The sequence below is a fragment of the Westiellopsis prolifica IICB1 genome, from assembly GCF_004323185.1.
Taxonomy (GTDB): Bacteria; Cyanobacteriota; Cyanobacteriia; order Cyanobacteriales; family Nostocaceae; genus Pelatocladus; species Pelatocladus prolificus_A.
Genome location: NZ_NAPS01000001.1, coordinates 420,357 through 478,027 on the forward strand (window position 1 = coordinate 420,357; position 57,671 = coordinate 478,027).

The window sequence follows — 57,671 nt, forward strand, 5'->3', positions numbered from 1 at the left end:
CACTGTACGCTAGCTATGGGTTTGGTACCACGAGCAGTGATCACTCGCCCAGTTTCCGTTTTCAACCCTAGCCTGGTCTCATCCTGACACAGATAACGCAGTCGCTTTCCTTGACCTAAAAGCTTTTGCAAGGTGACAAAGGCGTGGGGAATGTTTTTTTAAACAGGCTCACAGCCTGTTCATCCTGTTGTTTACTCACAGGCCGAGGTATTTTCAGTTTCGCCTGGAGTTGATAGCGTACCAGACGATAGACTGTCTTATATTTGACTTCTACATGAAATTCCTGCTTTAACCACTCTACGATTTCCCCATAGCTGCCGAACCCCTCAGGACATTTCAGTTTCTCCTCCAGCCGCGATCGCATTTCTGGTGTGATCTTGGGAGTTGCCCCAGGTGATGTTTTCACCTCTAATAATTTCCCTAGCCCCCCTTGCCGATACTTTTGTAACCATCGTGTTACTGTTGAGCCATCTCTACCTAGTCTCTGGCTCAATTGTTGATGCTGTGKCACTTGTCCTGTTTTGATCCACCACAGAAGAAGCAATCGTTCTTTTTCCACAGATGTCCGAGCCTTGCTGAGACTTTTGGACAAATACTCAGCACTCTCTGATATTTCTAGATTGAAACCGCGTGCCATTGTTTACTTCTGGTCTTGAATCTTTGGCACTCTCTATTCTACTATTCTATGCAGCCTCACATAGAATTGGTATTAAACCCTTTGCTTTGCGGTATTTTGAAAAAATTGGGATTTTCCCAAGAAGTCGGGGATCTTGTTATTCAACATTATTTGTTTTTGATAAAATTGTTCCCCCATACATGGGGGAAAAATAGGAAATATATAAGCAATTTATTTAGAATAGGCATCTACAACCAAGATATTTAGAGAAATTAGTCAATATTAACTAATAAGAAATAAAACTAATCAAGGCTTCAGCCAGTCTGAACTTCTGTATTTGCATTGCGGATAGCCCATGCTTGTTCTAACAACTGAGTCCAGCGCTTTTGCAGTTGTTTGGGAGTGCATTTGAGAGTTTTTGCGATCGCTTGATCTGTGTGTTTCGCAGCTTTGAGTTGCAATATCTGCCGTTGTTGTTCAGAAAGTTCATTCAAAAAGCGTTCCCACTGTTGAGAAGACAAGCCTAGCTTTTGTTCTAAACCAACACCCAACCATTGATGGACTAATTGCCAATGATGGGTACGAGCAAACTTTTCCACATGGTATTTAAAACGTTGTTGGAGATAATCTCGCTGGCGACTAGTTAAACCAAGAATTTGGTCAATTTCTGGTGCTGATAAATCTTGAAGTTTTAATGTGAGATAATCTATACAATCGTGTTGACCTTGAGATTCAAAATATTTGGTCAATTCTGAAATGACGCGATCGCGTTCACTATCTTCAGCTAGATCAATACTTGGTTGAGAAATCATTTGCGATCGCAATTGTTGCACTGCGGAATTGCGCTGATAGGATTCTGCATCTTCAGTCCTCGCAGCTTCTGTAGCCATTTCAAAATCTACATTTGTTTCTTGAGGTAGACGGCGAGCAAAAGTTTGAGCGCGCAGGATAATCAACTGCTGATTAGCGCCGCCAGCTAGATTAATGCGACGTTTCGCATATTGTTCTGTAAAAGCCATGTATTCTGCTAGTTGTAGCAGAGTGTGGGGGGTGTAATCTTCGGGTAATTGATTTTCCCGGCGGAAAGCTTTGATAGCCTCAATATAAAATGCTTGGAGGAAATCTTCAATTAAATTGTAGCGAGCTTGAAATCCTAACTCACCTCCAGCAATCCCTATATGGCGATATACCATCGCACCTAAGCAGCTATGTAATTCGACCCGTCCCTGCTTGGAACCCAATTTATAATAATGCAAGCATTTTTGTAGACGATGGCGTCCTAGAGTCAATAACCAAGTCTTGACCTGCCCTGATTTTTGGATACGATGGCTTTTATCACAGATACGCTCTACTTCTTTGGCTATACGCATTGCTACAGCTTGCATACAACCAGGTGCTGCTTTCGAGTATGCTTGTATTTCTTTATATAAAAATTGGATTAAAGCATCGCTGTAGCTATGAGAAATTGGTTTAACGGTTGGTAGATTAGCAGAATTAGCTTTCATGATCTTGTTTGGGAGTGGTACTGCACCGTAACGACATGACAACAAACGCCACAGTAATTATTCATTAAGCTTTCATTGCTTAATAATCACCGCAAGCGCTGCCTACATTTAAGAATGTAAGAAATATCCGCAAGTTCCAGGTAAGGCAATGTGTCGGTTTTTTGATAAGCAACTTAACAATAGCTAATACACGAGTTTTATTGACCACTCCAAAATAGCTGAAACCCTTAATTTGCAAAGATTTATCCCTGTAATGCTCCTAAGAGCGCTTTGCTTTATCCGTATGACAATCATGAAAGTGGTGTTTGTTTATTTACAATTTCCGAAATTAAATTCCTACTCAGTGAAGTTAATTTACTATACCCATGCTGTGGCTCTTTCCCAACCTAAACCTTGCCTGATCATCATTGGTTCTTCTCCCGTTAAATCCAAAATTGTAGACACTTCGTAGCTTGGTTCCTCACCAGTGTCTACAATAACATCAACCAATCCTTCCAAACGGTCAAATAATTCTACTCGCGATAATATTTGTTCTTCTTCCACTCCCAAAGTCCCATTATTTGTCTCATCTGGTGGTAAATGTGCTGAAGTCGAAATTATCGGATTTCCTAAGGCTGACAGCAGTTCCAAGCACATTTTATGATCTGGCACTCTAATTCCAGTAGTCTTCCGTTTCGGATTTTGCACCAAACGCGGAACTAATTTTGTCGCAGGTAGCAAAAATGTATACGGTCCCGGAATCAGGTGCTTCATAATTCGGTAGGCAGTGTCGCTGACATTTGCATAAGTCGCTACATTAGAAAGTGATGGAGACAAAAACGTCAATGGTTTATCGTTTGCTAGTTGTTTGATTTTCCGTACTCGTTCTACCGCCGACTTAGCATTTAAATCACAACCGATCGCATAAACTGTATCAGTAGGATAAAGCATCACTGCACCATCAGACAGTGCCGTCTTTATCTCCTCTATTCGGCGGATCTGGGGATTATCAGGATGAACTGAGAAAATTTTTGCCATAGATTGGGTAATGGATAGTGGTTAGTGGTTAGTGGATAGTGGTAAAAGATGAACAAACAACTAACTACTAACTACTAACTACTAACAAAATACATATGACTAAACTTGCTTATCTTCAATGTCCATCGGGAATTTCCGGTGATATGTGTCTGGGAGCATTGGTAAGTCTGGGTGTTCCCTTAGAATACTTAATAGACAAACTTAATCATTTAGGTATTGTACAGGAATATAAATTATGGGCTGAACTTGTCCAGCGCCATGGTCAGCAAGCGACGAAAGTTCATGTTGATTTATTATCCGACCATGATGATCACCATGATCATCGCCATTTACCAGAAATAGAACAAATCATTATCAACGCTAGCTTACCTGCAAGGGTAGAAGCTTGGAGTTTAGCAGTATTTCGACAGTTAGCAGTTGCAGAAGGTGCAGTGCATGGTATTGCTCCTCAAAAAGTTCACTTTCACGAAGTCGGTGCAGTTGATGCGATTGTAGATATTGTTGGTACTTGCTTGGGATTAGATTGGTTAGGCGTTGAGAGTGACGAAACAGGATTACCCCTGCTTTACTGTTCAGCATTTCCGACTGGCGGGGGAACGGTGCGTGCTGCTCATGGAGAAATGGCAGTACCAGTACCAGCAGTGTTAAAGTTATGGGAAATGCGGGGTTGTCTGGTTTACAGCAACGGGATTGAACGGGAACTGGTGACACCCACAGGTGCGGCGATCGCCACGACACTTGCGAAAGAATTTGGTGCGCCACCTGCGATGAAGATTCAACAAGTCGGACTAGGAGCAGGTAATCTTAACTTGTCAATTCCTAATATATTACGCCTATGGCTAGGGGAAGCTACAGATGTTGGAATGAGCGATCGCTCATCTGTTGCCAATACTAGTCCAACTTTAGAAATTATATCAGTATTAGAAACCCAAATAGATGATTTAAATCCTCAAGCGATCGGTTATTTGTTTGAGGCTTTATTTGCAGCAGGTGCAGTGGATGTTTTTACTCAATCTATAGGGATGAAAAAGTCTCGTCCAGGGATCTTGCTGACAGTAATTTGTCTACCAGAAAATCTACTAAATTGTGAAACAGTTTTATTTCGTGAAACCACAACTTTAGGTATTCGTCGTTATGAGCAACAACGCGCTATTTTGCAGCGAGAATTTCAACAAGTAGAAACAAAATATGGTCTAGTGCGTGTCAAAGTTGCATGGACAGGAAACACAAATAATAGAGTTATCAATAACGTCCAGCCAGAATACGAAGATTGTGCAGAATTAGCCCGGAAATACAATATTCCTTTGCGCGAAATTCAAAGATTAGCGCTACAAAATTGGCATTTAAAATTTATGTCTTCGGTTGTGTCTTAGCTTTTGAACCAATTATCTATTCTTTTGCCACATATTCTTCGCTGCAAAGTTTATAGAGTTTGGTAGTTTACTAAAAAAGCCTGCCTACGCAGGCTTTTTTGATGTCATCTCACTCTAAGAATAGTGAGATAAATTTTAATTTACTTCAACTAAGCAATCTAGTCTCTGAGGGTGTCTCTAACTGTGTGCTTAGTTACGTCTTTGGCATAATCACCAGCATCCTGAGTGTTGTCCTTGATATTTTCAAGTCCTTGCTTGGCTCCTCTGGCAAAATCTTCAGCAGTATTTTGAGTTTTGTTTCCTACATCTCCAGCTTTTTGCTGAATATTTTTACCCAAGTTTCCTGCGTCTGAACCTACACGACGGATGGCTTCGAGGGGATTATTGGTAGATTTTTCAGCTTGATTTTGAGCAGCGTTTTCTTTTAAGTATTCACCTCTAGCTTTTGCATCAGTTTTTGCTCTTGGATCTCTATCGCTAAAGTTATTCATTCCACCTTCGTAAGGGTTGATGACATTATCACCCTTGGGAACATATACTTCAGCATTACCTTTGGGAGATTGTGTTGGTTGAGCAGCTGTAGAAGGGGAACAAGCCTGAGTGAAGAATACTAAAACACCTACTACAAAAAGTGTGAAAATTTGATGTAACCTAACTTTTTTTACCCAAGAAATTACTTGATTCATTCTGAACTCCTGATCATGTTTAAGTTAACGAAAAACTCAGCAATTCTCAATCTAAAATCGTGATTATTGAGAATTTGTAATTAACCTTTATTTATTAACTGCTGGATTAGGTTGCAGTTCTGGTCTTTTGGTAGCTTCATTTCCTTTATCTTTCAAAAAGCCTGAAGCTTCTTCTACTGCTTCTTTAACAGTTTCAATTCTGTCCTTTGCTCTTTGAGTTACACTTGGTTCGTTCTGAATCAAATTACCAGCATTTGGACGGAAATCTTTTTCAGATTTAATTGGTAATTCTCCCTCTTTATAGGCTCTACCTACTGGGGTTTCCGCACCAGGATAAAGCAATTCAGATTGTTGACCTGCATCAGCCAAAAATACTTGTGATTTCAGTTGTGCTGCTTGAGCATACCCACTAGTATAAATACTACCTGTTAGAAACAATAATCCTGCCAAAAATACAGTTAAAACTTGCCGCAGACGTAGTTTTTTTACAAATGCAATTAAAGTGTTCACTAATTCCTCCTTCCAACACCAAACAAATATAATCACATTGTCTGAGTAATCATGAAACTCAGTTAGCTATATTGCTGGAGTTGATTTTTGTTTAATACAACAATCAACTTCTTAGAATACGGATTTAAAACGAGGTTTTTCCTCTAGCGTAGGTCACATTTTTGTTATTAATTTATTGTTAATTTTATCTAACTTAAGATGGATATAAGTAGAAGAAATCATCAGTCATGAAAACTTTAATCAACAAAGAGATAAGATATTAAGTTTAATTATTTGCACCAGTTTCAATAATTGTTACCCAAAGACTCTGCCTCTACTGTATGATTTGAGGTGTTTAATCAAAGGCTAGCCGAACAGTTAAATCTCTGCAATGATTAAAAAATTTTTACGCTGGTTAATTTTGGGTGGAACGCTGTTCTTTTTAGCGAAAGCTTTAAAAGATAACTGGCAAGGAATTACTGCTATTCGCATTGATGCAGTAGGATGGGCAATAATAGCGATCGCAACTGGTGTAACTTTATTAGGACATACTTGGGCTGGCTGGGTTTGGACTTGGATTCTCAAAAATTTAAATCAACCTGTATCATCTGTGCAGTTTATCCAAGTTTATCTGCAAACCAACCTTGCTAAATATTTGCCGGGTAATGTTTTGCATTATTATGGGCGAATTATGGCGGCAAAAAACGCCAATGTTTCTACTGCTGTAGCCACTCTTAGTGTATTACTAGAACCTTTACTTATGGCCGCAGCAGCTTTAATTGTTGTCTTATCAACCAGTTTATTTGTTCAAACAAATACTAATTTAACTGTACATATAGGGCAAATACTAGGTTTAGTTATAGTGCTTTGTGTGCTTCATCCCCGGTTTTTAAATCTATTAATTCGCTTGATGCATCGCTTGAAGGTAAAGAAGTCTGATCCCACAAATACTTCAGATGCTAGTTTTACTATGCAAAACTACCCTTTATTACCTTTATTAGGAGAAATCGGATTTTTGGGATTGCGCGGTACCGGATTTATTTTAACTTTTTATGCTTTAAGTTCTTTAAATTTAAGTCAAATTCCCTTATTGTTCACAGCTTTTAGTTTTGCTTGGTTGCTTGGGCTTGTTGTTCCGGGTGCGCCTGGTGGATTAGGTGTGTTTGAAGCAACTGCGATCGCCCTTCTACAAAACTATTTTCCTGCTGCAATAGTCATCAGTGCAATAGCTCTCTATCGTGTGGTCAGCATTCTTGCAGAAATCACAGGTGCTAGCTTGGCTTGGCTTGACGAATACCTGTTTAAATAAATTATCGGGCATTGGGCATCGGAAATAACCAACCATTAACCTTTTAATTGAGAAAATACATGATAAGCATTTGGGTAAAATTCGACTTCATAAAAATTCTCATTGTCTTCTATCTTTATCAAATTATATTCGACATTCTCAGCATAAATTGCAAATGTAATATTAAAAATTTCGACAAAGTTGATAAAGCTTTGGCATTCTGCTTCTGAATACTGTTCGTAATAGCGAATTAAATTAGCGATCCGAGATTCTAAATGACTATGAGAGTATTTGCTAATCAGAATTATTTTCAATAGTACAATTACCAGCGTCAGAGGATGGCCATGAGAGAGTAATAAAACAAATAGAGGTGAAGGTAAAGCACCATTTTCTGTTGTTAAAAGATCAATTACACGATTACATGTTCTCAGCAATAAAGCCTTATTGATAATGATATCATCATATTCTGGTTTCCAAACAGCAAGTTTTCCTGATAGCTGTTGCTGCAATGTGTCTACAAATGTCGGTTGCTGTACAGAGAAAATCAGATATTTTACCAGACTTGCTTGAAAATTTTTAAAAGATTGATCTTGAGTTTGCTGGATAAAAATATTCGCAATATTGCTATAGCTAAATACACCCTTTTTAACAAGAATTGCTTTGATTAAACGTAAGACCTCATCTCCTAAAACACTAGGATTTTTATAACGTGTTCTACTAGAAGTGTGAGACTGAGAACGAGCAATATACATTGCGAGTTCAAATTTAAACTTATCTTTTAGTTGTTTATAAGCTTTGATTGCTGCTTGTTTTTGTTCTGCTGGATTATTCTCATCAATAGCTTGGGCAGCTAAAAGATAGGAAGTATAGCGATTTACCCAATGACCATCGACTCTATTTTCATTTTTATATGCAAATAACTTAAGCTCTTGAAAGTCTTGACTATTAATAAAGTTATCTAACCAGGTTTGGGAAGTATTTATGAGTTTATATTTTTGATAAATTGAACTTGATTTATAAGTGGCGATTAGCTCAACTAATGCTTGGATATATTTGTATTTTCTATTAATTTCCCAGTTATTGACTAGAATATAACAGCAACGTTTAAAAGTATTATGTAAATATTGTTCATTTTTAATTAGAACTTCATATATTCCTGGCATAGAATCTAAATTTGGCAAACATAGACAGTCTATAAATAAACTCTTAAATTCTATTAAAATATCTTCTGGGTCAGACTTTTTGACTATTTCTACAAAAAAGCTGTAAATAATTTCCTGTACATCTTCTATATCTGAGTGTTGAACATGAACTTTAAAAATAGATGAATTAGTATGAATATCTCGTAAACTATGAGTAGTCATTTATAGTTCTCAAAACAAAAGAATACCTTATTTATATTCTGATATGCTTCACTCTTTGAGACAAGAGTATAAATCTACTCTTTAATATTTAAAATTTTTCCTTTATAGAAAATTTATAAATTCACTGAAAGTAAAATTATCGACTTCTCTAAGCTCGACTTTATCCAAAATTAAGAACTCAGCTTTCTTTATTCGGCAAAAACCCTAGCTTGTTGGCAAATACTTTTTCCATGTCACTGATTCTCAATAAATTCCAAAAGCTAAAACTACCTTTCCACAATGGTTTTAGGTTTCGTAAACATGGATAAAATCGAGCTAAGAAGATGTTTGAAAATTTTGTGGGCAAGTAGAATAGACCTCTTGCAAAAGTCGAATGAACTCCCCTCAATCCCCTCGTGAATAAGGGGAAGATTTTGTTTCTTCCCCGTTTATACCATTTCACTAAAACCCTGATACAAATACAAATGGTGTAGAGACGCGATATATCGCGTCTGGGACAAAATTTATGTGTATCGTGATTAACGTGAAATGGTATTAGGGGGAGGGTTAGGGTGGAGTAAAAATATTTTTGCAAGAGGTCTAATGTCTTGAAAATAGACGCGCTTATTTGACACTTCCTACGCTAAAAGCCAGCCTTTATATAAAGACTGGCTCAATTCTAGTTTGTTAGTGGGGGTGGAGGGACTTGAACCCTCACGACCTTTTACGGTCAACGGATTTTCATTCTCCCGCAGTTTTCACTACTGCCTAGTAGACTAGCTACTTGTGGCTTTGAGAATTGGACTCTCCCTTTACCCTCGACTTAACGTTAGGGTAGCTCCCGTCGGGTCTCTGCACCTTCCGAATAAGTTCTTTGTTATTTATCACTTGTCTTTTGTTATTCAACAATTGACCAATGACAAATGACAAATGACTGATTTGGCTTGGCTCAGGATTGCCTTGTCTGTTGCCAGATTTAGGTTTCCCTGAATTTGAGAGCATTCACTTAAAGAGTTTCTTCTTTAAGGCTCAATTACTTAAGTCCGTAGCGTCTACCATTCCGCCACACCCCCAAGTAAGTTTGGGATTTGCTTTTGTTGATTATACAGTATTAAATTGTTACTCGATCTATTTGAGCATTAAATTCGTAATTTGCCAACTAGTAAGCGTAAAAAATTTTGTAATTGCTCTACAGGGCTTTATATTTAGAACAAGAGAATTTTAATCCTGGGGTGAAATTAAGGGTAGTGGAGTGCTTGCGATCGCCACAGAATCAGCAAACCATGTATCTGGCAAACACGCCTTGGGTGAGGATAGCCAAAAAAAGGAGGGATTATCCCCAGCTATAGCTTACCAAGGCTGCGGTACAATGCAAAGAAATGTGTAAATTATGAGTGTTCGTTCCTATGATCTCCCCAGAAGTAAACACAAAATCCAGCGATAAAAACTTAGAAGCAATGCGCCATTTTTCTGAACAATACGCCAAGCGCACTGGAACTTACTTCTGTTCTGAACCTTCTGTAACCGCAGTGGTAATTGAAGGACTTGCTAAACATAAAGATGAACTTGGAGCACCCCTATGTCCCTGTCGCCACTACGAAGACAAACAAGCCGAGGTCAGCGCTACTTTTTGGAACTGTCCTTGTGTACCAATGCGAGAACGTAAAGAGTGCCACTGTATGCTGTTTCTTACCCCAGATAATGAGTTTGCTGGCGACAAGCAAGAAATCTCTTTGGAAACAATCAAACAAGTACGCGACGGTATGGGCTAACCAAATCACTATGACAGATACAACAGAAACAGATACATCCCGACTTGCCGCAAGCTACATTTACCACTAAAAAAGTGACAACTGATGAGCGATAATTCCAAGCAAGGTACAAGAAAGCGGATAAATCCTGGGAATCAATCCCAAATCCACGCATCCAAAATCCTGTTAGCGGATGACTAATGACCAGCCCCAGCAATTTTGGCAAGGCATAGAACAATTTAATGCTGGGGAATTCTATGCCTGTCATGATACTTTAGAGGCTTTGTGGATGGAAGCAACAGAGCCAGAAAAAACTTTTTATCAGGGAATTTTACAAATAGCTGTAGCCCTGTATCATTTGGGTAATAGTAATTGGCGAGGTGCGGCGATTTTGTTAGGAGAAGGTAGCAACCGCCTGCGACGTTATCCATCAGTTTATGGTGGCATAGATGTAGATGAGTTATTAGAACATAGCGCTGCGTTATTGAGAACATTACAACATACAGAACCAGAGAAACTAGCCACAATGAAATTGGGTGATGAGTCAGCATTGCCTTTACCCAAGATAGTACTAGGGACTGAAGATTAACTTAGGTTTGATGGATTTGATTAGCCCAAGATGTCGCCCTCAAATAAATAGCTGGCTCATAGCCAAAACCCGCTGAAAGTCGGGTCAACTACCTACACTGACGTGTAGGCTTGAAAGAACCAGATTTCAACGCAAGAGATGACTAGCCCATGAGACTTGTTTTGCTACGGACTTCCGAATGTTTCCCTAGTTCGGATTATTTCCAAGCCTACTGGTTGTAGGCGCTTGTAGAAAGGACATGCTGAACAAATTGGGCTAAGGGACTTATTACTTTTTCTCGTGAGGATTATCTCCATGCAACGAGTACCAGTATTAGACAAGAACGGCACACCACTCATGCCAACCAAACCTAGTCGGGCTAGGCGTTGGCTAAAAGAAGGTAAAGCCAAAGTTGTACACAACGACCTTAATGTTTTTTGTATTCAGCTATTAGTGGAACCATCTGAAAGATTATGGTGTGGGACTCCTTGCGGATCTAGTTGAACCAGTTAAGCCCCTTTGGGGCAGAACAAATATTGCGTAGTGCAGCTTTAGCTCACGTAGCAATATCAGTTCGCAATCCTGGTTTTTTCAAAGCCAGGAGAGTTCAACGAATAAACTTGACCCCTAATCAAAGCTGGAGGTGGAAAAGGCTAAAGTGACGAAACCTTGAGTTTGTGGCGAACGTCAATATATTACAGCTAGTAGTGATCCTGACATACTCTAGTAGTAGAGATAATTGGAATACAAGCTGAAATCTCAAATCCTAAATTGCTATGATCTCTTGGTATCAATTACTTCTATTGCCAATGCGCCGCTTTGGATTAGCCTTCATGCTGCCAGCTGCACTTTTTGGTGCGATCGCATTTCCCAGTCAACTACAAACAGCCACCGCCCAAACAGCAGGAGGAAATCGCCCCCTGACTATCAACTCTGATGTACAAGAATACGACGCCAAAACACAAGTAGCAACTGCTCGCGGTAACGTACAAATGGTGTATGAAGCCAGAGGAATTCAGGCTACAGCAGCACAAGCCCAGTATTTTAGCAAAGAACGTCGCATAGTTCTAAGTGGTAATGTTTACGTTTTGCAACAGGGCGGCAACAGTATTCGAGGTGAGACAGTAACATACCTGATTGATGAAGGGCGATTTGTTGCCCAACCAAAAACAGGTCGTCAAGTAGAATCTATCTACATAGTCAACGATAGTCAAGTAAATCAAGCAACCACACCCGCCCCCAACACACCTCCTCTTCAACGTTCTAAGTAAATTAGAATTTAGTGGTTAGTAGGGGCGTAAAATCATGCGCCCATACAGTTAATTTATGTAGTTAGTTTTAACAAACACTACTTATCAATTATTAACAAGCAACAAAGCACACAGAGCGTGAAAATTGTCCTAGAAAATATTCGCAAATCTTATGGCAAGCGAGTTGTTGTCAATCGCGTCAACGTTTCTGTTGCCCAAGGCGAAGTAGTTGGGTTACTAGGTCCAAATGGTGCTGGTAAAACCACGACATTCTACATTGCCACAGGTTTAGAAAAACCAGACCAAGGAACTGTATGGTTGGATCATCAGGACATCACTGCATTACCTATGCACAAAAGGGCGCGATTGGGTATTGGTTATCTAGCACAGGAAGCGAGCGTTTTTCGCCAATTGTCAGTACGAGATAACATACTGTTGGTTCTGGAGCAAACAAATGTACCTCGCTGGCAATGGCAACGGCGATTAGAAACATTATTACAAGAGTTTCGTTTAGAAAAAGTAGTTAACAACAAAGGAATTCAACTTTCTGGAGGCGAACGACGGCGGACAGAATTAGCAAGAGCATTAGCAGCGGGTACGGAAGGACCAAAATTTTTACTTTTAGATGAACCTTTTGCAGGAGTTGACCCAATAGCAGTTTCAGAAATTCAATATCTCATTTCACAGCTGCGGGAGCGGGATATGGGAATCTTAATTACAGATCACAACGTTCGTGAGACTTTGGCCATTACAGATCGTGCCTACATCATGCGCGAAGGTCAAATTCTTGCTTCTGGCAACGCCGACGAACTCTACAATAATTCTTTAGTACGCCAATATTACTTAGGTGATAATTTTCAGGTTTAGTCAATAGTTGGTTATTAGTGGTTAGTACTTAGTAGTTAGTGGTTATGAACTAGGCTGTTGACTCTGTGCCTTTTTTGGGGGATGCTTCATGCAGTTTTTGTGTTGGTCTCCACTATGCCTGAAACCTTGTACTGGCTGGGCTTTTAACCAAAACAAAGAGTCATAGTACATTTTTACTAAAAACCAACAAAGTCAACAGCCTAGTTATGAACCATTCTTAATGACCAATGACAAACGACAAATGACAAATGACAAATGACTAATAACCAATGACTCATGGCTAGATCTAAATCTTTCCAAAAACTCAATTCACTGTTGTCCATTTCCATAATGGATCGCTACCTTGCTAGTGAATTGATACCACCGTTTTTATTTAGTTTTGGTATTTTTGCTTCCCTTGTGTTTACGGCGGATAGTTTATATGAATTGTTACGAAAAGTAGTTCAAGCAGGATTACCACTAGAAATAGGCTTAAAGGTTTTTTTGTTAAAGTTGCCACGTGTAATTGTTTATGTTTTTCCGATGTCAACACTGCTCGCAACTTTGATGACCTATAGTCGGATGTCCGGCGAAAGTGAATTGATAGCCCTACGTAGTTGTGGCGTGAGTGTGTATCGCATGGTGCTAACTGCCGTAGTGATGAGTTTTTTAGTCGCAGGAATCACATTTGTTGTCAGTGAACAAATTGCACCAGCAGCGAACTACGAAGCTACTGTTACTTTAGATCGAGCTCTCAAATCTGACAAGCCTACATTTAAGCAAGAAAATATTTTCTATCCCGAATATCAAAATGTGAAACAAGCAGATGGCAGTAAAGAAAGAATACTGACACGTCTGTTTTATGCTGACAAATTTGATGGCAAGCGCATGAAAGGTTTGACACTCATAGACCGTTCTCAAGAAGGTCTCAATCAAATTGTTGTCGCAGAATTTGGTGAATGGAATGGTTCACAAAGCGTTTGGGATTTTTATAACGGTACCATCTATTTAGTTGCACCCGATCGCTCTTATCGCAACATCGCCCGGTTCAAACATCAACAATTACAACTTCCCCGCACACCATTAGATGTAGCAAACAGAAGCCGTGACTTTGAAGAGATGAACATTGCTCAATCACTAGAACAACTAGAAATAGAAAACATTAGTGGTAATGAGCAAAAAGTTCGTCAATTGCGAGTCCGAATTCAACAAAAAATCGCCTTTCCTTTTGCCTGTGTTGTCTGTGGTCTAGTCGGTGCTACTGTGGGAACAATACCCCAACGTACAGGTCGAGCAGCTAGTTTTGGGGTTAGTCTAGCTGTTATCTTTACTTACTACACAACATTACAGGTTGCTCGTACATTAGGAGACACAGGTTTTCTTTCTCCCTTTGTCGCAGCTTGGCTACCCAATTTTTTGGGTTTGGGACTAGGTTTATTCTTATTAGTACGGACAGCACGGCGATGAGATTGGGGATCGGGGATCGGGGATCGGGGATCGGGGATCGGGGATCGGGGACAAGGGATCTCTTAGCAGGGAGTGTGGGAAGTGTGGGGTGTGTGGGGAGACAAGGAGGACAAGGAAGAATTTATTCCAATGCCCAATGCCCAATGCCCCATGCCCAAGATTCAATCTTCATAATAAATCCGGCATTCTGGTGCATCTGGGTTGGCTGCACAATATTGCTCAAATGATGTTTTAGTAAATGCTATGTGTCCAGCTTTTTGATGGGCTGCTTCTGCTTGAATTTCTTCCACTGTCACCCAGGCTGCGGCACATTCTGAAGATAATGTACCGTATAGAGAGCAAATCGCACGAGCATCTGCGATCGCTTGTTGAATTTTGTCTTCTAACAAAACTGATTGTGGCTTTTCTACAAAATCACTTTTGGTGAGAATATCAGTGACAGAAATTATTCCCAACAGCTTACCTTTAATTACAGGCGCTCTGCGGATACCTGTGTTGGCAAATAACCGCGCGACATATTCTACAGCCAATTCGGGATTGACGATAATGCAAGGCTTACTCATAATTTCGTAGATACGTACTTGTTTGGGATCTTTGGCATAGGCCGTTACTTTATAAACAATATCAGTCTCCGTAACAATACCATAAGCATCATTCTCATGATTGCGCTCCACAACCAAAGCTCGCAATCGTTTTTCCTTCATCAGACCTACTGCTTCAGCAACTGTTGCTGAACTGCGGATACTAACAACCTCTTTGGTCATGATATCTTCTGCTTTCATGCTTTCTGCTCCTGTTGAAGTAGAGTCCAACTTTTGCCCAGCCACAAGCACTAAGTTAGAGCAGATTTAATTTTGAGATGATATCAAAACTGACAGAAGAAGGGAAAGGAAGAAAAACTCATCTGATGCAATTAAATGTAAATTTAATACTAAGAGTTGTCTTTCAATAATGACTAAATAACTATTGAGAGTCTAAGATGATATTCCTACTTTTTTTTCCTTAATTTCATCAGATTTATCATGTCAGGTCGTCGCTACCCTATCACCTACTTACGCTATCTCAAAGCCAGTTTATGGAATTTGGCTCGACCGAGTTTTTGGGGAACAGCAATTTTTTTAGCCGTGGTGGGATTGGCGGTTAAAGAATACTGGAAACAGCCAGATTTGTTTATATTTAAGCAAGTTGAACAACCTAAAGCAAAAAAAGCTGTAAATTCTTCTCTTTCGGAAGAAGATAAAGCCATTGCAGCCGATATTGATAACTTACCAGTTCTATTTTATGACTTTGCTCATGGAACCCTACCTTTCACACCAACTAATGTAGAGCAAAATACTAAGCTAGACAATAACAATACTATTTTAGAAAGCTTAAGCAAACAAAAGACAACAGCCACCGATGCTAACTTAAACTCTGGGTTGAAGCAAGTAAATTCTGCATCTACGTCAAAGCTAGAAAATCCATTTGTATCACAAACAGAAAATTTATTGCAATTCAAAACTTCTCAGAATAATACTCAGTCTTTAGGACTAAACAGTTTAACGGCGTCGTCTATTCAAACAGATACAACACAAACTTCTACTAACGTGCAGATGGGATTAGCCAATTCTATCAACTATAAACCAAATAATGCTGTAGTTAGTCCCTTACAAATTGCTCTCAATCAATCAACCTATCAAAGTTTGTTCTTGGGAAATCGTGCAACTTCAAATCAGACAAATTCATTATTGTTACCCAATGAAAATTTAGCATCAACGACGATTCTAAATAGTAATGCGATCGCTCCCGTCAATCACACTACAAACTACCCTAGTCAAAATTTCGCTCTCTCTGGTGCTAACATTCCCAACCAATATCCAAACCCTTCTACACCCATTATCCAAACATCTACATCTGCGGTAACATCTATTACACCTATAACATCCTCTAATGTAACGCCATACTATACGCAAACATCAAGTCAAAGCATTGTTAATTCCAGCAACTCTAGTAATGTTTCTAGTTTGCAGCAGCCCAGTCAATTATCGCAGTATAATTATTCATCATCTTCTCAATTTTCTGGGCTGTATACAGGTGATCGTCAGATTAATGGTATTTCTTATCCGAGATAGCACCAGCTTAACTCAATAATTTTTGAAAGCTTACCTTCAAGCCATCTTGAGGATGCGGAGTTGGAATCATGATCATTTCTAAAATAAACACAGATGCTTATCTGTGTGCATCCGTGTTTATCTCTAATTTATTCTAAAACAAATCCAAATCTGTCACCGCACCAAGACTGCTAGAAGATACTAACTTGGCATACTTGGCGAGTACACCCTGAGTATAACGGGGTGGACGAGGTTGCCAATTTTCACGACGACGAGCTAATTCTTCATCAGATAGGTGCAGTTGTAATGAACGGGCATGAGCATCAATAGTAATACTATCGCCTTCTTCTACCAGTGCGATCGCACCACCTACAGCTGCTTCTGGTGCAACGTGTCCGACTACCATCCCGTAAGTACCACCAGAGAATCTACCATCAGTAATTAATCCGACAGAATCGCCCAAACCAGCCCCGATAATTGCTGAGGTGGGAGCAAGCATTTCCCGCATTCCAGGGCCGCCTTTGGGGCCTTCGTAGCGAATCACAATCACATCCCCAGCATTGATTTTTTTGGCGAGAATAGCATCTAAGCAAGATTCTTCAGATTCAAAAACTCGTGCTGGACCAGTAATTTTCGGAACTTTGACACCAGTAATTTTTGCTACTGCTCCTTCTGTAGCTAAATTACCTTTCAGAACAGATAAGTGTCCTTGATTATACATAGGTTTATCCCAAGGACGAATCACATCTTGGTTTGGTGAAGGTTCATTTGGTACTTCTGCTAAGACTTCTGCAATAGTTTGACCACTAATTGTTAAGCAATCACCGTGGAGTAAATCATGCACAAGTAGCATTTTCATGACCTGGGGAATACCACCAGCTTTGTGTAAATCCGTAGCTACATATCTACCGCTGGGTTTCAAATCACACAAAACCGGAACACGAGCGCGGATAGTTTCAAAATCATCAAGACAAAGTTCAACGCCAGCAGCACGAGCGATCGCCAAAAAATGCAGCACGGCATTTGTAGAACCACCTACTGCCATAATCACAGAAATCGCATTCTCAATTGATTTACGAGTGATCACCTGACGGGGTAAAATTTGCTTACGAATCGCTTCTACTAGGACAAATGCCGATTTTTCCGTACTGTCGGCTTTTTCTTCGTCTTCAGCTGCCATTGTGGAAGAGTACGGCAAACTCATCCCCATTGCTTCAAAGGCAGAGGACATGGTGTTAGCTGTGTACATTCCCCCGCAGGAACCAGCACCAGGACAAGCACTGCGTTCAACTGCTAAAAGCTCATCTTCGCTTATTTTCCCAGCGCTATATTCACCTACCGCCTCAAAAGAACTGACGACGGTTAAGTCGCGTCCGTTGTAGTGTCCAGGTTTAATTGTACCGCCATAAACGAAAATCGCAGGAATATTCATGCGAGCGATCGCGATCATTGCTCCTGGCATATTTTTATCACAACCGCCAATCGCCAGCACTCCATCCATTGTTTGCCCATTACAGGCAGTTTCGATCGAATCAGCAATTACTTCTCGCGATACCAAGGAGTATTTCATCCCCTCGGTTCCCATGGAGATACCATCGCTAATGGTAATTGTGCCAAACATTTGTGGCATTGCTGCGGCATTCTTAATACCAATTTCTGCCCTTTGCGCCAGTTTGTTAATCCCCATATTGCAAGGGGTAATGGTACTATATCCATTTGCAATGCCAACAATGGCTTTCGTAAAATCCTGATCTTGAAAACCCACAGCCCGCAGCATAGCACGGTTAGGCGATCGCTGTACTCCTTGGGTGACAACTTTGCTTCTCAAATTTTCTGACATTTTGATATTTCCTTAGGACTCCTGAATTATTAGATAGCAGAAATCGGGAAAGGTATAAAAATTTTCCTTTCCCTTTACCTATCTCTTATGGGAGTATCCTACGCAGATATTTTTCAGATGTCCAATATATATTTGTTGATTATTGAAACTTTTAGAATATTAAAACCATGGAATGGGACACCTGTACCATTTTATCATCCAGGCGGGAAGACCCCATAGGGAACGAAGTACAGCAGGGTGGTTTCATACAGATAAAGAAAAATTAATTAGTCCCTCCCCACCCACTAATATTTATGTTAACGTAGGCGCTCTAGCGACTTGCCGCAGGCTACCACGTAGATGCGTCAGCGGTTCAAGATAGAGTAGGACACATAGACGCCTTAGCGACTTCTGCAAGTAGCCACTCGGTGTATACCCGTAAGGGTAGGACGCAAAGATTTTAAGAAGTTGGTAGGGATTGCTGATTTTTATTCTGTCGTATAAAACCACCCTGCATAGGGAACGAAGTGCAGGGGGATGAGAGCTATTAACGAATTGACACATTTGTGGTGGTAATTAGATAATTAATTCCATGCCCCAAGATTCCATCAGTGGAACCAATCCAAAATCCTGTTAGAGGATGAGTCACTGATAAATTGTGCCATCTGGCATGATTGCACCCTGCAACAAAGTTCCAGTTAAATATGCACCATACAAATTAGCTTTTTCTAGATTGGCAGCAGTAAAGTCTGCATCTATCAAGTCTGCCATTTTCAGATGTGCTTCCTGCAAGGTAGCTCCTGTGAGCTTGGCTTCAAACAGATTTGCTCCATTGAGATTGGCTTGTGTCAGGTTGGCTCCTGTGAGGTTTGCTCTGACTAGAGATGCTTCTCTGAGGTTTACTCCTGTGAGGTTTGCTTCACTCAAATCAACTTCACTCAAAGATGCTCCTTGGAGGTTTGCTCCACTCAGATTTACACCATACAAGTAACCACCAATCAGGTTTGCACCTTTGAAATTTCTTTCTCCCGACTGATAACGTCTGAGAAGTTCGTCTATATGCATTGCGATCGCTTTCAAACTCCTTTACATCTTTAATATATAGTGTGGCTCGCATCACAAAATGTATCAGTTATTTGTGTTACTTAATATTTTTATTAAACAAAATATGATCATTTATCATCTCACCTCAGAAAACTTCTCAATCTTATATCGGCTGGATAGGTGATTATACCAACACCGACAAGACTAAAAATGTTTCAGTTTATGGCCATAATTGGCATAGGATGGGGCAGTTCAGCCCTCAGTCATACTTGGTCTGTTAGATATCGCTGGTGTTTTCGTCACACAACAGAAGCTAAAAAAAGCACAATCATAGTCAAAGCTGCTGCTCTAATAATACAGACAGACAACAGAATTAGTTAGCTCCTTTTTTTGTTGCTAACCTGACTCACAGAAAGCTTTAGCCGATTAGATTCTTATCTTCTTCAACCTCTACTGCCATTTGTAATTTTATAGAGTATGCTAGTTGAATCTGCTTAGTAATAGAGTGTAAAAACATTTAGTTCTCAAATTTTTAGACGCTGATAATCTTAACTATTCTCATTCTCATGGCTTATTCCTGTGATGATGATGAATTTTAAAAGAAACGATATTTTACAACATACTTCTAAAAAAATTATTAATTTTTTTTAATTCAAACTTAAATTTATGTTTTGAGTTAATATTTTAGTAACCATCAAATAGCTATGCACCAAAAGATAATTTGTTGAGTATCTGTAACTTATTTTTAATTAGTAAATTTTTAAGCACATATTGTACTTCAATATAAAAAACTTTGTAACTACGGTAAATTTTATCTACTTTTCATCTACCATCACTAGATAAAAATGGCATCTCAATTACTTACTTTTAAACAAAAGTTCCCATCCTATAGACTAAAAAAAAGAATATTACTTATAGAAGACAATGACATTAACAGAATGCTACTAAGTGACTATCTTAATTATTGTAGATATGAAGTCAAAAGTTTTTCAGAAGGTTATAATTTTTTCGAGACAATAGAATATTTTAAACCGGACTTAATCTTATTAGATCTTAAACTACCAGATATTGATGGTTATGAACTGTTAGAGGAAAAACAAAAAAGAGCAGATTTAAAATCGATACCTATATTTGTAGTTTCAGCATTTGCTTTTAAAGCAGATCAGGAAAAAGCTATGAAATTAGGAGCGCGGCGCTACTTCGTCAAACCGATAAAATTAACTGAATTAATTATGGCAATCGAAGAAGAATTGGCTTACCAATGTCTATAGAATTTTATTTAAATTTGTTCTTGATAATTTTTTGCGCTCGGCTAGAAACTCTTCAAGATTAGAACTAAGTCACCGAAATTGAAAATCGAACTTCTATGAGCAGGAAAGCATGAGAATCACAGCTAAAAACAGTGAGATTACTTAAAATAGATATAGGTAAAATGTAAAGTTACCAAGCTCTGGTTGTGACAACATCTGCTCAAACACTACCGCTACTTAAAGATCCGCAACGCCTAGAAAGTCGTCTAGCCGAAATTCCGCCAGAACCGGGAGTTTATTTGATGCGAGACGGTAGCGATCGCATTATATATATAGGTAAATCACGAAAGCTGCGATCGCGTGTTCGTTCATATTTTCGGGAATCACAGAAACTGACTGAACGTATTGCCACAATGGTAAGGCAAGTGACAGAAATTGAATTTATTGTCACTGATACTGAAGCTGAAGCCTTGGCACTAGAAGCAAATCTGATCAAGCAACACCTACCATACTTCAACGTACTACTCAAAGATGATAAGAAGTATCCTTACCTTTGCATTACTTGGTCAGAAGACTACCCACGGATTTATATCACCCGCAAACGTCTGCTGAGTAACCAAAAAGATAAATATTATGGGCCTTATACAGATTCTCACACACTGCGGGAGATTTTGCGCCTATGTAAACGAATATTTCCTCTACGTCAACGTCCCCAACCATTATTTAAGGATCGTCCTTGCTTAAATTTTGATTTAGGACGCTGTCCGGGTGTGTGTCAGTCCTTGATTTCTCCTGAAGAATACCGAAAAATTGTGCAAAAAGTGGCGATGGTGTTCCAAGGAAGAAGCAGTGAACTGATCGATATCCTCACAGAACAAATGCACAAGCAAGCAGAATTGTTGAATTTTGAAGCTGCGGCGAGATTTCGCGATCAAATTAACGGTTTAAGGTCTCTGACTGCCGATCAAAAAGTATCCTTACCAGATGATACAGTTTCCCGCGATGCGATCGCACTAGCAGCCGACGCTCAACACGCTTGCATTCAATTATTCCAAATTCGGGCTGGAAAATTAGTCGGACGTTTGGCGTTTGTTGCAGAAGTACCCCCCCTTTCGTCTCCCGCACAAGCGGGGGGAAACGAGGGAGGGTTCATGGGAGCAATTTTACAACGTGTTTTGGAAGAACACTACCAAACTGCCGAAGCGGTGGAAATTCCCACAGAAATTTTAGTGCAACACGAATTGCCAGAACCCGATATTTTGGCAGATGTGCTAACACAGCGCAAGGGTAGAAAAGTCACGATTGTAGCTCCCCAACGCCAAACGAAGGCAGAATTAATTGAGATGGTAGAGCGAAATGCTCAGTACGAATTGCAAAGAATGCAAAAATTGAGCGATCGCAATCAACAAGCAATGGAAGATTTAGCTGCTATCCTCGACTTACCCGAATTACCCCACCGCATCGAAGGTTATGATATTTCTCATATCCAAGGTTCTAACGCAGTAGCTTCTCAAGTTGTATTTATTGACGGTTTACCTGCAAAACAGTACTATCGTCATTACAAAATTAAAAATCCCACAGTTACAGTCGGACACTCAGATGATTTTGCAAGTTTAGCCGAAGTGATCGGGCGCCGCTTTCGCAAGTATGCTGAAGATCCACAACTACAACGCCTGGGGAATCCAGACTGGCCGGATTTAGTTATGATCGATGGTGGTAAAGGTCAACTATCGTCGGTTGTCGCAGTCTTACAAGAAATGAATTTATTGGAAGACTTGCGCGTGATTAGTTTGGCGAAAAAGCGAGAAGAAATCTTTCTACCGGGAGAATCTGAACCACTTTTTACCGACGCAGAACAGTCAGGAGTTCAACTATTGCGACGCTTACGAGACGAAGCGCATCGTTTTGCAGTGAGTTTTCATCGTCAACAACGTAGTGATAAATTGAAGCGATCGCGTTTAGATGAAATTCCTGGTTTAGGACATCATCGCCAAAAGCAACTTTTAGGACATTTTCGTTCTGTTGATTATATTCGACAGGCTACACCTGCACAACTGGCTGAAGTTTCTGGGATTGGTCCACGCTTGGCTCAAGAAATTTATGATTATTTTCATCCTTCTTGAAGTGGACACATAAAATAATAAGAAATTATGGGTAATTGATAACTGGGAAAACCCATTATCCATTACCCATTACCCATTACCCATTACTAATTATTAGATTAGCAAATGCTGCTAATGGTATTCATCTATTAATCGAAATATTTCCTTAAATTTTCTCACAAGAGTTTAATCATAACTCCCATAGCAACAAAAAATTGAGATCACCTCAAAATTAACACTTTGTTACTGGAAATAATAAAAGTGTTAATTTTTTATCTATTTGTGACTCACGCTACTGTTTGTCAAAGCATTTCATGGTGAATCTATAATCTATAGGCTATTTTTTGTTCCAGTATAAAAGTCTAAATAAACTTCACATATCTGAGATATCACGACTACTATCATTTAACACTAGGGTTGACAAGTAATAATCAGCCTGAGGGTACATTGCTTCTCAAAGGTTTTATTTTTTGGCAAAACATCCAAATTTTCACTGAGAAACAAGAATGAAAACGGCTGTAAAGCTATAATTATCAAAGCATTATATTCAGGGATCAGTATTTTTATAAGAGTCATGCAAATAAAAAATAAATTTTATATCTCAAGTAGGATGGTGATAGACTATAAATATTAAGATAATAAAAAATATATCGACTATTAATCTTTTATAGATTAGCTTGATATTAAGCAAGAAAATAAAAAAATGATTTTTGTTCAAAATGTAAAACTAAAAATTTAGTGACGTTGATATATTCACAGATTTTACAAACAACCAAATTATCATGATGGCCAGAGGTTATCAAATGCAGACAGTACAAAAAATTCACTGTCCGAACTGTGGTAGTGAAGGTGAAAGATATTATATTTCGGATAGACAATTAACTCGGACGCAATGCCAAAACTGTGATTACTTAATGGTTTGTTGCACGCTTACAGGGAAAGTAATCGAAGCTTATGCCCCTGGAATTTATGCACGGCGATAATTAAGTTAAGCCATAAAATAAATTTTCAGCTTAAAGCTTAAACCCATTAAAATGGCTTAAAACCGCAGTTGGCTAAAAACCGACTTTAGCTTTAAGGGCAAATTTTAATTTTGGGCTAGGTGCAAGTTAAAAAATTAGGACTTACGCACACTCTACGAATTCTTGGCTTCTTGGCGTCTTGGCGGTTAGATAAATGAACCTTTTTGGCAATTTTTGCGTAAGTCCTGAAAATCACAAATCTACTGCTGGTTCGCCCGTAATTGTCCACAAGCAGCATCTGCTTCTAAACCACGAGAGTAGCGTACGCTGACGGCAATGTGATACTGTTTGAGGAGTTTGACAAAAGCTTGAACTTGGTCACGGTTGGGGCGTTTGTAGTCAACTTCGGAAATGGGATTGTAAGGAATTAAGTTAACATGACTTTGAAATCCCCGCAGTCTTTTTGCTAGTTCAATGGCGTGTTCTGGCAAATCGTTAACACCAGCCAGGAGAATATACTCAAAAGATACTCGCCGACCTGTGATTTCAACATATTCCCGACATTCGGTGAGTAAATGTTCTATTTTGTAGGGACGGGCGCTGGGAATAAGTTTTTCCCGCAGTGCTTGATTAGATGCATGTAAACTCACCGCAAGGGTAACTTGTAATTTATGTTGAGCAAACTGACGAATGCGATCGCGTATTCCTACAGTAGAAACAGTCATGTTACGCTGTCCAATCCCCACATCTTGATTTAGAGATTGGATCGCAGCTAGGACATTATCTGTATTGAGTAAGGGTTCGCCCATACCCATAAATACAATATGGCTCACCCGTTGCTGAAAATCTTCTTGGACTGTCAGTACTTGATCAACAATTTCATGACGTGCCAAATTACGCTTGTAACCACCTTTACCAGTAGCGCAGAAATCACACGCCATCGGACAACCGACTTGTGTAGAAACGCAAACCGTCAGACGCTTTTCTGTAGGAATACCGACAGCTTCAATAATAAATCCATCTGACAGTTTTAAAAGATACTTGACAGTACCATCAGGAGCAACTGAGCGGTAATGTATAGTAGAACGCCCAATCGCAATTTTTGCAACTTCTGCACGCCATTGTTTAGGAAAAACAGAGATATCAGCAAGCGATCGCACTCCCTTATTATAAATCCAATCATGCAGCTGCTTACCTCGATAACCTGGTTGTCCGTGCTGTTGCACCCAAGCAGTTAACTCTGTCACAGAAGCACCTAGTAACGGAGGAATTGTTATTTTTTGATTGGGTGAATCAACCTCAGACAAAACAGACGTAACAGACATAATTAATCACAATTTGATGCTGGCATATCTATGTTATCTCAAGGTCATTCGATGGAAAAAGAGGAAGGGTTTTCAGCCAGCTATCCTTAGAAAATATCTCGTAAAAATAAAAATTACCTCTGTTGCTCATAATTTGTGATTAGATATAATCACCTAAACAACTGTGAGGCATCGTTAAATTGTGATTGCCATCTATCCAGGAAGTTTCGACCCCATTACCTTGGGACACCTAGATATCATTCAGCGTGGTAGTCGGCTATTTACGAAGGTGATTGTTGCTGTACTGCGAAATCCTAATAAAACGCCACTATTTAGCGTACAAAAAAGGCTGGAACTGATTCGTGATTCTGTCAAGCATTTACCCAATGTGGAAGCTGATGCTTTTGATGGTTTGACAGTCAATTATGCTCACATGCGGGAAGCTGCTGTTTTACTGCGGGGGCTAAGAGCAATTTCAGACTTTGAAATTGAGTTACAGATGGCTCATATCAATAAAACTATTTCCATAGATATAGAAACCGTTTTTTTGGCAACCTCAAATGAATATAGTTTTTTAAGTAGTAGTGTGGTAAAAGAGATTGCAAGATTTGGTGGCTCTGTTGATCATCTTGTTCCCCCGCACGTTGCTCTGGATATTTACCAATGCTACGCCCAAAACCATCCCGTATCGAACCAAGTCAAGACGGAAGCAATTTAGCCCGGACAGAATTCAGCGATGGAGTACCTGAAGAAGCTATGCGAACGGGAAGCATAGATATTCAAATGGAACTCAATCGTCTGGAAGAAATGATTCTCGCTAGCTTTCACATTCCACTGACGCGACGGACGTTAGTGGATGAGGAAAAGCTGCTTGACCAGCTTGATTTTATCCGAGTGTGCTTGCCAACTGCTTTTTCGGAAGCAACAGATATGTTGCAACACAAAGAAGAAATTTTGTTGCAAGCAGAAGAGTACGGACAGCAAATAGTAGAAGCTGCACAAGCAAAAAGAGCGCAAATATTAGATGACAGCGATATTCTCAGACAAGCAGAACGGGAAGCCGCAGAACTACGGCAAAAAGTGCAACAACAATGTGATGCGATGTTACAGGATACTCTCGAAGAAATTGACCGTAAACGCCGCCAATGTCAGCAAGAATTGGAGGAAATGCGACGAGCTGCCATTGCAGAAGCTGAAGCCATCGAACAGGGAGCAGATGACTATGCTGATAGCGTTTTAGAGAATATCGAAGATCAACTTCACGAAATGTTACAAATTGTTCACAAAGGCAGAAAACAATTGCAACCAAACTTACCACCAGCACGAAATCCTCAATTTCCGAAGAATGGATGATAAATAAATAACATTCTTCACAATGGGTATAGGGGTGTAAGAGGAACTAACAAGTGTAGGTTTTTAATCAAGCAATGAGTGATGACTGTAAAACTAACGGAATAATCATCGTTTTATAAACTCTTACGCCCTTACCCCTGAAACTGTCTTAGAATATTCGATGTTGCAAACTGGGCATTTGGCGGCGGACTTGTTCTAGCCGTGATGGTCTAATTTCGGCGATCGCAACTCCTGGTTTTTCTCCTGCATCAGCTAAAATCACTCCCCATGGGTCGATAATCATTGCATGACCATGGGTTTGACGGCGATCGTAGTTGAGTCCAGTTTGCGCTGGGGCGATAATATAACTGGTATTTTCAATAGCACGGGCTTGCAATAGCACCTGCCAATGATCCTTACCTGTAAAAGCAGTAAAAGCCGCAGGCACAAATATTACATCTACTCCCTTGGATGACATGTGGCGATAAAGTTCCGGAAAACGAACGTCATAACAAACAGAAAGTCCGATATTACCTAGTACTTCATCAGAATAAACCGAAGGTAGTTCTGTACCAGCCATGACCGTGCTGGATTCTCTATAGGTATTACCATCAGGAACATTGACATCGAATAGATGCACCTTTTGGTAACGTAATAACTCGTGGGCGTTGCGGTCAACAAGTAAAGCTGTGTTGTAAACTTTGCCTGTGCCTTCCACAGGAATGGGAAAGCCACCACCTAAAATGGTAATTTGATAGCGCTGCGCCATCGTTTTGAGAAATGCTTCTGTTTTTTGTGCGATCGCCAGAGCTTGAGCGAGTTTATCTTTCTCCTCTCCCATATAGGGAAAATTTTCAGGTAAACCAACTAATTCAGCACCCTGACGCACTGCTAAATCAATTAATTCCTCTGCTTGTGCCAAGTTTTTTTCTAGATCAGACACACTGGTCATTTGAATAGCAGCAGCTAAATAAGATTTCATAGATTTAATAAAAACTAATAGTCAAGGATCAAGGGTCAAACAATTTTGGATTTTAGATTTTGGAGCCACTGCGCCCTTTGGGGTTCCCCCCGTTGTAGCACGTGGGGTGATTTTGGATTGATCCCAGCCGCTAACCCCGAATTTGGGGGAATGGGTGCTGGGGGAGGGGCTTGTACCCTACTCGGAATTATTGGTCAATGATCAAGGGGACTGATAAATAAATATCCCCATGTTCTTGATTTATAAACATGGGGAATAAAAAATTATAAACTTAAAAGCCTAAACAAACCTAGAGAATAGGTGTGAATTGAGGTTTTTCGGGGACAACAGTGTACTCAGCTACAATCCGACGGAATTGTTCGCCGTCGATGGTTTCTTTCTCGATCAGCAAATCGACTAAACGATCCATGAGAGTGCGATTTTCACGCATAATCCCCTTGGCGTTGTCATAACACTCTTCGACAATGGTGCGGACTTGAGAATCGATGCGAGATGCGATCGCTTCCGAATATTCAGAACGAGTCATCCAGTCTCGACCCAAGAATACTTCTCCTGTCTGGCTTTCTAAGGAAAGGGGACCTAAATCAGACATTCCGAAACGAGTTACCATTTGCCGTGCCATGTTGCTCACTTGTTGCAGGTCATTTCCGGCACCAGTGGTAATTTCATCTCGACCAAAAATCACATCTTCGGCAGCACGACCACCCAAAGCACCCGTAATTCTGGCTTTGATTTGAGAGCGAGTAATCAAACCCATTTCCTCAGAGGGAGTAAACCAGGTCAAACCCTGTGCTTGTCCTCGTGGAACCAAAGTAACTTTTTGTACTGGGTCATGATCTTTGAGGACAGTACCCACCAAGGCGTGACCAATTTCATGGTAGGCAATTAAACGCTTGCTCTTGCTATCTACCAGCGGTGTACCTTCCATACCAGCAACCACCCGATCCACGGCGTCATCAATCTCTGTGAGGGTGATACCTTCTTTACGACGTCTGGCGGTGAGAATAGCAGCCTCGTTGAGGAGGTTGGCTAAATCGGCTCCGGTGAATCCAGGAGTACGACGAGCGATCGCATCTAAAGAGACACTGGGGTCTAGTTTCTTGTTGCGGGCGTGAACTTTTAAAATTTCCAAACGCCCTTTGATATCCGGTGCATCGACAGTGACTTGTCTGTCAAAACGTCCAGGACGTAACAACGCCGCGTCTAATACATCAGGACGGTTGGTTGCAGCAATAATAATGATCCCAGTATTACCTTCAAAACCGTCCATTTCGGTCAGTAGTTGGTTGAGGGTTTGTTCCCGTTCGTCGTTACCACCGCCAATACCAGCACCCCGTTGTCTACCTACTGCATCAATTTCATCGATAAATATGATACATGGGGCATTGTCTTTAGCTTTTTTGAACAGGTCACGGACACGAGACGCACCCACACCTACAAACATCTCGACAAATTCTGAACCAGAGATACTAAAGAAGGGAACCCCTGCTTCTCCAGCAATGGCTTTTGCCAATAAAGTCTTACCAGTTCCTGGAGGGCCGACCAGCAGCACTCCTTTAGGGATGCGAGCGCCAACAGCTGTAAACTTTTCTGGCTGTTTGAGGAAAGTAACTACTTCTTGGAGTTCTTCTTTTGCTTCTTCAATTCCTGCAACATCGTCGAATTTGACTCCTGTTTTGGCCTCCATTTGAAAACGAGCTTTAGATTTGCCAAAGCTCATTGCTTGACCGGGACCACCAGGCAAGTTGCTGGAGCGACGGAACAAAAAGAACAATCCAGTAATCAACAATATAGGAAAAATCAGATTTCCTAAAAGTCCCCAGATAGCACCGTCATTACGCATCGGGTGGGCATCAAAACTCACTCCTTTATCTTTGAGCTTGGTAATTAGCTCAGGAGCGTTAATAGGCAGGTCAACCCGTACCCGTTGAACACGGTTATCGAGATCCGGATCTACAGCTTCCACAATTGCTGTTCTGCCGCCTTCATAAAAATCTACATTAGTGACGCGATTGGCGTCTAAATATTCTAGAAAGCGACCGTAGGTCATACGTGTACTGGCTGTATTTCTACCCATATCCGCAGGAGCACCAGCAAATGCACCCTGCCAGAAGAAAAAGCCAATTACCAAAGCTGGCAATGTCCAGAGAACTAGGACTCTCCAGGAGAATTTCATCTTGTTTTGCCTCTAGATGCCGATATACAACTAAATTAGCGATGTGATTTCCACAATCTCGCGATGAAACGGATATTTATAAATCCATTTTGTTTTATCAGTTAGCAGTTAGTCAGTGAGCAGTTACCAATTATCGACTTTCTGAGTTTGGGTTCTGTGTACCCATCAAGGAATTGGATAATTGTTTACTGTCCACAGTGGACTGATTCAAGCGCGATGGTACAGCCATGACGCCAAAAAGAATCTTAATTAAATTTAACTTAATTTTAATACAAAGCATTAAAAAAGGAAGTCACAAAACACCAAACAAGGTACTGAAAATCAGGAATTGACATTGCTACCCATGCTTTGTATCCTTTTATTCATGACTTCAGTCATCATGAAAATTCTCACTCCAATCAGGTTAGAGTAGTTACCTTTGTCACTATTGCATGGTGATTTTATTTTTTATGATTCTCAGAGATGAGAGATAAAACTTGTATCAAGTTTTGATCGACTCAATCGAGAATAGTTTGCTCAACGTGTTTTGAACTACCACGCTCAGGCAATTCAGTTTAATTAGCTAGACACAAGTTTTAACTTGATTTGGAGAGCGGTAATTTCCCCTCTTGCAAGCCCAGTGGCTTGAGCCGCTGGGTTAGTGACTAGTGACTATAAATACATATAGCAATGCTTAGAACCGTAAACTGGACTATAGTTTCAGGATTTATAGCACCTTGTTTTTTATTTTGCTTCCGTAATTTTCAGAGTGTAAGGAAAATACTCATCTCTTTTATAGGAACCAACCCAAATTTGATAGGTTCCAGGTAGCCATTCACCAACGATACCAGGATTTTTCCCATCAAAATCGTCATTACACCAAGTACCACCTGGACCACTGACAATCAAGGTTGTGTCTTCCGGACTATCCACTTGCAGCTTTAGGTAATCAAATTTTTTTCCTAACTCAAGCTGATGGTCTGGTTTTTGATCAATAAATCCTGTACATGCTCCTGTAGACGTTTCTTTTTTAGTGACAACCTGATTTCCTGGTAATGAACCCCCACTCATTCCACGCACTTCAAAAGGATCTGGGAAAAATTTCGGGCTAATACTAACATCACCAAATATAGGTGGTGGTGTTTCGTCAGCAAATGCTACAGTTTTTACTACCGATGCGATCGCAATACTGGCAATGATAAATGACATTTTTATTCCCAATTTTATTAATATCCTTGGCATTTTCATTAGATGATTGTCTAAAATTTTCTCAGTGTTATTAATGACACTAATTTTACATACCAAGTTCCTAAAATGAGGGAAATTGCTCAGAAATCCAAAATATAGACGACGAATAGCATCTTGATGTTCTGGTTTGTCATAAAAAGTTTTTTGACAAAATAAGCGTAGAGACGTACAACTGTGCGCCCCTAATACATATATTCCCTTACTAATAAATATTATTCACCCCCAAAAAATAGCCTTTTTGGGCAGTCAAAAGTCGATCCTGTGCAGGATTTGGGATTGTAGATTCCGAATTCTGAATTCCCAATTTCTTATAGACTCTTAACTTTGGGCTCCAATGACTACCGTTTTACCCGAAAGTGTGCTGCAACAAAACTTTCACCAAAAAAGGTATTGTTTAATTATTAGTCAGGAGCCACAAAATGGTTGCCCAAATTCAAGAATTAGAAGCCTCGCATTGGGTGAAAACTCGTTCGTCCCTTGATCCTGCCGAATCAAGCTTTTTAAGCTGGACAGGTAAAATATACGCTTTTGTTCCAGGTGAAAAACGGACACTCTTATTTAAAATGGTCGGTATGAGTGTGAGCCGATGCATTCCAACAGAAGCAGGTTGCTGGGATTTTACCTCTAGAGAATTGACTTATTATCTCAACCCTGAAACAGAAGAGATTTTGCATAAATGGGATAATCCTTGGACGGAGAAAACAGTCCCAGTTATGCACGTTGCTAATAACCCAGTACAAGGTCATTTTAAAGGCAAGTTTCCAGCGCAGGTAGATGGTGAAAGCACAACTTTTGTATTCGATATATTTCCTACTTATCCCAACCCCTTAATAGAAGATCCTAAATTAGCTGAATATACCCCTCAACCCATTTATCAAGCAGCAGAGTTATTTAAAATTACAGTTCCCAGCACAGATTTATTCAATTTGGAACTAACTTCAGTTTCTCAACTGAGATTAAGCTGGGATAGGATTGGTCAATGGCTACCCTGGATGAACATGGGCGATTGCTCCGGTTATCTGATCTACAGTGCTTATGGGAGCAAAGTCCAAGGCTTGGATGCATTACCCCAATTGCTCAAAGATGAAATTAATACCCGCGTCCCTTTATACAAAAATGCTCCGAAATCCTTTTTGGATGTCGAAGACATGACTTCTTGGCTTTACTTTCAACAAAATTTTGCTGCTTACATAGCTGGTGAAAGATTTCCCCTACCAGCTCCAGAAGAAAACTAACAACAATTTACACAATGTAGTAAGGGCGCACAGTCATGCGCCCCTACTTTAAGCAGTAATTTCTAGATTACTGTCTTTTTCCATTGGTGAGAACATTAATGGCTCCACCCGCAGCTGCACCATCAACTGCATCACCAAGAACATGTCTGGTATTACCACGTAGGATTGTACCAGTTACAGCGCCTGCCGCTGCACCGACTCCCACATCTTGAACCACGTTACGCTTCTGACGGTTTTGGTACTGCCGTCGTGTACCATGAACAGCGTTGACAGCTGCACCAGCGGCGGCACCCTTGACAGCGTTGTTGACTACAGAACCACGTCCTCTAGCAGCACCAGTAACTACACCAGCACCGGCTCCAATACCGAGATCTTGCAGTATGTATTCATCAGCAGAAGCAGGTTTAGCGGAAACAAAGCTAGCACCAACTAAACTTGTAGCTAGTAAGCCGGGTAAAAATGCGCGTTTAAAAATCTTGTTCATCGACTTTCCTTCTCAACTAAACATCAGTGATTAAAAAACAGTCAAAGTTGAGATAGTTGTTTTTGACCATACTTTTAGTGTAAGCAATTGCCAGTTTTTTTGCATGAGAAATCTTTCATGATAACCGTACAAGAAAGTGAGGAAATGAAAGATATTAAAATATTACTCCCTCTCTAATACTTGTAACTTCTGTCATTTGCATGAAATTTAAAATGCCTGAATCCACTCTTTGATAGAATATTCAGTCCAAACTCCGTTTTGCCAGTAGGGATCATTTTCTACTAGTTGGCGCACAGTATCTTCGTTCTCAGCTTCGTAAATAGCAAAAACCTTTGTTAAATCTTTGGTAGGACCAATGGTAATTAGGACACCAGATTCTTTTTGTTTTGCTAATCCATCTAAATGGGCTTGACGGTAAGGAGCGCGTTTTTCGAGGACATTTTCACAGTAAGTCCCCCACATGATGTATTTTGTCATGTTTTGTCTATTTCTAAATATTGTTTAATAGCTAGTGCTTAGTGGAAAGTGGGGACGAACAGCTGTTTGTCCCTACTAACCAATTATTAACTTCTCAAAGCAACACCAAATTTTTCGACCAATGCATCACGAACTTTTTGATGCACGGGTTCAACTTCACCATCAGTGAGGGTGCGATCGCTTGCTCGATAAATTAAGCGAAATGCCAAACTCCGTTGTCCTGGTGGTACGTGTTCACCACGATACTGGTCAAACAGTTCTACTGATTCGAGTAAATCTTTACCTGCTTTGGTAATTGCTTTTTCAATTTCGGCAACTGTCACCTTTACAGGTGCAAAGAAGGCAATATCTCTGTCTGTCGCTGGATAGGTAGAATAAGGTTTAAATGTGGGTATGGCAATCTCATCTTGGTCTAATGCATCCAATAGCACATCTAAATCTAGTTGAAACACGTAAATTGCTTCTGGTAAGCTTCTTTCGTGTCGCAGTTGGGGATGTAACTGCCCAAAGATACCAAGTCTATTACCTCTAGTCCATAAAGAGGCAGTTCTACCTGGGTGTAAACGCTGATCACGACAATCTGGTTGATATTCCACCTCCAAACTCAGACGCTGAAAAACACTATCTAAGATACCTTTGGCTTCATACCAAGTCATAGGTTGCTCGCGTCCACTGCTTGTCCACTTGCTAGATCTGCGATCGCCTCCTAAAATCCCTGCTATGGCGTCTGCTTCTTGCAATCCGCTTTCTTCTTGCCAGAAAATACGTCCAATTTCAAAACCGTTCAGCGTCCCATTGCCTTGTTCCAAGTTATACACAAAAGCATCTATTAACCCAGCTATTAAATCTGTGCGTAGGGCTGAATACTCTACAAATAAAGGATTTGCCAGCGCTATTTGTCTATCTTCTCCTGACTTGACTAAGGAGTAATGCATTAATTCTGTCAAGCCTTCTGCTCGCAAACATGCGCGTAATTGACGCAGAATTTCCACATCAAAAGGCAGATAACCAGCTTCTGACTTTTCTGGTAAGGTATCACAGAAACGATCATAGCCGTAGAGACGGGCAATTTCTTCAACTAAATCTATTTCCCGTTCTAAGTCGCGGTAACGGTAGGGCGGTACTGTCACTGTCCATTTGCGTTCACCAACAGGAGTCAATTGACATCCTAATGCAGTCAGGGTGCGTTCTATATCTTCAGGTTGTAATTCTGTTGGTTGCTTACCAGAATCAACAGGCCCCAATACTTGATTCACCCGCTCTAATCGTAGTTCTATCGAACGTGTCCAAGTCGATGGATCGGGGCGAGTATCGGAAATTTCCTGAGTCACAAGATTTCCTTGAGCAAGTTCGGTGATCAGACTCAGGGCGCGGCGTGTAGCTATTTCCAAGCCAGCACTATTTATACCCCGTTCGTACCGAGTTGAAGATTCACTTCTTAAACCGACGCTCCGAGAAGAGCGACGAATCGCTACGGAATCAAATAAGGCTGCTTCTAATACTAGGTTTTGTGTAGCTGCGTGGACTTCGCTGTCTTCACCACCCATGACACCAGCCAAAGCAACGGGTTTATCGTTGGCGGTAATTAGTAAATTTTGGGTGGTGAGGGTACGATTTTGTCCGTCTAGGGTTTTGAGGGTTTCTCCAGCGTTAGCAAAGCGAACACCAACGGCTAACTTTTCAGTTCCGGCGATGGAAATCAGGCGATCGCGATCAAATGCGTGCAGTGGCTGTCCCCATTCTAACAATACATAGTTAGTAATATCTACTACATTATTAATTGGTCTGACTCCCGCAGCCCGTAAACGCTGTTGTAACCAATCAGGAGAGTAATCTATTTTTACCTGTTCAATTACTGTACCAATATAGGCGGGGCAAGCTTGCGTATCAGCTACTTTAATAGCCAAATTTCCTGCACCTTGAGAAACTGAAACTTCACCAGGCTCAGGAATAGTTATTTTTGCACCTGTCAGAGCTGCAACTTCCCGCGCTATACCCACCATACTTAAGGCGTCAGCACGGTTAGCAGTAGCAGTCACATCGAGAATGACATCATCTAAACCCAACAAAGGACGCACATCGCTACCCAATTGCAGATTCTCTTGGGTAAAAATATGAATTCCGTCTACATCACTTGGTAAACCTAGTTCCTTTAAAGAACAAATCATACCATTAGATGGGACACCACGCAGTTTTGCAGGTTTAATTTTTAAATCGATATTTGGTAGATAAGTACCTACTGTTGCAATTGGTACATAAATCTCTGCCCGGACATTAGGAGCGCCGCAGACAATATTGAGAGTTTCTCCTGTACCGATATCAACTTGACAGACACTTAATTTATCAGCGTTGGGATGGGGTTGGCGCTCAAGCACTTTCCCAATCACAACACCATTTGCCCAACTGCGGCGATCTTCAATATCTTCTACCTCAAACCCTGCCATTGTCAGAGTTTGAGCTAATTCTTCCGGGTTAAGTTTTATCTCGACTAGTTCCCGTAGCCATTTAAGAGAAATACGCATGGAATGTGTGCTTGTGCGAAATCAGATCTGAAATTCAGAATGCAAAGACTATTTTAGAGTCAATTGTCTAAGTTCCTCATCCATATTATATTTTTAATCGTATAAAATAAAATTAAATCAATTAAGTATGCGAATTCACAACTATAAAATTTTGGACTTTGGGTTCTTGATAAATTATTATGTTAAATGCATAAACACTATTTTGAGCAAATCTGCACGGGTAAATGGTTTTGTTAAATATCCCGATGCTCCGACAAATTTGGCTCTAACTTTATCTATAATTCCCTTGCTACCAGTAACCATCACAATAGGAATGTCTTTAAACATTGAATTATTCCGAATTATCCGACATAATTCATAACCATCAATTCCTTCCATATTGATATCCAATAAAATCAAGTCTGGTTTATGTCTAATTACTGCCATGACGGCTTTCAGTGGGTCACTTATTGTGACTACATAAAAATTTTCTTCTTCTAAAAAACGGCTAATTTCTCTTAGAAATGTTGGGCTATCATCTATAGAAACGATTTTATATTTTTTGCGGATGCTGTTAGGAGCAGGATGAGATTGTTGCAGATTTGGGTTGATATTAATGGGATTTGTAAATTCTTGTAGTTTTTTTCTTCGCTCCTGAGTAACCTGCGAAACTTCTTCAGAATTTATTTGAGTTTGTTGATTACTATTTTCTACAGAATATTTATCTACAAATTCTTGATTTTTTAATAAATTTATCTGATTGTTTTCTATTACTTGTTCAAATGTTTTAGGTAATTTATCAAAAGGTGGATCTGGTTCATGCAATAAAATTGCACCATTTAATATGTATGGATACAGCGTTTTCAGTACATGGATTTCATCTTGATTCATAATCACTGCTAGATGACGCAGGCTAAAACCTTTCATCCATTCACTGATATTTTGCTGTATTTCTGGTAAATCTGTTTGTGAACTTAAGGTTTTTACACGCAAATATGGACGCTGATATGGAGATGAAATATGCGGTGCGAAAGATTTCCAATCTTGTAACCTACCTTGACAACGTTCTAGGAGTTTTCCAACATCAAGTCTACAAATAATTGGCATCCGCTCTGAATTTTCTTTTAATTCATAATTACCTTGTTTGATTAATATAAACGATTCAATTACTTCTTTTGCCAATTCTTGAATTAGTACGGCTGCTTGGGTAGGGTTGAGATGTTTTTGACTTACTAACCAGCAAATAGCCTGGTATTCAGAAGGTTGTTGATCACTAATAGATTCTTCGGCGGAAATCGAACTATGCAGTTCTGTTGACTGAGTAGAAGAATCTGGTTCAAACAGTAGGCGTAATTGAATACGAATTTCACTACTAAGGGTGGGAATTCGATGACTAAGGCGACGCAAATGACGTTCTAGTCTATCGAAGGGTTCGATGGAATGGGTAGCAAATGTAATTTTGCCTTGATCAAGAAAAATAGACCAGGTAACTGAGTTACTCAGCCCTTGTAAATGAGTACTATCACAACAGTTGGATAATTGCCTTAACAAACTTAGGGGGCGTAGATTTGTGAATGTGCCGTAATTATTCATTTCCTTGGAGAATTTACGGAAAAATAGCAGTTTTTTTCGACATTTGCATTCTGCGGCAAGTTTTGCATTTTGTTATTTCTAATTTCTTTGCAAAAATCTTTTTCGACTTGTCATGTATATCTTACAAGCTAGAAAACCTACTCTCAGGATATTTGTTAAATTTTGTATAGGTATTGCAACAAATTTTTGAAGTTTTTGCTTAGATTTGTTCTGTCTTTTGATCAAGTTTCCATCAACAATGATGAGAATGCTAATAATGTTTAATTACTTTTACGCAAAAAACGAATCTTCTACATGAAATCTTTAAAATATCCTACCGGCTTCAGTTACGCAGTTATTGTATTCTATAAATTATATGTATAAGTTATTTTAAATAAGCTTCTACAATCAATGCAAAGCCTTAGTAACTTCTCTTTTACAGCACTAACTCTTAAGGAATACTTTTGACAACTTTTATGTAATTTGGGTATTGCTAATTGTTTAATAACTAGTAAACTATCTAGAATCCAAAAGTATCTAGGTAGTCTTGCAAACCTAGAAACTATATACTTTTGAAGGCAAGGAAAATAGTAGTTTTAAGTTTAGTATAACACAAAAAGTTATGACCGATACATTAAGACTTGATGAAGTCGTTGAGTTTGCTGAGAATCCAGAACCACGTTGTCCTTGCGTGTTACTACTTGATACATCTGGCTCAATGCAAGGAATGGCAATTAATGCATTAAATGAAGGATTACTGAGTTTCAGAGATGAATTAATCAAAAATTCCTTGGCTTCTAGAAGAGTAGAGGTAGCAATAGTTACTTTTGATAGTCATATCAACATTGTACAAGACTTCGTGACTGCTGATCAGTTCAATCCGCCCATACTCACAGCGCAGGGACTAACGAATATGGGTTCTGGTATCCATAAAGCTTTGGACTTAATTCAAGAACGCAAAGCTCAGTATCGCGCCAATGGAATTGCTTATTATCGTCCTTGGGTATTCATGATTACTGATGGAGAACCACAAGGTGAAGCAGATAATCTGGTAGATCAAGCCGCAAAACGACTGCAAGCAGATGAAGTTAATAAACGTGTTGCTTTTTTTACGGTAGGTGTGGAAAATGCTAATATGGCACGCTTAAGTCAAATAGCTGTACGTACCCCCTTAAAGCTAACGGGATTAAATTTTGTCGAGCTGTTTGTCTGGTTATCTGCCAGTATGTCAGCGGTTTCTCATTCTAAAGTGGATGAGCAGGTGGCACTACCTCCGATTGGTTGGGGTTCTGTTTGATGTAAGATTGCATATTTTGTACTTACACAGCTGTTGGAATATTTAGAGTTTATGAAAACTTCAACAAAGACACCTCAATGGCGGGTAGTAGCTGCATCAGTATGTGGCACAAGCCATGTTAAAAATAAGCAGCTGTGTCAGGACGCTCACCACTTTGTAATCTTGCCTGAGAATGTCTTGGTGGTGTCAGCAGCTGATGGCGCAGGTTCAGCGATTTTAGGGAAAGTTGGAGCAATGGTTGCAGCAGAAACAGCAGTAGCTACTATTTCTGCTCATCAGGAAGTTTCCCGGCGTACTTTAATTGATGATAGTTTTGTGCGATCGCTCCTAACTGACGCCATACTAGCCGCAAAAAAAGCAGTAGAAGCAGAAGCTGCTGCTTGTAATAAACAACCACAAGATTTAGCAAGCACCTTAATCGTTTTAGTCGCCACACCCGAAAATGTAGCAGTAGCTCAGATCGGCGATGGTGTAGCAGTTGCCAAAGATAGTCTGGGAAACCTGATTGCTTTAACTATGCCTGACAATGGTGAATACATGAATGAAACCACTTTTTTGGTTTCTCCCACTGCAATGGAAAAAGTACAGGTAAAACTGTGGCGTCAGTCGGTTGTCAACATTGGTGTTCTCACTGATGGATTGCAACTGCTGGCTATGAATATGGCTGTAAGCGCACCTCACAAACCTTTCTTTCTTCCCTTATTCGATTTTGTCGCGAGTGCTGAGGACAAAATCATCGCCAAAGAGCAGCTAGTAAAGTTTTTACGTTCAGACAGGATTACCCAACGTACAGATGATGACTTAACGCTGGTTATAGCAGCATTAAGTAACTAACAAAATTAGCGATATTATTGCTATTTAAAATTACATACACCTTCCCTAACATTAAATATATCATGCAGGTACTACGTTGTCTTCCCAACCAACAAATTTCTCACCTTAACCTCACTGTCAGTTTAGGACGTGGCGGTGAAGCTTGTATTTACACAGTGCCAACTGATGCAAGTGCAGTCGCCAAGGTTTATCACAAACCATCTGAGGTCCAGGCACGAAAGCTGGAAGTGATGCTCACTCACCCACCAGAAAACCCAACAGCCAGTCTGGGACACATTTCCATTGCTTGGCCAACAGAACTTTTGCGAGCAGCGGATGGTAGCGATCGCGTCGTTGGTTTTTTAATGCCTCGGATTCGGGGAATGCGTCCGATTATCGACTTTTACAACCCCAGAACCCGACGACAACACTGTCCGTTATTTAGCTATCAATATCTCCTCCGCACCGCTCGCAACTTAGCAGCAGCCTTTGCAGCTTTACACGCTAGTGGCTATTGTGTGGGTGACGTGAATGAGTCCAATATTCTGGTGAGCGACACCGCCTTAGTTACAGTCGTAGACACCGACTCATTCCAAGTACGTGATCCAGACAATAATTTTGTTTATCGTTGTCCGGTTGGAAAACCAGAATTTACCCCACCAGAACTACAGAACAAAACCTTTGCTAAGTGCGATCGCGCTGTACCTCACGACTTATTCGGTTTAGCAGTACTCATCTTCCAACTTTTGATGGAAGGGACTCACCCCTTTTCTGGTATCTTCCAAGGTGCAGGTGAACCACCACCTTACGAAGCACGGATTGCAGCTGGTCATTTTACATATAGCCAAAACCGCAGTGTACCTTATGTTCCTACTCCAATCGCTCCTCCTTGGAAAATTCTTCACCCCAGCTTGCAGGAACTATTTTTACGTTGTTTTGAAGATGGTCATAGCAACCCTCTGTTGCGTCCTAGCGCTCAAAGTTGGGTATTAGCCTTAGCAGAAGCTGAAGATGCTTTAGTAAGTTGTAGCACTAACCCACAACACCGTTACAGTAGCCATTTAGAAACTTGTCCCTGGTGCGAACGTAGTCTTCGATTAGGAGGACGCGATCCTTTCCCATCTCCACAGGTAATCGCGACTAGAGAACACCTCAAACCTCGTATCTCTACAAAAAGGCGTTCTACCCAAACTCGCCGTTTTCCACAACCCGCAACTGTTTCGTTCCAGCAAAATGGTTATTACACTCCCATATCCCCACGCAAGGTAAGTACTTATAGACGTTCTAATCGAACTGGATTGTATTCTGTGATTTTTGCCTTGTTTGGTGTTGGTACATTCTTCTATTTAGACTTAACTAAAGACCTAACCAGTGGCTATTTACGCAAAGATTCTTTAGCTCAACAAAGTTTAATTGAATCTCGTGACCATAATCTGAAACTGAGTTTTGCAGATTACTACAAACAAGGTCATGCTGCTTACAAAGTCAAAAATTATGATCAAGCAATTGAGAACTTTACCTTTGCAATTAAGCAACAACCTGAAAACGCTAAAGCCTATGTAAATAGAGGCAATTCTCACTATAATCTCAAAGATTACGACGCTGCGATCGCTGACTATAATCAAGCAATAAAAATCAATCCCAAAGAAGTAAAAGCATTTGTCAATCGTGGCAACGTCTATTACATGCAAGCTGAATATAGCACTGACCAAGATAAAAACTATAATTTAGCTCTTGCTGATTTCAATAACGCCCTGCGTTTAAACCCCAACGAAGTAGAAGCTTATATCAGAAGGGGTATTGTCCGTACTCAAATGGCTAAATATAGCGGAGATTCTCAGGTAGATTACCAACACGCGATCGCCGATTTCAATCAAGCCATCAATCTTAGTCCATCCAGAGCAGAAGCTCACTACCAATTAGGTCTAGTCCGCTATCAAATTGCCCAATATAGCAGCAATTTTGACCAAGAATATACCAAAGCAATTGGTGATTTTAGCAGAGCATTGAACATTAATCCACGATTGTCAAAAGTCTACCTGAAGCGAGGAATTGTTTATCATGAACTTGCTCAGTATGGTGGTAACCAATCTCGCACCAATCAGAGTAAAGCAGTCAAAGATTTGCAAATGGCTGCTAAAATTTCTCTTGAGCAAGATGACGAGGAAAGTTATCAACAAGCACTCAGCAGTATTTGCATAGTTGTGGAAAATAAATGTGACACTATGTTCCAAAATGCTAGCTTTTCGCAACAATCTCATTAAGAACAACTTAAAATTTACGATCAAATAGCTGCCGATTTAATTTGGAAAGAGCAAACACTTTTCAACACAAACGGCAGCTATGATGTAAGCTAATAAGCTAATAAACTGTTCCACATATAACAGAGCATTTTCAACTACAAAAAACGCAACAGAGCGCAGAGTAAGACTCAAAAGAGTTTGATAGTTTTTATTAAAATTTTAAAATATGCAGGTTAGATGTGTCTTAGCTTATTAGTTAATACCCTAATTACCCATTACCGACTTTTATTGATCAGGACTTACCCATGGGTAACGGAAAAACAAACCACAGAGAACGCACCAGGACACAGAGAAATAAGAGTTTGGGCGGTTTTTTTGCGTAAGTCCTATTGATAATAATAGATATTTATTTTCACCGTTTTATGCTATGTATTTTTTGCTTTGATTGTTATTTGATTTAAAAAATTTATTCCTCTGATTGTTGCACTCTTTTCCATTTTTTTACACATATAAGCAGTTAATTTACCTGGTCTTTACACTGTTATAGAAAAATACGGTTAGATTGTATACTGAGAAAAATAGCAATAAACAGTGTTTTATCATAGTGTCAAACGTTTGAATCTGCGTATCTATATAAATTCATCTACCTAAAACTTTTAGAGGCTATTGCATGAAAGCAGTGATTTTGGCTGGAGGACTAGGTACACGTATTAGCGAAGAAACCAGTGTCAAACCAAAGCCCATGGTGGAGATTGGTGGTAAGCCAATATTGTGGCACATTATGAAAACTTATTCCGCCCATGGAATTGATGATTTTATTATTTGTTGTGGTTATAAGGGATACGTAATCAAAGAATATTTTGCTAATTATTTTCTGCACATGTCAGACGTGACATTTGATATGCGCTTTAACCAAATGAATGTACATTTAGGTAATGCTGAACCTTGGCGCGTCACTCTGGTTAACACAGGTGACAACACCATGACTGGTGGTAGATTAAAGCGAGTCAGAGAACATATCGGAAATGAAACTTTTTGCTTCACCTACGGTGATGGTGTCAGTAACGTAAATATCACCGAACTCATTAAATTTCACAAAGAGCAAAAGACTTTAGGTACACTCACTGCTGTGCAACCACCCGGACGATTTGGTGCAATTATTTTGGGAGGTGAACAAACCAAAATCAGCAGTTTTCATGAAAAACCTGAAGGAGATGGTGCTTGGATTAATGGCGGGTTTTTTGTCCTAGAACCAGAAGTCATCAACTTTATTACTGATGATTCTACTGTCTGGGAAAAAGAACCATTAGAAAAACTGGCTGGGATGGAACAGCTATCTGCTTTTAAACATGACGGTTTTTGGCAACCAATGGATACTCTCAGAGATAAAAATTATTTAGAAGATTTATGGAATAAGAACAAAGCGCCTTGGAAAGTATGGTAGGGAATCTCAAAACTACATTTATGAGAACCAATTCATAATTACTTAACTGGTGACAGGGGCAATAAAACCGATGTACGATTTTGCAATTATAGGTGGAGGTATTGTTGGTCTTTCCACCGGTATGGCCTTAGGTAAAACCTATCCCAATGCGAAGATTTTAGTTTTGGAGAAGGAAAGTCAATGGGCTTTTCATCAAACTGGCAATAATAGTGGTGTGATTCACTCTGGTATCTACTATAAGCCAGGGAGTTTCAAAGCTAAATTCTGCCGTGATGGTTGCCAATCAATGGTAGAATTTTGCCAAGAGCATGGGATTGATTACGAAGTTTGTGGTAAAGTAATAGTCGCTACCGATGAAAGTGAATTACCACGCTTAGAAAGTCTGTATCAGCGTGGTTTGGACAACGGGATCAAAGTCAAGAGAATTACTTCAGAGGAAGTCAAAGAATTTGAACCTCACGTTGCCAGTGTAGGTGGAATTTATGTATACTCGACAGGTATAGCTAATTATAAGCAAGTTTGTCTCAAGTATGCGGAGATAATTACCCAACAAGGCGGAGAATTACGACTCAACACAAAAGTTGAAAATATAGTTCCCAGTGGTAATCGTCAGGTATTAGAGACAAATAACGGGACTTTTGAAACTCGGTATGTAATTAACTGTGCTGGTTTACATAGCGATCGCATTGCCAAATTAGGTAAAGTAGATCCCAAAGCAAAAATTGTACCTTTCCGGGGAGAGTATTACGAGCTAGTTCCAGAAAAACGTTCCCTCGTCAAAGGTCTGATTTATCCTGTTCCCAATCCCGATTTTCCTTTCTTAGGCGTTCATTTCACCCGGATGATTGATGGTAGTGTCCACGCTGGACCGAACGCTGTTTTAAGTCTGAAACGGGAAGGTTATAAAAAGACAGACTTTGACTTACGTGATTTTGCTGAAGTCATGACCTATCCTGGTTTTTGGAAGCTAGCAGCTAAACACGCAGACGAAGGAATCAAAGAAATAATTCGTTCCTTTAGTAAAGCAGCTTTTACCAAAAGCTTGCAAAAACTAATTCCAGAAGTACAATCAGAAGATTTAATTCCTACCCATGCTGGGGTTCGCGCTCAAGCATTGATGAATGACGGTAAATTGGTGGATGACTTTTTAATTATTCATGGTCAAAATACCGCTCATGTATGCAATGCACCTTCTCCAGCAGCAACTTCTTCGATTGAAATTGGTAAAGCAATAGTTGCTCAAATTCCCCAACCACAGCATTTGCAAACCACAGTCGCCTAATCACAAAATGATTGTTGGACTGAGTCGGGAATCAGAGTTCTAGATGTTCTGTTGCTTGAAATGTCAAGCTAGTTTTGAAAGTTTGTAGTCAGCACCAACTGTGCTGAGATTTACTACAAACTTTCTTGACAAGCTGTGAACGAACATATTCGCTACTTCCAAAGCAGCGGTAATAGTGTAATTTCTTCAATTTATTTGTAAACGAAATCAGAATTAATCTATCAACACAAAGGACTTTTAAAAATGAAGATTCTGATCACAGGAACAGAAGGTTATCTTGGCTCGCTACTACCTCCTTTGTTGATTCAAAGAGGTCATGAAGTGATTGGTGTCGATACTGGGTTTTATAAAGTAGGTTGGTTATATAACGGTACCGAATTCACAGCTAAAACCCTTAACAAAGACATTCGTCACATTACCCCAGAAGACTTGCAAGGTGTTGAAGCAGTAGTCCATATGGCGGAACTCTCTAACGATCCTACTGGACAACTAGCACCTAATATTACATATGATATTAACCATAAAGGTTCAGTCCGTCTTGCCAAGCTAGCAAAAGAAGCAGGTGTACGTCGATTTGTCTACATGTCTTCCTGTAGCGTTTACGGTATAGCAACTGAAGGAGACGTCACCGAAGAATCTCCTGTTAATCCTCAGACAGCTTACGCAGAATGTAAAACATTAGTAGAGCGAGATGTCAAACCACTTGCTGATGATGACTTCTCTCCTACCTTTATGCGAAATGCTACTGCTTTTGGCGCTTCTCCAAGAATGCGCTTTGATATTGTTTTAAATAACTTAGCAGGTTTAGCATGGACTACCAAAGAAATCAAAATGACTAGCGACGGTACACCTTGGCGTCCGTTAGTTCATGCATTAGATATTTGTAAAGCAATTGTCTGCACTCTTGAAGCTCCTCGCGATATTGTACACAATCAAATTTTTAATGTCGGTGACACCGCCAATAATTATCGCGTGAAAGAAATTGCTGAAATCATTGCGGATACCTTCCCTGGGTGTCAATTAAGTTTTGGTCAACAAGGAGCAGATAACCGTAGTTATCGAGTCTCTTTTGAGAAAATTAATAGCATCTTACCCGGTTTTAAGTGTGATTGGAATGCACAACTAGGTGCTAAACAATTGTTTGATTTGTTTACCAAAATTGATATGACTGAGGAAGTCTTCTTATCTAGAGGTTTTACTCGCTTGAAGCAATTAGAATATTTGCTTCATACACATCAAATTGACAAAGACTTCTTCTGGGCTAAATATTAACTACATAATTTGGTTGGTAAAATAAACTTATTGCAGATTCAGAATTAATCAGCTTTCATGAATCTGCAATTTTGCCAATCCTTTTTTTGTAAAAATTTCCAACTCGGTGTGTCTCTCAAGCATTAGATGGTAAATTATAAACTCATCGAAACAACAAGAAAATATGGATACACTACTGACAATTGCAATTCCTACTTATAATCGTGGACATTTACTTGATAAACAACTGGCTTGGTTAGCCAAAGCAATTAATGGTTTTGAATCTGAATGTGAAATCATTGTTTCAGATAACTGTTCCACAGACAATACCCAAGAAATTATTCAGAAATGGTTGCCGAGTTTTCCAAAAACTAAGTTTCATGCTAATCGAAATCATGAAAATCTTGGTGTGATGAGGAACATTGCTTATTGTATCAACACAGCAACAAGTAAATATATCTGGACAATAGGAGATGACGATCCTATACAGGAAAGAACACTAGGTTACGTAGTCCAAAACATTAAAGAACATCCAGAATTATCATTATTAATTCTTAATTTTTCTTGTCGTCATGAACCGACTGGTAATTTAATTTATCCACGTTGCTATCAAGTTGAAAATGAACAAGTCTGTTCTAACGGTAAGACTGTGTTTGAGCGCTGTATCCAAGAAAATCACTCTGGTGTTGGGTTTATGACTGCACAAGTCTATAAAACAGATTTGGTACAGCACGCTGTTAAAAAATGGTCAACGGGTGTGAAAAATATGGAGGCTCAAGTATTTTGGACTGCATACTGTGCTGCTAATGGAAGTGTAAAAATTACCAAAGATACCTATGTTGAAAGTGCTTTTGGTAGTAGTTACTGGATGCGCGAACCAAAAACTCTTCTGAAAATGCAATATATTGATTTACCTTTGCTTTATGTAAAATTAATGGAAGCAGGATACTCGAATTTGTTCTGTCGAAAATTGGTTTTAAAGCATTTTATCAAAAATAATTGGAGAGTTTTTTTAGGAGCTTTAAGAAGATGGCCTGTTCTAGCAATGACTACAATTATTCCCTATTTAAGTTTAGTTAGCATCTCTGTTATAGAAGTTGTTATACCTGGTAGAGAAAAAGAAGTAGCGGTCATTAATGGCAATGAAGTTGAATCCTAAATCAAATGTATTACTCTTCCAATTAGCATATATAAGCTGAATCTAGTTATGTATTAACAATAAGTACGTGTATCTCACGCTATTAAAGAATTTCATATTTTGCTAATTTGCAAATTTATTTTCTTAAGCCTGATATTTCTAACTAAAAATATCAGGTATCCACAAGAGATTATTTTAACTGAAAAGAACGAACAAGACTTTTAAAATATCATGACGGAAAAAAAATTAAATTTTAGAATCAAATCAGTATTTGAGTATGGAGTAATATGATTTAGACTAATTATGCTCAACAATTAACAAATTTATATAATCAGGTGCTGGAAACAGATATGATTATTTTTGAAAAACAAAATTGTATGTCAGTTAATAATAACTAATTTCCTGACGCCAAAAATTATTTCTCGCCCTAAAATATTGATTTCACGAGGTTAATCATGATTTTCACAAAAACAGAACTAAAAGACGCATACATTATTGATTTAGAAGAAAAGCACGATCATCGTGGTTTTTTTGCTCGTACTTTCTGCGCTAAAGAATTTGAAGCACATGGTTTAAAGCCAACTGTTGCTCAATGCAATCTTTCTTTTAATCATAAAAAAGGAACTTTGCGAGGAATGCATTATCAAGTTCCCCCAGCCGCAGAAACAAAATTAATTCGTTGTACTCAAGGCGCTATCTATGACGTCATCATTGATATGCGTCCTGAATCTCCCACATTTTTACAACATTTTGGTGTAGAACTAAGCGCCGAAAATCATCGGGCTTTATATGTACCAGAAATGTTTGCTCATGGATATCAAGCACTCACTGATGGAGCAGAAGTTACATATCAAGTTGGTGAATTCTATACACCAGGTTATGAAAGAGGTCTGCGCTATGACGATCCTTTCTTTAACATCAAATGGCCTTTAGAAGTGACAGAAATTTCGGAAAAAGATTTGAATTGGCCTTTAATGTCAATGATGAGTGTTGGTGGTTCTAAATAACGAAAATTTAGATTTTGGTGTGGATTAAAGGTGGGAGAAAAATAAATTTTTATCTATCGACCACCGATACACACAGCATAGAATTCCCGTATGTATTTATAAAGATAAAAAACAGGAGTTGTAGGTAAATGATTATTGTCGATCGCGCTTTAGCTGCTCGTGCAGAAGCAGGGAACCCGGTAAAAGTCGGTATGATTGGTGCAGGCTTTATGGGTCGGGGAATTGCCAATCAAATTGCTAACTCTGTTCCTGGTATGGAATTAGTAGCGATCTCTAACCGCAATGTTGATGCAGCAAAACGAGCTTATTCTGAAGCAGGTATTGAAAATTTTCAAGTCGCTAACAGTGTGGGTGAATTGGAAGCTGCGATCGCCACTGGGGGTTATGCTGTCACCGAAGATGCGATGTTACTTTGCCGTACGGAAGGAATTGATGCCTTAATAGAAGTTACCGGTGCTGTGGAGTTTGGCGCTCATGTGATTATGGAAGCGATCGCTCATCGTAAGCACGTGATTATGATGAATGCTGAACTTGATGGTACTATCGGTTCTATTTTGAAAGTTTACGCTGACAAAGCTGGTGTGATTCTCTCTGCTTGCGATGGTGATCAGCCAGGAGTACAAATGAATCTTTACCGCTTTGTGAAAAGTATTGGTTTAACTCCTCTATTATGTGGTAATATCAAGGGTTTACAAGACCCGTATCGCAACCCCACTACCCAAGAAGCATTTGCCAAGCGTTGGGGACAAAAAGCGCATATGGTGACTAGCTTTGCTGATGGTACAAAAATTTCCTTCGAGCAAGCGATCGTTGCCAATGGTACAGGTATGAAGGTTGCCAAGCGGGGAATGCTGGGATATGACTTTAATGGTCACGTTGATGAAATGACCAAAATGTATGACGTTGACCAACTTAAAGAACTCGGTGGTATTGTTGATTATGTAGTTGGTGCCAAACCAGGACCAGGAGTATTTGTTTTTGGTACTCACGATGATCCCAAGCAACAGCATTACCTCAACTTGTACAAATTAGGTGAAGGTCCACTGTATAGCTTCTACACCCCTTATCACCTTTGCCATTTTGAAGTACCGTTGTCAGTTGCTCGTGCTGTTCTCTTCCAAGATTATGTGTTGAGTCCCTTGGGCGCTCCTATTGTTGATGTTGTCACCACCGCCAAAATTGACTTGAAAGCAGGAGAAACTTTGGATGGCATTGGCTACTATATGACCTACGGACAATGTGAAAACTCTAACATAGTCCAAGAGCAAAATCTCTTGCCAATGGGTTTAGCTGAAGGATGTCGTCTGAAACGGGATATTTCCAAGGATCAAGTTCTTACCTACGATGATGTTGAACTACCAGAGGGTAGACTTTGTGATCAACTTAGAGCAGAACAAAACGCCTATTTCGCTTCTTCTAAAATCTTGACAGCTGTTGGGTAAGTAGGTTAAAGCCCGATAGAGGTAGCAGCAATACTTCTTAATTCAGGGGGAAAGGGAAAATGATGGATGTTTATCCTTTTCCCCTTTGTTTTTTGCATTTTCAAAAAATTAATTGGCGTTGCTGATTTCATGTATAAAATGATTTTAGGTAATGCCAAAACCTTTGTACTAGACGCGATATATCGCGTCTCTACACTAGATTCATCCCGCGATTCAGCAACGCCAGTTAATTTCATACGACAGAATTGGTCAGAATCGCGATAACTAGTTTTTTTATATACTCGTATTTCCAATTAAAAAAGTAATATACTGAAACTCCTTACACAGTTCGTAGTTAAGCATAAATTAGACACTGCTGGACTAAAAACACTATCTAAATTATAGATACTAAAACCACTGAATTAGCCAATTTCGCCCATTGTGGCTATTTTTACTCAAAATAATGGATATGTCTCAATAAATGCAGCGGTTCGGTTCAAAAGAAAAAACTGATGTGATGAATCGGTTTGCGATCGCAGCATTTATACTCGGTTACGAATTTTACCAGTTCTTAAATACCCGATGAGATTAATTAAATTTACAGTTTAATGAAATATCTGCAAAAATAATAAAAATTTATCATAAACGCATGTATCCTTAGTGAATACGCTATTCAAGATAGTGTAAATTGGGGTATCTCGTAATTACTTACTTGCAAAAATTAAAATTTCCGTAAACGAGATCATATACTACTAAACATTTTCTCTAATTTCAAGGAAAATTTTGATATGACGGCTTTAAAAAGGCTAAAAGCGTTAATTACTTTATCACGTATGTCAAGTTTTCACAAATTACCACTCTGGTCACTTGACAAATTAGCAATAGACTTATCGCAAAATTTCTCTAATTGCTCAATAGGTAACAATACAGGTAAAAACCATCATATATCTTTATCTAGTAAACAAGTACGATGGATAGATTTTTGAGATTCAGTGATTAAGCCATACAAAGCCATTAACAAACCCATAGCCTCTTGTTTGTTAATTCTGCAACACTTCATCATAATTTTACAAAAACTGGAATTTACAGAGAAGTTTTTTAAAAATTAAAAAATATTTCAGGATTTTCCTGTCTACAGATTGTATTTACGACGTGTCTATAAATAATAAAGCGTGAGTATGGTGTTAATAATTAATTTTTTGATTACTGCCGTTGTATAGAGTTAATTTACAAAAAATATGAAAGTAGCTTTAGTACATGATTACTTAACCCAGCGAGGCGGCGCCGAAAGAGTCTTTGAATTGCTTTGTAAACGCTACCCCCAAGCAGATATATACACCTCTTTGTATGATCCTCAGCAAACCATCGACTTGGGTGAACGGATTGTCAACACAACTTTTTTGCAAAATGTTCCTGGCGCTGCAAAATATTTTCGCCTTATGGCCCCTTTTTATTTTCCAGCCTTTCGCGCTTTAGATTTACAGGAATATGATTTGATTATCAGCAGTAGCACCAGCTTCGCTAAAGCAGTACGTAAAAACCCTTCAGCCAAGCATATTTGCTTTTGTCATAACATTACTCGTTTTTTATGGGATACAGAAACATACTTACGGGAGTACGGAGATTATAGATATTTTGCTCCTTTAATCGAGCAAGTTTTTCAAGTAATGAGAAAGGTAGATCTTGCATATGCACAAGAACCAGACCTTTACATAGCAAATTCGAGCGTTGTAGCTCGCCGTATTCAAACAACTTACGGGAAAAAAGCTATTGTTATTAATTATCCTATTGATACTAGTAAGTTTGTTTTCGCAAAATCTAAAGAAGATTATTATCTAGCTTCGGCTCGGATGATTAGCTACAAACGTCTTGATATAATAGTGGAAGCTTTTAATTGGCTGGGATGGCGGTTATTAATATCAGGGAATGGTCCAGAGCGAGAACGATTACAATCAAAAGCTCTTAGCAATATAGAGTTTTTAGGACACGTCACAGATAGCCAACGTACGCAATTATTCGCTAAAGCTAAGTCTATCATAGTAGCCGCTCTAGAAGACTATGGATTAGTTCCAGTAGAGGCTAATGCTAGTGGAACACCAGTCATCGCCTATGGAGCAGGTGGAGTCTTGGATACTCAAATACCCGGTAAAACAGGAGTATTTTTTAAGAGGCAAACACCTGAATCACTTCAAACCGCTCTACTAGAAGCCAAGGAAATTCATTGGGATTACGAAGATATTCGTAATCATGCAGTGGCAAACTTTTCAGAGGAAGCTTTCTTTAGTAAAGTTGAGCAAGTTGTTGATCAAGCTTGTAATTTAAACAGTTCACTAGTTTGACTTGTTAGCTGAGGAATAGTAAACGTGATTCAATCCAGTCTGAGTCCCCATGTAAATCCAGTTAATGAAACAGAACCGGGTTATGGGCAAATTTTTGCGGTTCTTATCCGCAGACTTCCTTGGTTTTTAGTAGTATTTGTTACTTGTATTGCTGGTGCAGCTTTGATCACGAAAAGAACACCACCAACATACAAAAGCTCAATGCAGCTGTTAGTAGAACCTAACTACAAACAAAATACGCAAGGAGCAACAACTAGTAGTAATTTTACTGATTCTAATGTCGTTGTTGATACTGCTACTCAGCTTAATATTATGCAGAGTTCGGCGCTGATTCAAAAAGCAGTCGATAAACTCAAGCCTGAGTATCCAGATATAACAACTGATCAGATTCAGGGAGCTTTGGTATTAAATCAATTAAGAACAAGAGAAGACAATCTTGCTACCAATATTTTTCAAGCCGATTATACCGATATAGATCCAGATAAAACAGAAAGAGTTCTAAATGCAATTAGACAAGTATATTTGGAATATAACAGACAACAACAAGCCGAGCGTTTAAGAAAAGGTCTAAGAGTTGTTCAGCAACAGTTAAGAGATACAGTAGAAGAAGTAAATAAAGCAGAAGCAAACTTGCAGCGCTTCCGCAGAAATCAAAATTTAATTGACCCAGAAGCACAAGCAGAATCTCTGGAAGAAAATTTAAACGCTATTCTTCAAGACCGACGCACAACTCGCGCTCAGTATGAAGAGGCTAGAGCTCGTTACGCATCTTTGCAACAACAGTTGCAGAGTACTCCACAGAATGCTCTTGTAGAAGCGCGTTTGAGTCAGTCTACACGTTACCAAGCACTACTCAACGAAATTCAAAGAACGCAATTGGCTTTAGCGCAGGAACGCTTGCGCTTCACCGATCAAGCCCCCAGTGTGATTAAGTTAGTAGAACAACTCCAAAAACAGAAAGAGTTATTACAACAAGAAGCAGGAAACACTCTGGGAGGACAACAGGGTAACACCAACGCATCAGGAGGTAATCTCCTCAACCAAGGACAGAAAAGCGAAATAGATTTAACTCTTGCTGGTCAGTTAGTAGAGACACAAACAAATTTACTAGCTTTGGCAGCTCGTGACCAAAGTTTAGCTAAGAAGGAACAACAAGTACGCGATGAGCTTAAAAGCTTCCCTGCTAAGTTAGCAGAGTATAGTCGTCTACAACCGCAAATCCTACTTGGTCGTGAAAGATTGCAAGAACTGTTAAAAGCACAACAACAGTTACAGCAGGAACTTGACAAAGGAGGATTTAACTGGGAAGTTGTGGAACCACCTCGTAAGGGTATTTTTATGGGTCCCAACCTCAATCAAAATTTGATGCTGGGTGCAGTTGTTGGGCTGATGTTAGGAGGTGTAGCTGCTTTTATTCGTGACGCGTCTGATGATTCTGTTCATACGACTGCTGAACTAGAAAGACAGACTTCTTTACCTGTATTGGGAAGTACTCCCAAGTTACCACCTGCTAAAACTAGAGAATCAGTCTTCAAATTACCCTTTGGTAAGCCTGAGGTGCTTGCACCTTGGACAATTCAAGTTCTGCAATCTCCTCCACGTTGGGAATCACTGGATCTGATTTATAAGAATATTGAACTTTTAAATTCAGTTTCCACCTTCAAATCTTTGATGGTCACTTCAGCATTACCTGATGAAGGTAAATCAGGTTTAGCTTTAGGTCTAGCGATGAGTGCTGCTCGTTTACATAAACGAGTGTTACTCATTGATGCTAACTTACGCTCTCCCAACCTGCACAAACAACTCAATCTTCCCAACGAACAAGGACTTTCTACTTTATTGGTGAGTGAGTCTACTCTACCAAATCAGATTAGTATTCCTTCGGCAGGCTCATCCTACATAGATATTTTGACTGCGGGTCCCGCACCAGCTGATCCAGCTAATTTGTTGAGTTCTCCTCGTATGGAAGAATTGATGGCTGCCTTTGAAGAGAATTATGATTTGGTAATAGTAGATGCTCCTCCAGTTCTTGGTTTAGTTGATGCTCTACTCACAGCTTCAGCTTGTCGCAGTGTGATCATGGTAGCTAGCATTGGTAGAGTCACCAGGACTCAACTGGCACAAGCTACAGCTATGCTCAGTAGATTAAATCTCATTGGTGTTGTGGCAAATGGAGTCTCAGATTCTGGCAGTACTTATGTACCTTATGCAAAACAACACTCACTAGCATTGCAAAGAGCAATGGAAGAATAAGCCAGCTAGATCAAAAATGGAAAATTCAGCGCTACTCCCATGGGGGTAGCGCTAGCTTTTTGTTTATTAGCGTGGTTTTCCGTGTGTACAGACTAGCAGGTGCTAGTCTGTACAAATTTTTTCGCTAGATCAATTATCTGATCTGAACTGTATTGTACTTTAAGTAGACTTGGATTATTAGTCCAGACTTTACTAGCGGGCGAATAAATTTTTTACCTACACCCCTATACCCCTTTTCCGAAGTCAAAAATTTAAACGAGTTTTTGGTTCATGCTAAATAAATCCTACTTTCTTTGGCTGAAATTAGAGTTACTCGTAATAATTAAATTTTTGTAAATTTCCCAATATATGTAAACCAAAAATGATTTTTAGGTGTGACAGCAGAGGAAATTCATAGGAACTTAATATTTTTTTGCGTAAAACCCAAGCTCCTTAAAGACTGAATAAAGAATTTGCTTTGACGACCGCTATTTTTACTGAGTCTTATATCCTAGATATTGAAGCACATTAACTCAAAAACTCAAAGTACAAAATGGAAAAAATACTAAAATAAAAATCTAAATTTTTAGATCCGCTCTAAAAAATAACAAATATCTCGAAGTTATTATAAATATCATTCTCCTCAATCGGGAATTTAGGAAACAAGATGTGTAGATACTTAATACGATAATTTATCAATTTATCTTGTTGACTAAAATCACCTTCAGACTTGGTTCCAAACAAATAAAGTAAATAAGATTCAGATTCTTTGGTGTAAAAGCCTTTGATATCAGACTAGGAATCTACCATAATTATAAGTATAAAACATATGACTACTTCAATAATCTCACCACTAGATAACAGCTACACTGCAACTCAACAACACAAAGGCGATCGCCACCCATACTGTACACTTGTATGGCGACGGGATCAGTTGTTAGTCAAGCCTCTAGGAAAAGTAAAGCAACCTTATCTGCCTGTATTAGATAATGAACAATCATTAGCAGATTGCTTGAAACGTTCTTCAGTGAAGTTAGTTCGTATAGATCCACAATTAGGTGAAGCGAAGTTAAATTTTTGGGCTAATGCCTGTGAACAAGCATCAAAGCCTATATACTTACGTGTAGATTCCAGCAAAAAGTACCGTACATCAGAAAGTGCTTTATTGAAAGTCTTAAGAGGAATGATTGATTGGATTGTAGCCTTACTGTTGTTGGTAGTCACAAGTCCACTTGCATTTATATTAGCATTCTCAATGCACTTATCTTCCTCTGAACCTGTTTTACAAAGGGAATGGCATGTTGGCGAACGGGGTAAGTTATTTCGGGGATTTAAGTTCCGTGCCACGCCAGTGAGTAGAAAAACAGGATTGCACAATCTGCCATTGTTACTAAATGTAGTGCGGGGTGAAATGAGTTTATCAGGACCCCGTTGCTGGACATTGGCAGAAGCACTGGAGTTAAGTGCTAAAGAACAACAACAGCTAAATCAGCTACCTGGAGTTGTGGGTTCATGGCAGGTAGAAGGAGCAGAGTCTAATCAGTTGATTCTGGATTCGGCAAATAGCTTCGAGATGTAACATTTACATATTTGCTGGTCTATGTAGAGTAGGATGTTTACATCCTACTCATTACTCACATCTAAAGCAGGGTCAAAGACTCAGGACTATAGTCACTGATGTTCTCTAGCCTAATGTTTTATGAAAACTATCATATGGCCAGTAATTTCTTGATGGTACAAGAAAGCGGATAAATTCTGGGACTCAATCCGCAATCTAAAATCCAAAATCCAAAATTGTTTGACTCTGCTTTGTATTTTTGACTTGCTTGATACTTGCTTTATGATATTTTGCTCATACTCCAGAAGTTGTATAGAAAATAACTATGCCCCGAAAAATATCTCTACTTACCCGTAGATTACTGCAAGCTACTAGTTTTTGGAAAAACAACAGCTTCGTTTTAAGAGAGTTTAAAAACTTTCGACGGCTAATAATTGCTGCTTTGGTGTTCTCGTTTTTGGCGGCAACTTTTGAGGGTTTCGGTTTAGGTTTTTTACTTGCTTTTTTACAAAGCTTAACAACTCCCAATGCCGAGCCTGTAAGAACAGGGATTCAATGGTTTGATGTGTCTATTTTAGGGGTTAACACCCTTCGTAATGAACGATTATACAGAATATCTGCTCTTATTATCTTTACTACTTTTCTACGTATATCTCTGGGCTATACCGCTCAAATTTTCAATCAGTTTTGTGAAGTTCATTTAGCAGATAGTCTGTCTAAACGTATTTTTGAGCAGTTACAAGCTCAAAGTTTAGTCTATTTTGCCAAAAAGCGATCTGGTGAATTAATTGATGTTCTCACTACTGAAATTTTAAGAGTAAGACAGATATTTGGAGGTTTAGCTTTTCTAACCACCAGAGCTTTAACTTTATTTATTTATTCTATATCACTGTTTGTCTTATCATGGCAGCTCACAGTTTTTTCATTTCTATTATTTAGTCTTGTAGCTGTTGGTATTTCCACACTAAATAAACGAATTAGAGAAATTAGTTTTGGCATTTCTATCGCTAACGGGAAATTTACTTCCATAGCTTTAGAATTTCTCAACGGTATCCGCACAGTCCAGGCATCTTCTACTCAAGACTTTGAGCGGAAAAGATTTTATAATGCCAGCGAAAATGTCGTCCAAGCATGGAAAAAGAACTTTTTAATTTCTAATATTCCTAAACCTGCTGCGGAAGCTTCCTTGACAATGATCATGATTGGCATGATTATTTTTGTCACCACTAGTAATTTCATGGAGATCGGCGAATTATTGACTTTCTTCTTTGTGCTGCTTCGGATTATGCCAATGATTCAAGATCTCAATGGCACAACAGCATTTATTAGTAGTCAAGGAGGAGCAATAGATAATATTCAAAATTTACTGAAGCCTGATGATAAAGTTTACTTTCAAAATGGCAAAATTGAATTTCGGGAGTTACAAAGAGCAATTGATGTAGTCTCTGTAGATTTTGGCTACGATCGCGAAAGTTTAGTTTTGCATAACGTCACCCTTTCTATAGAGAAAGGCAAAATGACAGCACTGGTTGGATCTACGGGTGCTGGAAAATCAACCCTAGCTGATTTGATCCCTCGCTTCCACGATCCCACAGAAGGAAAGGTTTTGGTAGACGGAGTCGATGTCCGAGAATTTGAGATTGATTCTTGGCGGCGAAAAATGGCTGTAGTCAGTCAAGATACATTTATTTTTAACACCTCTATTCGTAACAATATTGCCTACGGAACAACGGGGGTAACTCAAGCAGAAATTCGAGAAGCTGCACGTTTAGCAAATGCACTTGAATTTATTGAAGAAATGCCCGAAGGTTTTGATACAGTATTAGGCGATCGCGGTGTACGCTTATCTGGTGGACAAAGACAGCGAATTGCCATTGCTAGAGCCTTATTACGCAATCCCCAAATTCTCATTTTAGATGAAGCCACAAGTGCTTTAGATTCCGTCACAGAAAAGTTAATTCAGGAATCTCTGGAAAAACTTGCTGTTGGTCGAACCGTGATTGCGATCGCTCACCGTCTTTCTACGATCGCCAAAGCAGATAAAGTCGTTGTACTAGAACACGGTCGTGTTGTAGAACAAGGCAATTACCAAGATTTGCTAGAACAACGTGGCAAACTCTGGAAATATCATCAGGCGCAATACGAATCTAATCAGGGTACTTCCACCACTTAGCTATTGACCTGCCTCATTATATATGAGGCTTGAAATTTAAACTAAGTGTTTATTCTGTAAAATCAGCCTCAATCTTCCTCAAAAGGTTGCGGAAAATTTGCTCAATTTATCAACCTTCTAATCTCAAGTTAATAAAACTCAAATGCTAGTTTCCGTGATTATTTCTAACTATAACTATGCTCGCTATCTACCTGCGGCAATAGAATCAGTTTTGGCACAGACTTATAAAAACTTTGAAATTATTGTTGTCGATGACGGCTCTAAAGACAACAGTCGTGATGTAATCAACCAATACCAAGAGCGATCGCCAGATCGAGTCAAAGGTATTTTTCAAGTCAACCAAGGACAAGGTGCTGCATTTAACACTGGATTTGCCGCAGCCAGTGGTGACATTATAGCCTTTTTGGATGCTGATGATGTTTGGAAACCCAATAAATTACAACGCCTTGTTGAGGTATTTCAAGACTCAAATATAGTCGGTGTCATGCATTTATTAGAAAGTATTGATGCCGAAGATAAATTATTAGATAAAAATTATACACGTGGGCGAGTTCCCAACATAGAATTAGCCAAATTAATTCTCGATACAGGAAATTCCTGGTGTTATCCTCCCACTTCTGCTTTAGCTTACCGCCGCAGTGCCTTAACAAAAGTTCTGCCAATTGATACAAAAACTTGGCGGTTATGGGCTGATGGCTGTTTGATCTACTGCACTGC

Annotated in this window: 46 protein-coding genes (1 of these 46 only partly in view); 29 read left to right on the forward strand and 17 right to left on the reverse strand. The window is 39.4% G+C overall.

The features are described 5' to 3' along the window. Positions 1-115 precede the first annotated feature (115 nt). From B4U84_RS01870 to B4U84_RS01880, 3 genes are all read right to left on the reverse strand, one after another. On the reverse strand, positions 116-637 hold the full coding sequence (locus tag B4U84_RS01870) for a helix-turn-helix domain-containing protein (RefSeq protein ID WP_131115232.1): 522 nt from the start codon (positions 635-637) through the stop codon (positions 116-118). A gap of 293 nt (positions 638-930) precedes the next feature. Next, on the reverse strand, positions 931-2,121 hold the full coding sequence (locus B4U84_RS01875; protein WP_044452908.1) for a HetZ-related protein: 1,191 nt from the start codon (positions 2,119-2,121) through the stop codon (positions 931-933). A gap of 357 nt (positions 2,122-2,478) precedes the next feature. After that, positions 2,479-3,138 (reverse strand): L-threonylcarbamoyladenylate synthase, encoded by a 660-nt coding sequence (locus B4U84_RS01880; RefSeq protein ID WP_017312293.1) that lies wholly within the window; start codon positions 3,136-3,138, stop codon positions 2,479-2,481. A gap of 95 nt (positions 3,139-3,233) precedes the next feature. Here B4U84_RS01880 and larC point away from each other — a divergent pair, with 95 nt between their 5' ends. Continuing rightward, positions 3,234-4,511: a nickel pincer cofactor biosynthesis protein LarC gene (gene larC, locus B4U84_RS01885; protein ID WP_131115234.1), complete on the forward strand. Its 1,278-nt coding sequence runs from the start codon at positions 3,234-3,236 to the stop codon at positions 4,509-4,511. A gap of 158 nt (positions 4,512-4,669) precedes the next feature. Here larC and B4U84_RS01890 read toward each other — a convergent pair whose 3' ends face one another. Both B4U84_RS01890 and B4U84_RS01895 read right to left on the reverse strand, forming a co-directional pair. Then, entirely contained in the window at positions 4,670-5,197 is a 528-nt protein-coding gene (locus tag B4U84_RS01890) for a DUF6658 family protein (protein WP_044452907.1), read from the reverse strand. 87 nt (positions 5,198-5,284) lie between these two features. Beyond that, positions 5,285-5,707 (reverse strand): DUF6658 family protein, encoded by a 423-nt coding sequence (locus B4U84_RS01895; RefSeq protein WP_017312290.1) that lies wholly within the window; start codon positions 5,705-5,707, stop codon positions 5,285-5,287. A 370-nt stretch (positions 5,708-6,077) separates the two neighbouring features. On the opposite strand from B4U84_RS01895, the gene B4U84_RS01900 reads away from it, so the two are divergent. Next, complete coding sequence (locus B4U84_RS01900) at positions 6,078-6,995, forward strand: lysylphosphatidylglycerol synthase transmembrane domain-containing protein (protein ID WP_017312289.1); 918 nt, start codon at positions 6,078-6,080, stop codon at positions 6,993-6,995. 35 nt (positions 6,996-7,030) lie between these two features. Here the strand turns inward: B4U84_RS01900 and B4U84_RS01905 are convergent, their stop codons facing one another. After that, positions 7,031-8,338 carry a Sll1247 family protein gene (locus B4U84_RS01905; RefSeq protein WP_131115236.1) on the reverse strand — a complete coding sequence of 436 codons (1,308 nt, stop codon included), beginning with the start codon at positions 8,336-8,338 and terminating at the stop codon, positions 7,031-7,033. A gap of 1,385 nt (positions 8,339-9,723) precedes the next feature. On the opposite strand from B4U84_RS01905, the gene B4U84_RS01910 reads away from it, so the two are divergent. The 6 genes from B4U84_RS01910 (at position 9,724) to B4U84_RS01935 (ending at position 14,199) form a co-directional block, all read left to right on the forward strand. After that, positions 9,724-10,089 (forward strand): ferredoxin thioredoxin reductase catalytic beta subunit, encoded by a 366-nt coding sequence (locus tag B4U84_RS01910; RefSeq protein ID WP_017312287.1) that lies wholly within the window; start codon positions 9,724-9,726, stop codon positions 10,087-10,089. Between the two features lie 172 nt (positions 10,090-10,261). Then, positions 10,262-10,657, forward strand: a complete 396-nt coding sequence (locus B4U84_RS01915; RefSeq protein ID WP_017312286.1) for a DUF309 domain-containing protein — start codon at positions 10,262-10,264, stop codon at positions 10,655-10,657. A 294-nt stretch (positions 10,658-10,951) separates the two neighbouring features. Then, complete coding sequence (locus B4U84_RS01920) at positions 10,952-11,140, forward strand: RRXRR domain-containing protein (RefSeq protein WP_207390890.1); 189 nt, start codon at positions 10,952-10,954, stop codon at positions 11,138-11,140. A gap of 272 nt (positions 11,141-11,412) precedes the next feature. Next, entirely contained in the window at positions 11,413-11,907 is a 495-nt protein-coding gene (locus B4U84_RS01925; RefSeq protein ID WP_017312285.1) for an LptA/OstA family protein, read from the forward strand. 117 nt (positions 11,908-12,024) lie between these two features. Beyond that, a complete protein-coding gene (lptB, locus tag B4U84_RS01930; protein WP_044452903.1) occupies positions 12,025-12,753 on the forward strand; it encodes an LPS export ABC transporter ATP-binding protein in 729 nt (242 codons plus the stop codon). Between the two features lie 330 nt (positions 12,754-13,083). After that, positions 13,084-14,199, forward strand: a complete 1,116-nt coding sequence (locus B4U84_RS01935; protein WP_017312283.1) for an LptF/LptG family permease — start codon at positions 13,084-13,086, stop codon at positions 14,197-14,199. A 161-nt stretch (positions 14,200-14,360) separates the two neighbouring features. Here B4U84_RS01935 and B4U84_RS01940 read toward each other — a convergent pair whose 3' ends face one another. Then, positions 14,361-14,981: a CP12 domain-containing protein gene (locus B4U84_RS01940; protein ID WP_026082061.1), complete on the reverse strand. Its 621-nt coding sequence runs from the start codon at positions 14,979-14,981 to the stop codon at positions 14,361-14,363. Between the two features lie 240 nt (positions 14,982-15,221). On the opposite strand from B4U84_RS01940, the gene B4U84_RS01945 reads away from it, so the two are divergent. Next, a complete protein-coding gene (locus B4U84_RS01945; RefSeq protein WP_017312281.1) occupies positions 15,222-16,310 on the forward strand; it encodes a hypothetical protein in 1,089 nt (362 codons plus the stop codon). Positions 16,311-16,443: 133 nt separating this feature from the next. Here the strand turns inward: B4U84_RS01945 and ilvD are convergent, their stop codons facing one another. Both ilvD and B4U84_RS01955 read right to left on the reverse strand, forming a co-directional pair. Further along, positions 16,444-18,129 carry a dihydroxy-acid dehydratase gene (gene ilvD, locus B4U84_RS01950; RefSeq protein ID WP_017312280.1) on the reverse strand — a complete coding sequence of 562 codons (1,686 nt, stop codon included), beginning with the start codon at positions 18,127-18,129 and terminating at the stop codon, positions 16,444-16,446. Between the two features lie 624 nt (positions 18,130-18,753). Beyond that, positions 18,754-19,173 carry a pentapeptide repeat-containing protein gene (locus tag B4U84_RS01955; RefSeq protein ID WP_017312279.1) on the reverse strand — a complete coding sequence of 140 codons (420 nt, stop codon included), beginning with the start codon at positions 19,171-19,173 and terminating at the stop codon, positions 18,754-18,756. A gap of 824 nt (positions 19,174-19,997) precedes the next feature. Here B4U84_RS01955 and B4U84_RS01960 point away from each other — a divergent pair. The 3 genes from B4U84_RS01960 to B4U84_RS01970 all read left to right on the forward strand — a co-directional run bounded on the left by B4U84_RS01960 (position 19,998) and on the right by B4U84_RS01970 (position 23,487). After that, positions 19,998-20,423: a response regulator gene (locus B4U84_RS01960; protein WP_131115238.1), complete on the forward strand. Its 426-nt coding sequence runs from the start codon at positions 19,998-20,000 to the stop codon at positions 20,421-20,423. 185 nt (positions 20,424-20,608) lie between these two features. Then, positions 20,609-22,525, forward strand: coding sequence for an excinuclease ABC subunit UvrC (uvrC, locus tag B4U84_RS01965; protein WP_131115240.1), 1,917 nt, complete (start codon positions 20,609-20,611; stop codon positions 22,523-22,525). A 782-nt stretch (positions 22,526-23,307) separates the two neighbouring features. Next, positions 23,308-23,487 (forward strand): replication restart DNA helicase PriA, encoded by a 180-nt coding sequence (locus tag B4U84_RS01970; RefSeq protein ID WP_071524848.1) that lies wholly within the window; start codon positions 23,308-23,310, stop codon positions 23,485-23,487. Between the two features lie 239 nt (positions 23,488-23,726). Here B4U84_RS01970 and rlmN read toward each other — a convergent pair whose 3' ends face one another. Beyond that, entirely contained in the window at positions 23,727-24,791 is a 1,065-nt protein-coding gene (rlmN, locus tag B4U84_RS01975; RefSeq protein ID WP_131115242.1) for a dual-specificity RNA methyltransferase RlmN, read from the reverse strand. A gap of 181 nt (positions 24,792-24,972) precedes the next feature. On the opposite strand from rlmN, the gene coaD reads away from it, so the two are divergent. Next, on the forward strand, positions 24,973-25,488 hold the full coding sequence (gene coaD, locus B4U84_RS01980) for a pantetheine-phosphate adenylyltransferase (protein WP_131115244.1): 516 nt from the start codon (positions 24,973-24,975) through the stop codon (positions 25,486-25,488). Between the two features lie 65 nt (positions 25,489-25,553). Then, positions 25,554-26,123 carry a DivIVA domain-containing protein gene (locus tag B4U84_RS01985; protein WP_131118661.1) on the forward strand — a complete coding sequence of 190 codons (570 nt, stop codon included), beginning with the start codon at positions 25,554-25,556 and terminating at the stop codon, positions 26,121-26,123. A gap of 148 nt (positions 26,124-26,271) precedes the next feature. Here the strand turns inward: B4U84_RS01985 and B4U84_RS01990 are convergent, their stop codons facing one another. From B4U84_RS01990 to B4U84_RS02000, 3 genes are all read right to left on the reverse strand, one after another. Continuing rightward, on the reverse strand, positions 26,272-27,084 hold the full coding sequence (locus tag B4U84_RS01990; RefSeq protein WP_131115246.1) for a carbon-nitrogen hydrolase family protein: 813 nt from the start codon (positions 27,082-27,084) through the stop codon (positions 26,272-26,274). Positions 27,085-27,373: 289 nt separating this feature from the next. Continuing rightward, entirely contained in the window at positions 27,374-29,260 is a 1,887-nt protein-coding gene (gene ftsH2, locus B4U84_RS01995; protein WP_017312271.1) for an ATP-dependent zinc metalloprotease FtsH2, read from the reverse strand. A 723-nt stretch (positions 29,261-29,983) separates the two neighbouring features. After that, positions 29,984-30,448, reverse strand: a complete 465-nt coding sequence (locus B4U84_RS02000; RefSeq protein WP_242677514.1) for a hypothetical protein — start codon at positions 30,446-30,448, stop codon at positions 29,984-29,986. 458 nt (positions 30,449-30,906) lie between these two features. Here B4U84_RS02000 and B4U84_RS02005 point away from each other — a divergent pair, with 458 nt between their 5' ends. Beyond that, positions 30,907-31,722 carry a DUF1838 domain-containing protein gene (locus B4U84_RS02005; RefSeq protein WP_017312269.1) on the forward strand — a complete coding sequence of 272 codons (816 nt, stop codon included), beginning with the start codon at positions 30,907-30,909 and terminating at the stop codon, positions 31,720-31,722. Positions 31,723-31,789: 67 nt separating this feature from the next. On the opposite strand, the gene B4U84_RS02010 is transcribed toward B4U84_RS02005, so the two are convergent. The 4 genes from B4U84_RS02010 to B4U84_RS02025 all read right to left on the reverse strand — a co-directional run bounded on the left by B4U84_RS02010 (position 31,790) and on the right by B4U84_RS02025 (position 36,777). Beyond that, positions 31,790-32,206, reverse strand: coding sequence for a hypothetical protein (locus B4U84_RS02010; protein ID WP_044452898.1), 417 nt, complete (start codon positions 32,204-32,206; stop codon positions 31,790-31,792). 207 nt (positions 32,207-32,413) lie between these two features. Then, the gene (locus B4U84_RS02015) at positions 32,414-32,683 is read right to left on the reverse strand and encodes a YciI family protein (RefSeq protein ID WP_026082058.1); all 270 of its coding nucleotides are present in this window, start codon (positions 32,681-32,683) and stop codon (positions 32,414-32,416) included. Between the two features lie 86 nt (positions 32,684-32,769). After that, complete coding sequence (gene pheT / locus B4U84_RS02020; protein ID WP_044452897.1) at positions 32,770-35,205, reverse strand: phenylalanine--tRNA ligase subunit beta; 2,436 nt, start codon at positions 35,203-35,205, stop codon at positions 32,770-32,772. Between the two features lie 177 nt (positions 35,206-35,382). After that, positions 35,383-36,777: a response regulator gene (locus tag B4U84_RS02025; protein ID WP_131115248.1), complete on the reverse strand. Its 1,395-nt coding sequence runs from the start codon at positions 36,775-36,777 to the stop codon at positions 35,383-35,385. A gap of 601 nt (positions 36,778-37,378) precedes the next feature. Here B4U84_RS02025 and B4U84_RS02030 point away from each other — a divergent pair. From B4U84_RS02030 to B4U84_RS02095, 14 genes are all read left to right on the forward strand, one after another. Further along, positions 37,379-38,053 carry a vWA domain-containing protein gene (locus B4U84_RS02030; RefSeq protein ID WP_017312264.1) on the forward strand — a complete coding sequence of 225 codons (675 nt, stop codon included), beginning with the start codon at positions 37,379-37,381 and terminating at the stop codon, positions 38,051-38,053. A 51-nt stretch (positions 38,054-38,104) separates the two neighbouring features. Continuing rightward, entirely contained in the window at positions 38,105-38,887 is a 783-nt protein-coding gene (locus B4U84_RS02035; RefSeq protein ID WP_017312263.1) for a PP2C family serine/threonine-protein phosphatase, read from the forward strand. 62 nt (positions 38,888-38,949) lie between these two features. Beyond that, the gene (locus B4U84_RS02040) at positions 38,950-41,130 is read left to right on the forward strand and encodes a tetratricopeptide repeat protein (RefSeq protein ID WP_131115250.1); all 2,181 of its coding nucleotides are present in this window, start codon (positions 38,950-38,952) and stop codon (positions 41,128-41,130) included. 649 nt (positions 41,131-41,779) lie between these two features. Then, positions 41,780-42,553: a glucose-1-phosphate cytidylyltransferase gene (rfbF, locus tag B4U84_RS02045; protein ID WP_017312261.1), complete on the forward strand. Its 774-nt coding sequence runs from the start codon at positions 41,780-41,782 to the stop codon at positions 42,551-42,553. A gap of 70 nt (positions 42,554-42,623) precedes the next feature. Next, complete coding sequence (gene lhgD, locus B4U84_RS02050; protein WP_131115252.1) at positions 42,624-43,835, forward strand: L-2-hydroxyglutarate dehydrogenase; 1,212 nt, start codon at positions 42,624-42,626, stop codon at positions 43,833-43,835. A 243-nt stretch (positions 43,836-44,078) separates the two neighbouring features. After that, complete coding sequence (locus B4U84_RS02055) at positions 44,079-45,107, forward strand: NAD-dependent epimerase/dehydratase family protein (RefSeq protein ID WP_131115254.1); 1,029 nt, start codon at positions 44,079-44,081, stop codon at positions 45,105-45,107. A gap of 163 nt (positions 45,108-45,270) precedes the next feature. Then, a complete protein-coding gene (locus tag B4U84_RS02060; RefSeq protein WP_131115256.1) occupies positions 45,271-46,245 on the forward strand; it encodes a glycosyltransferase family 2 protein in 975 nt (324 codons plus the stop codon). Positions 46,246-46,679: 434 nt separating this feature from the next. Next, entirely contained in the window at positions 46,680-47,231 is a 552-nt protein-coding gene (rfbC, locus tag B4U84_RS02065) for a dTDP-4-dehydrorhamnose 3,5-epimerase (protein ID WP_131115258.1), read from the forward strand. Positions 47,232-47,359: 128 nt separating this feature from the next. Then, entirely contained in the window at positions 47,360-48,673 is a 1,314-nt protein-coding gene (locus B4U84_RS02070; protein ID WP_131115260.1) for an NAD(P)H-dependent oxidoreductase, read from the forward strand. 1,217 nt (positions 48,674-49,890) lie between these two features. Then, the gene (locus B4U84_RS02075; RefSeq protein WP_017312255.1) at positions 49,891-50,991 is read left to right on the forward strand and encodes a glycosyltransferase; all 1,101 of its coding nucleotides are present in this window, start codon (positions 49,891-49,893) and stop codon (positions 50,989-50,991) included. A 24-nt stretch (positions 50,992-51,015) separates the two neighbouring features. Continuing rightward, positions 51,016-53,244, forward strand: coding sequence for a GumC family protein (locus tag B4U84_RS02080; RefSeq protein ID WP_131115262.1), 2,229 nt, complete (start codon positions 51,016-51,018; stop codon positions 53,242-53,244). 808 nt (positions 53,245-54,052) lie between these two features. After that, positions 54,053-54,802: a heterocyst development glycosyltransferase HepC gene (hepC, locus tag B4U84_RS02085; RefSeq protein WP_131115264.1), complete on the forward strand. Its 750-nt coding sequence runs from the start codon at positions 54,053-54,055 to the stop codon at positions 54,800-54,802. A 304-nt stretch (positions 54,803-55,106) separates the two neighbouring features. Beyond that, the gene (gene hepA, locus B4U84_RS02090) at positions 55,107-56,954 is read left to right on the forward strand and encodes a heterocyst formation ABC transporter subunit HepA (RefSeq protein ID WP_131115266.1); all 1,848 of its coding nucleotides are present in this window, start codon (positions 55,107-55,109) and stop codon (positions 56,952-56,954) included. Between the two features lie 142 nt (positions 56,955-57,096). Next, a protein-coding gene (locus tag B4U84_RS02095) for a glycosyltransferase family 2 protein (protein WP_131115269.1) crosses the window boundary here: on the forward strand, positions 57,097-57,671 show its 5' portion. The gene runs 400 nt beyond the window's last position; the window shows 575 of its 975 coding nt (coding positions 1-575); its start codon is at positions 57,097-57,099; its stop codon lies off the right edge, out of view.

Coding starts and splice junctions, on each gene's coding strand:
- B4U84_RS01875 (WP_044452908.1), bottom strand. CDS start 2,121: ATGAAAGCTAATTCTGCTAATCTACCAACCGTTAAACCAATTTCTCAT.
- B4U84_RS01880 (WP_017312293.1), bottom strand. CDS start 3,138: ATGGCAAAAATTTTCTCAGTTCATCCTGATAATCCCCAGATCCGCCGA.
- larC (WP_131115234.1), top strand. CDS start 3,234: ATGACTAAACTTGCTTATCTTCAATGTCCATCGGGAATTTCCGGTGAT.
- B4U84_RS01890 (WP_044452907.1), bottom strand. CDS start 5,197: ATGAATCAAGTAATTTCTTGGGTAAAAAAAGTTAGGTTACATCAAATT.
- B4U84_RS01900 (WP_017312289.1), top strand. CDS start 6,078: ATGATTAAAAAATTTTTACGCTGGTTAATTTTGGGTGGAACGCTGTTC.
- B4U84_RS01905 (WP_131115236.1), bottom strand. CDS start 8,338: ATGACTACTCATAGTTTACGAGATATTCATACTAATTCATCTATTTTT.
- B4U84_RS01910 (WP_017312287.1), top strand. CDS start 9,724: ATGATCTCCCCAGAAGTAAACACAAAATCCAGCGATAAAAACTTAGAA.
- B4U84_RS01915 (WP_017312286.1), top strand. CDS start 10,262: ATGACTAATGACCAGCCCCAGCAATTTTGGCAAGGCATAGAACAATTT.
- B4U84_RS01920 (WP_207390890.1), top strand. CDS start 10,952: ATGCAACGAGTACCAGTATTAGACAAGAACGGCACACCACTCATGCCA.
- B4U84_RS01925 (WP_017312285.1), top strand. CDS start 11,413: ATGATCTCTTGGTATCAATTACTTCTATTGCCAATGCGCCGCTTTGGA.
- B4U84_RS01935 (WP_017312283.1), top strand. CDS start 13,084: ATGGATCGCTACCTTGCTAGTGAATTGATACCACCGTTTTTATTTAGT.
- B4U84_RS01940 (WP_026082061.1), bottom strand. CDS start 14,981: ATGAAAGCAGAAGATATCATGACCAAAGAGGTTGTTAGTATCCGCAGT.
- B4U84_RS01945 (WP_017312281.1), top strand. CDS start 15,222: ATGTCAGGTCGTCGCTACCCTATCACCTACTTACGCTATCTCAAAGCC.
- ilvD (WP_017312280.1), bottom strand. CDS start 18,129: ATGTCAGAAAATTTGAGAAGCAAAGTTGTCACCCAAGGAGTACAGCGA.
- B4U84_RS01955 (WP_017312279.1), bottom strand. CDS start 19,173: ATGCATATAGACGAACTTCTCAGACGTTATCAGTCGGGAGAAAGAAAT.
- B4U84_RS01960 (WP_131115238.1), top strand. CDS start 19,998: ATGGCATCTCAATTACTTACTTTTAAACAAAAGTTCCCATCCTATAGA.
- B4U84_RS01970 (WP_071524848.1), top strand. CDS start 23,308: ATGCAGACAGTACAAAAAATTCACTGTCCGAACTGTGGTAGTGAAGGT.
- rlmN (WP_131115242.1), bottom strand. CDS start 24,791: ATGTCTGTTACGTCTGTTTTGTCTGAGGTTGATTCACCCAATCAAAAA.
- B4U84_RS01985 (WP_131118661.1), top strand. CDS start 25,554: ATGGAACTCAATCGTCTGGAAGAAATGATTCTCGCTAGCTTTCACATT.
- B4U84_RS01990 (WP_131115246.1), bottom strand. CDS start 27,084: ATGAAATCTTATTTAGCTGCTGCTATTCAAATGACCAGTGTGTCTGAT.
- ftsH2 (WP_017312271.1), bottom strand. CDS start 29,260: ATGAAATTCTCCTGGAGAGTCCTAGTTCTCTGGACATTGCCAGCTTTG.
- B4U84_RS02000 (WP_242677514.1), bottom strand. CDS start 30,448: ATGTCATTTATCATTGCCAGTATTGCGATCGCATCGGTAGTAAAAACT.
- B4U84_RS02005 (WP_017312269.1), top strand. CDS start 30,907: ATGGTTGCCCAAATTCAAGAATTAGAAGCCTCGCATTGGGTGAAAACT.
- B4U84_RS02010 (WP_044452898.1), bottom strand. CDS start 32,206: ATGAACAAGATTTTTAAACGCGCATTTTTACCCGGCTTACTAGCTACA.
- B4U84_RS02015 (WP_026082058.1), bottom strand. CDS start 32,683: ATGACAAAATACATCATGTGGGGGACTTACTGTGAAAATGTCCTCGAA.
- pheT (WP_044452897.1), bottom strand. CDS start 35,205: ATGCGTATTTCTCTTAAATGGCTACGGGAACTAGTCGAGATAAAACTT.
- B4U84_RS02025 (WP_131115248.1), bottom strand. CDS start 36,777: ATGAATAATTACGGCACATTCACAAATCTACGCCCCCTAAGTTTGTTA.
- B4U84_RS02030 (WP_017312264.1), top strand. CDS start 37,379: ATGACCGATACATTAAGACTTGATGAAGTCGTTGAGTTTGCTGAGAAT.
- B4U84_RS02035 (WP_017312263.1), top strand. CDS start 38,105: ATGAAAACTTCAACAAAGACACCTCAATGGCGGGTAGTAGCTGCATCA.
- B4U84_RS02040 (WP_131115250.1), top strand. CDS start 38,950: ATGCAGGTACTACGTTGTCTTCCCAACCAACAAATTTCTCACCTTAAC.
- rfbF (WP_017312261.1), top strand. CDS start 41,780: ATGAAAGCAGTGATTTTGGCTGGAGGACTAGGTACACGTATTAGCGAA.
- lhgD (WP_131115252.1), top strand. CDS start 42,624: ATGTACGATTTTGCAATTATAGGTGGAGGTATTGTTGGTCTTTCCACC.
- B4U84_RS02055 (WP_131115254.1), top strand. CDS start 44,079: ATGAAGATTCTGATCACAGGAACAGAAGGTTATCTTGGCTCGCTACTA.
- B4U84_RS02060 (WP_131115256.1), top strand. CDS start 45,271: ATGGATACACTACTGACAATTGCAATTCCTACTTATAATCGTGGACAT.
- rfbC (WP_131115258.1), top strand. CDS start 46,680: ATGATTTTCACAAAAACAGAACTAAAAGACGCATACATTATTGATTTA.
- B4U84_RS02070 (WP_131115260.1), top strand. CDS start 47,360: ATGATTATTGTCGATCGCGCTTTAGCTGCTCGTGCAGAAGCAGGGAAC.
- B4U84_RS02075 (WP_017312255.1), top strand. CDS start 49,891: ATGAAAGTAGCTTTAGTACATGATTACTTAACCCAGCGAGGCGGCGCC.
- hepC (WP_131115264.1), top strand. CDS start 54,053: ATGACTACTTCAATAATCTCACCACTAGATAACAGCTACACTGCAACT.
- hepA (WP_131115266.1), top strand. CDS start 55,107: ATGCCCCGAAAAATATCTCTACTTACCCGTAGATTACTGCAAGCTACT.